The sequence below is a fragment of the Bacillus sp. HMSC036E02 genome (assembly GCF_001836235.1).
In the GTDB taxonomy this organism is placed as follows: Bacteria; Bacillota; Bacilli; order Bacillales; family Bacillaceae_G; genus Bacillus_A; species Bacillus_A cereus.
In genome coordinates this window covers 2,078-53,228 of record NZ_KV827844.1, presented here as the reverse complement: position 1 = coordinate 53,228, position 51,151 = coordinate 2,078, and the positions used below count along the sequence as shown (strand labels likewise).

The window sequence follows — 51,151 nt, the reverse complement described above, 5'->3', positions numbered from 1 at the left end:
ATTCGCTTCCGTTCGTGATGTTGTCGGTGGTCGTGCTGGTTCTTACGAAAGCAAGCTAAAAGAAGCTCGTGATATCGCAATGGATGAAATGAAAGAACTTGCAAAACAAAAAGGTGCGAACGCTATCGTTGGTATTGACGTAGATTACGAAGTTGTTCGTGATGGAATGTTAATGGTTGCTGTCAGTGGTACAGCTGTACGTATATAAGTAAATAAAAAACAGGCTCCCCCTTAAAGTTCATGCTTTGAGGGGATTTTTTTGTTTCATGATTAAAGTTAAAATGAAGAAGAGTTGATGGCGTATTATAAGTACAAAAAATAAGCAAAACGTTATTGTAAAAGATGCTAGGATTGGGGGTATTGCACGGGAATTTAGATACTAAGCAGACGCACCCGCTTATTTCAAATATAGTATATATCGTTTTCAAGGAGAAAAGTAAGAAATACAGCAATCTTTATATTTGTTTAACGAGAGTGTTAACTTTATGATAAATAAAAAAATTGTTATTTGAGGTAAGGGGAGAAATAATGGTATGAATAACGAGAGTGTATAGTTTATAGAAATAAACGATTGAGCATGTAAAGGGTTGTATTACATAAAATTTATAATGAATAGAGGCGGTTACATTATGTTTTGGTTAGGGTGTTTTTTAGGATATATTGTAGGTTCAGTTATTACATGTGCTCTACTTTACTATGGGTATAGATCCAATGAAAATAAAAAAGTGGATATACAAAAGAGGGAGGAGAGGAAAGTCAATAAAAAAGGTGTATAGGATGTGGAAGGTAAGGTGATAATGTTGATGCAACAATAAAGGACAGTACATATTTTATATGACGATTATGTACTGTTCCGCTTATTCTTTTTGGATTATGAAAAATTGTTGCCTGTCTTGCTATAAATTTCATAGGCGAAATAACCAAATAAATAGCCTATTCCAGACCCTAAACTAATGGAAAACAGTGAGAAATCTGGGGAAAACATACCGGAAATCAAACCAATCATACAGCCGACAAGCATTCCCATAGGTATGAAACTATCTAATAACAGTTGAGCTTTTTGAGATTTTTTCTTACCTAATTTTCCGTTCTTATATTTATGTTCCAATCTTTTAATTACAAATACTACAATTCTACCAACTATTACAACAGGCGCGATTGCCGTGATTAGCCACATGTGAAAATCTCCTTTCACCTTTTAATAGGATTATACCAGATACTTACAATTAGGTGTTCCTAAACGTACTATCTAGTCTATTTAAATGGCCAATCAAAAAGACTCCTTCAATTGTAGTCAGTAACCCGTCAAAAAAACTTTCCCTTTCGTTTTCTCCGCAGATTGCACAACATCAACCGCCGTTTTCACATCCGCTAAGTCATATGTAGAATGGACTTTCATAAAACGTAATTGCTCATTTTCTACTAGACGAATTAAGTGACGAAACGTCTCCTGCCATTTATATGCTGACACATTTTTATTCCAATGTCGTAAATGAAATATGTTTGCGTGTACTTTTGCTTTTGTGACAATCTCGGCCCAGTTCACTTGTATTCCTGATAGAAGACCGATCGTTAAAAAATGCCCGTTTGGACGTAAGGAAAAAGCTAATTCATTTCCATCCGGTCCTCCGATAGAATCAATCGCAGCATCCGCACCAATCCCGTTTGTTAATTCCATAACAGTTTCATAAAGCGGGGCAGTGGAAGTATCAATTACATATGCAGCACCAAGGCGCAGTAATTCTTCTGTATGCTTATTATTTCTTGTAACGGCAATTAATCGGAAATTTAAAATTTGGGATAACTGCGCAAATAGATGTCCAATAGCGGACCCACAAGCATTCACTAATAAAACGTCATTACGCTGTAAGTTTAACGTTTCTGTACAAGTAACCCACGCCGTAAGGGGATTAATATACATTTGTGCCGCTGTGAAATCATCAATGGAATCAGGAATAGGGACTACAAAATCAGCTGATGTCTTCACATATTCTTGCCAAGTACCTTCCCCGCGTAAAGGTAACACTCGTTTACCGATAAGCTCTCGAGAAACAAAAGCGCCAACATTTTCTACAATACCAACACCTTCATAGCCAGGTATGTTAGGTAAAGGAATTCTATGAGCGTATGCTCCTGTGATGGGAATTAAGTCAGATGGATTAATCGGTCTAACTAGCATACGGACGAAAACTTCATTATCTTTCAGTGGTTCTATATTTTTATATTCAACTTGTAATACGTCTTTTGGATTGCCAAACTTATGAAATTGAATGCATGTTCCAAGCAAAGTAATTTGCCCCCTTAGTTTGATTGGGTTTATTATAGCATTTTTAGTTTGGGTGGTTACTTTGTTAGTGATAAATAGGGTTTTTAATTTACGTATTTATCAGAATTTTATAAAATGTGTATATAACTATAAAATGGGGGGATTTCTTCATGTGTACTAGTTTGACGTTACAAACTAAAAATTTCCAACATCTTTTTGCGAGAACAATGGATTTCACATTAGATATGAATCAGGAAGTAATAATCATTCCTCGGCGTTATCAGTGGAACAATATAACTGGTGAAACTATCCGAGCGAAAAAGGCTGTTGTCGGAATGGGAATTAATCATGAAGGAAGGGTCATTATGGCGGACGGAGTAAATGAAGCTGGTATGACGTGTGCCACTCTCTATTTCCCGGGATTCGCTACTTATAGTAACAGTATAGATAACCATAAAACGAATTTAGCGCCATTTGATTTTGTGGCTTGGAGCCTCACGCAATTTAATTCTGTTGAAGAGTTAAAAAAATCTGTTGATAACATTTCCCTTATAGATATACCATTACCAGTTTTAGGAATTACCCCACCGCTACATTGGATTTTAGCAGATAAATGGGGAGATTGTATTGTACTTGAGCCGACAACTGATGGACTAAAAATGTATGACAATCCATTAGGAGTGATGACTAATAGTCCGGAGTTTAATTGGCATTTACAAAATTTAAGACAATATATTGGACTTAAATCGCAGCCATTTGCGCCAACGGAGTGGGGAGATGTACCATTAAGTGCTTTTGGCCAAGGTTCAGGAACGATGGGACTTCCTGGAGATTTTACCCCGCCATCAAGATTTGTACGGGCAGCATATGGCAAACAAAACATTCAAGGTATAGAGAACGAAGAAGAGGGGATATCGGCTATTTTTCATATCTTATCAAATTGTGAGGTTCCTAAAGGGGCAGTAATAACAGAAGACGGAACATTAGATAATACCATCTATACGAGTGCAATGTGTATGGAATCTGGAACATATTATTACCATACTTACGATTGTAGACAAATTATAGCTATTCATTTATTCAATGAAAATTTAGATACAGCTGAGATTAAAACTTATCCGTTTCAACGGAAACAAAAAATATTTTATGAAAACTGAAGCGCCCCTGAAAAAGTGAGACTGATAAAAACACCTCCATTTAATTTGCATACTTAGTATGCGAATTTAGGAGGTGTTTTTTATCATTTACCAATATTCAGGTTTACTTCTTGCTATTCTATTAAGCCGAAGCTCTCTTCATTCTCTCAAGTAAACTAGACAACACATGCGTACGATACGATTCTAGTTTTTTACCTTCATAAGTACGGATACCTAATTTTTTAAGTTCTTTTACATACCAACCTTTGCTTCCGAAATACATGTGATCGCTCCCCTTCAACTTTGTTTTATTTATTCTGATTGCATATGGAGGTACAGGTAATATAATGAAGGAAATGAATTTCGCGCGAAAATGGTTAACTTTGTTGCAAAAGACATATATACTAAAGATAGTATACAACGAGGTGGAGAAGACGTGATTATAGAGAAGCACGAAATTCAAATTGACCAAATTACTAGCGGTAAAGTGAATATCTTTACTTTCTATCGAAATAGAAAGCAAATTGATGATCATTTTTTACGATTGCAAGAACCATCGCTTACAGCAAACTACTTCTTCCATTTTCATTTTGATGCAGAGAGCTTGCATCTACTGCAGAAAGAGTTTCCGAGCGTATATCCGTACGACGGTAGTGAAACGATTCACGACTGGACGGAAAAGATGAAAGCAGAATTGCAACATCAGATCCAAACAGGTAAATGGAATAAACGCGTACGTATCGGTAATCGTATTCTAGATGTGGTGTTTACGTGGTGTGACGAAGATATAGTAGAGTGAAAAAGAAGCGGATGACGCTTCTTTTTTTAGCGCTGGAATAAAACGAGCTTACCTGCAGTAGATGTACAGCGATGTGTTTTTTCATACAATCCTTTTTCTTGTAAGATAGATTCACCTTTTACTTTTGCTTCTTTTTCAGTTGCCGCCTCGAATGATTCGTCTAATGCTTTTGAACCATCTTTTTCAAAGACTGTTAGAACGTATACTCCCATGAAAATTCCCTCCAATATTTAAAATCAGAATCTTATAATTATTTTGACATAAAATGCTACAATATGCAAAGAAATATATGACATTGCGTGGTAAAATAGAATGAAACTTTAATTATCGAGAATATTTTTATTCTCGATAATTATTAGTTTTCAGCGATTTAAATTTTGATAAAATGAAACTTTTGAAAGATAGAAAGGATCGTTATTTGTGAAACAAGTAAGGTTTATACATGCGGCTGATTTGCATTTGGATAGTCCGTTTAAAGGGATGGAGATGAATGTTACGCAGTCTGTGTGGGAGAGAATGAAGCAAAGTACGTTTGAATCATTTGAGCGTATTGTTGATAAAGCGATTCAAGAGCGCGTTGATTTCGTATTATTAGCTGGGGATTTGTATGATGCGGAGACGAGAAGTTTGAGGGCGCAAGTGTTTGTGCGTGAGCAAATGAAGAGACTTTCGCAATACGATATCCCTGTTTTTATTATTCACGGTAACCATGATCATTTAGGGGGAAGCTGGGCAGCAATTGAGTTTTCGGAAAATGTTCATGTATTTACTGAGCCTTATGTAGAAGAGAAATCATTTTATAAAAATGGTGAGCTATTAGCTTCTATTTATGGTTTTAGTTATTTGCAGCAAGCGGTAACGGATAATATGACAGCGCAGTATACGAAAATGAGTGATGCGCCTTTTCATATTGGTATGCTTCACGGAAGTGTGGAAGGAGATGCAGAGCATAATCGCTATGCACCGTTTCAAATTCGTGAGTTGAAAGAAAAACAGTTTGATTATTGGGCTCTTGGCCATATACATAAACGTGAAATTTTATCAGAAGAACCATACATTATTTATCCAGGGAACATACAAGGTCGTCATCGTAAGGAAACAGGCGAGAAGGGTGCATACCTTATTGAACTTACGAAAAAAGGATCGCAGTGTTCATTTTTCCATACGGCAGATGTTGTATGGGACGAAATCGAGGTTGGTATTGATGGACTTGACACTGTTGATGAACTTATGAGAAGCATATCTACTGCGATGAATGAATGCCGAAGAGAAGAGGAAGGTACGCTATTAACTGTCGTATTTACAGGACAAGGCCCACTTTCACCTTATTTGCGCGACGAAAAGCGTGTGGAAGAGATTTTTCACATTTTAGCATCTGGAGAAGAGCGAAAAGATTTCGTATATGCAATGAAGTGGAAAAATGAGACGGTTTCTTTTGCGGAAATCGAACGTTTGAAAGCGGAAAATCATTTCGTGGGTAGTGTGCTAAAGGAGTTAGAAGCTTTCACTAATATGGACGGAGTATTGCGCACTATTTGGACATCTCCTGTAGCGCGTAATAGTATTGAATCTTTTACAGAAGAAGAGAAGAAAGAGATTCAAAAGGAAGCAGAAAATATTATTTTAGAACAATTATTCCAGCAAGAGAGGGATAAAAAATGAGAATTGAAAAACTCCATATTTATGGGTACGGAAAATTAGAAAATGTGGAAATGGATCTTTCCTTGCTGACAGTGTTATACGGTGAAAATGAAGCGGGGAAATCGACAATTCGCTCATTTATGAAAAGTATTTTATTCGGTTTTCCGACGAGAGGACAGCGCCGTTATGAGCCGAAAGAAGGCGGGAAGTATGGCGGTGCGATCACTGTGCAAACAGAGCAGTACGGTCGTTTGAAAATTGAGCGATTGCCAAAGACGGCAGCTGGCGAGGTGACCGTTTATTTTGAAGACGGGAAAACGGGCGGAGAAGAAATTTTAAACGATATATTAAGCGGGATGAATGAAAGTTTATTTGAATCTGTCTTTTCATTTGATATGCATGGCCTTCAAAACATTCATCAGCTCGGCGAAGCGGATATTGGCAATTATTTATTTTCGGCAAGTGCAGTCGGAAGTGATGCGCTATTGCAGTTAGATAAAAAGCTAGAAAAAGAAATGGACCAGCGCTTCAAGCCAAGCGGGCGTAAACCTGAAATTAACGTGTCACTGCAAGAGATGAAGAAGCTGGAAGAGAAGATGAAAGAGTGGCAAGGGAAAATTGGCACGTATGAAAAGCAAGTGGAGCAGCTAAAAGCAAGTGAAGAGAAGCTAGCTACTGTTCGCGTGGAAAAAGAGAATGCAGAAAAGCGGAAGCAAGATTATGAAATATTAGCAGCGCTTGAGCCTCTCGTTATTGAAAAGCGTGCGCACGAGAAAGTGTTAGAGAACGAGAGCGGGCAGTTTCCTGTAAACGGAATGGCGCGTTATGAAGCAATTAAGGCGAAGATGGAGCCGCTTCAATTACAAGTTGATTCGCTCCACAAGAAAATTGAGACAGTGCAATCGGAAATTGCCTCGATTCAAATAGATGAAGAGTTTTTACAAAAAGAAAGTTATGTAGAAGAACTTCGTATGCAGCAGATGTCTTACGAAAATGCACGCCAAGAAATGCGTGATTTGACAGGAAGTATTACGAATATAAAAGAAGAACTGGCAGAACTAGAGCAACAAATTGGTGCTACTTTTGAAAAGGAAACAGTTCTGTCGTTTGATATGAGTTTGGCAACGAAAGAGTTAATTACGCAAACAGTGCAAAAGGCGCGTGAATTAGAAACGCAAAAAGCACAGCTTGATGATCGTTTTAAAGTAGCGCAGGAGCAATTAGAAGAACAAGAAGAGAATATAAGACAGATTAAGCAACAAATGTTAGCGGATGAAGAGCGAAATGCGTTAGCTGAGAAAGAGAAGTCGTTCCAAGATGCGGCGTTTATCGGTATGGGCGCAGAGAGAATGAAGCGCAAGTACGAGGAAAAAGCAGGAGCGGCTATGCAAAAGAAAAAGCAGTGGCAAAGAGTTTGTCTTCTGTTACTCCTTATTAATACAGGCATTTTATTCACGAGCTTATTTATAGACAATCGCCCGCTTTTATTTATTAGTGTCATCGTATTTGTAGGGATTGTTCTCGCCCTTGTTTTATATAAAGATCCATCAAGCGGATTACAAGAAGAGCTTCTTACTCTTCAGCAAAGTGCCGGCGGGAGACAAAGTGAAGAAGCGATGTCTGTACGCTATGAGTTAGAAAAAGATGAAGAGATTCGGAAGTTATTTGAGCGCGAGTCTTATAAGTTACAGCAGTTGGAACGAGCGTATGATAAAGTCGTTTCATCGTATGAGGAATGGGAGAGAGAAACGTTCCAGGCGGGAGAACAAGTCGATGCATATAAAACGCGCTATATGTTTCCTGAATTTTATACGTATGCACACATATTGCCGGCGTTTGAGCGTATTGAAAAAATGCAGCAATTATATCGGGAGTTAGAGAAGCAAGGTACGCGAAAATCTTCATTATATGAAATGATTTCGCAATTTGAACATAAACTAGAAACTGTTATCGGTAGTGCGGAGTATAGTAAGCTACACGAGGCACAAAGCCGTATGCAAAATGAGAAAGAGAAGCGCCAAACTTGTAAGCAGTTAAAAGAAAAACTGGCGGAATGGCAAGAAGAATATGAGTTTATGCAAGAACAATTAAAGCAATTACTAATAGAACGAGATGGTTTATGGCATATTGCAGAGTCTACAGATGAAGAGATGTTTTTAGAAGCAGGTAAACTGGCGGAAAAACGTGAGGATGCAGAGAAACAAGTGGGGCGTTTATTACCGCAAATTGATCTGTTGGAACAGCGTTTAACGAGTTTATCATTAGCTGAACATTATGAAGCTGACGGTTATGAAGGAAAATTAAAGCAAGAAATTACAACTGTCCAAAACTGTCTGGCGCAAGAGAAAGAATTGACAGAGCGTATTGCGAAACATCGTATGGAAATTGCGAATTTAGAAGAAGGTAGTACGTACGGCGATTTAATGCATGAATGGGAAATGAAAAAAGCGCAAGTGCGTGAACAAGTGAAGAAGTGGGCTGCTTATGCGGCCGCAAAGACAGTGTTAACGAAAACGAAGCACTATTATCATGAAGTTCATCTTCCTCGTATTTTACAAAAATCAGAAGAGTATTTCGTCTATTTAACAGGCGGACGCTATAGTAAAATCTTTTCACCGTCAGAGGCAGAACCGTTTATCGTTGAACGTAACGACGGTATGCGTTTTTACAGTCATGAACTAAGCCAAGCGACAGCGGAGCAGTTATATTTATCGCTGAGATTTGCACTCGCGAAAACATTCGAACATGATTATCCATTTATTATTGATGATAGTTTCGTGCATTTTGATGCGGTAAGGACGAATCGAACGATTGAACTTATAAAGGAAATTGCAAAGGATAGACAAGTCATATTCTTTACATGTCATGCGCATTTACTTGCGTATTTTCCAGAAAAACAGATTATAAAATTAACACATATGCGTAAAGAAAATGAGTTGTAGTGTGCTATACTAAAAGTAACTGATTTGGTGGAGGAATTCGAATGAAAAAGAAAATTGCAGAGTATGAAGTTGGTGAACAAGTCGATATTTTCTTGTTAATTAAAACAGCGACAAAAGGTATCGCAAGCAATGGAAAGCCATTTTTAACAGTAATCTTACAAGATCCAAGTGGAGACATTGAAGCGAAGCTATGGGACGTATCACCAGAAGTTGAGAAACAATATGTAGCGGAAACAATCGTGAAAGTAGCTGGTGATATTTTAAACTACAAAGGACGTATTCAATTACGTGTGAAACAAATTCGTGTTGCGAATGAAAATGAAGTAACAGATATCTCAGACTTCGTAGAAAAAGCACCAGTGAAAAAAGAAGATATGGTTGAGAAAATTACGCAATACATATTTGAAATGAGAAACCCGAACATTCAGCGTCTAACAAGACATTTATTAAATAAGCATCAAAACGAATTTTTAGACTATCCAGCAGCGACAAAGAACCATCACGAGTTCGTATCTGGACTAGCTTATCACGTCGTATCAATGCTTGATTTAGCGAAAGCTATCTCAAATCTATACCCATCGTTAGATAAAGACTTACTATATGCAGGCGTTATTTTACATGACCTTGGTAAAGTAATCGAACTATCTGGCCCAATTTCTACAACGTATACGTTAGAAGGAAATTTACTAGGCCACATTTCTATTATGGTGAACGAAATTGGTAAAGCAGCAGACGAATTGCAAATCGATGCAGAAGAAGTATTAATTCTTCAACACATCGTCCTTTCTCACCACGGAAAAGCGGAATGGGGTAGCCCAAAACCACCATTAGTAAAAGAAGCAGAAATTCTGCATTACATCGATAACTTAGATGCAAAAATGAACATGATGGACCGCGCATTAGGACGCACAAAACCAGGCGAATACACAGAGCGTGTCTTTGCACTTGATAATCGTTCGTTCTATAAACCGACGTTCCATAATTAATAGTGTGAATAAAGTGGCCTCATTAAGTGTTAATACGCTTAGTGGGGCTGTTGTATAATGATAATAAAGTTATTGAATTTTGATTATTAAAAAGCTAAGAGCCTTACTACATTCTACGTAGCAAGGCTCTTTAAAGTTGTTTCAAATTACATCCATCTGTTCGTTCAAGTGTAACTATTCGCAATTATTTGATATTATATAGGTGAATAGAAAGATACATTAAAAATTAGTTTCGTAGTTGTAAAAGGAGGTTATTTATATTATTCTCTTATAATTTTTCCAAAAGGGAGAGTTTATGAAAAAGATTAATGTTTTTGTATTAACGATATTTATATTATTCTCAGGATTCGCAACACAAAGTTATGCGTTGTCAGATTCGCAATCTGCGGCAATACAAGCGTTGCTAGATGATGCCTGTCGTATATCAGGTGTGCCGGGAATGTCAATCTCAATACTTGCTGATGATGAAGTGTTCTACTTTTCTTCAGGGTATGCAGACCGTGAAAAGGGGTTGTCTGCAAGTGAAAATACACTCTATGAGTTAGCCTCGGTCAGTAAAGCTTTTACCGGTATGGGTATTATGCTATTGGAAGAGCAAGGGCTGCTCTCAATGACTGACCCTGTCCAAAAATATTTACCTTGGTTTACATTAAAGTATCAAGGGAAACCTGTTGATATGCAAAGTCTTACACTAAATAACTTTCTTCACCATACCAGTGGTCTAACAAATATTAGGCATCTTCAAAATATTCCACAAGGCAATACACCGGATATGTTGCAAAAGACTGTGGAAATGCTCGTTGATGCTGAATTGGCGTTCCCTCCCGGTGAACAGTATAACTATGGAACCGTTAATTATGACGTATTGGGTTTGGTTATTGAGATTGTGTCGCGACAAAGCTATGAAGACTTTATGAAGGAACAGGTATTTCAGCCGCTAGGTCTTCACCAGACGTATGTTTATAAAGAAGATGCTCAAGCTACTGGACAGTTGGCACAGGGCTACCGTTCTTCCTTTTTTATGACAACTCCATTTAAAGCTCCGGATTATGCTGGGAATAAACCCGCAGGCTACATCATTTCTAATACAAAAGATATGGCTCGTTGGCTGGGCATACAGATGGGTATCGTGCAGGACATACCCGAAATATTTCACACGGTTATCGAAAAATCACATAGGGGTGATATGTCTGTTTCGGCTATCAACGGTATGTATTATGCGGCAGGTTGGTCCGTAAATGCCGAACAAACGATTATAGAACACACTGGGGGCAATCCAAATTTCAGAACCGAAGTAGTCATACTGCCAAATGAACGAACAGCCGTCTCCTTGCTGAGCAACGGCACAAATACCAATACAAACATGGTACTAAAAGTTAAAGATATATTAGAAGGCAATCTAACTCAGTCATATGAAATAAGCGGCACACAGCTTTTGGATATCATTTTGTCGTCTATCACAATTATTTTTTGCCTATTGGCCGTTTTGCTATTTCTCTTAGGATTACGCAGAAGGAGAACGAATGAGCGACAGCCAATGACAAAAAAGAGAATAACCGTAACAGTTATTTTCCTGATCGCTACGATTGCTCTGGGTATACTGTGCTGCGCTTTCGATTGGTCAACAATACTTATGTGGCAAACATATAGTGTTCTTACAGCTTTGATTTCGTCAGCATTATTAACAGCAAGCATTACATGGTTTGTATACACTCACCGATAAAATACCTCGCTCCTAAGATAAGCATAATGTTAAGTCATTAAAGTCCGATTGGTGAGGGCTGATAATCAGTGGGGGGGGGGAAGAAAACCCCCACTGATTAAAGTTTCACTTTATTAAAAATGAAATAAAATAGTTAAGAAGTACGCATGGGTGTAACGAAGAACTAATAAAACATATCTTGCCACTAGAATGGGGGCATATCAACTTTTAAATTGAGTACCGCCAGCATTTCAGAAAAAATATGTTAAGCAAACAATACAGTAAGCTGTCCATATGGGCAGCTTATTTACATAATTCTCGATATTGGAAGTTGATTAATATCAGTTCATTTGTTTTTCGAAAGGAGTTATTTTGTTCGTTCAAAGATAATATCAAAGTAATTCGCGTACCCCATAGTTGGTGGCGCAAATAGTTGATTTTATAGGGGGAAAACCTGTAACTAAAGCCTAAGATAGGTGTTTTTGTTTAAATTTTGCTTAATTCTCACTAGTAATTAACTAAAAATTTAGAAATCGTTATATAATGAATTTAATTTAAAATTAGGAGTGATTAAATTGCCAGATATGATAAACCTCGTTCTTTTCATCATTATAGCGAGGTGTTAAAACTTCTAATAGAAAGCATATTCGATTAAGAAAGAAGGGGTAGTTATGAAAACTAGTGAAGAAACGCATTGGCAAAGGTTTAAACGTAAGAGTAAATCCCCGAAAGAGTGGTTAAAGAAAGTATACGAATTTTTTATTAATGAACACGTATGGGATGCTATCTTTAAAGTGTTCCTTAAACTAGTATGGGCAGTAAAAGGTATGGGGAAAAGCTTGAAACGGGTAATAGAAAACATATTCAATTAAATTCTATTCTTTCATAATTTCCTCATACGATCGATAATTTCCAATAAATTTGTTTTATATAATGGAGTGTGAATACAACAGTTGATACAGCAATGGCTATAATACCTATATGTGCGTAAAAATTGAAGTAATCATATTTCTGGAAGAAAAATTCAAGGACAGGAAATAAAAGAGTAAGACTAGCAATTAATATTAATTGTTCTTTTTTCATTATCATGCCTCCTTCTTTGTATAATTCAGCATTGATAGAAACAATTTCTATATGAATATCCTATACATGATCAGTTAACATAACGTCCTATTATCGGTAGCAAGGAAAAAGGAGGAACCCTACTCTCACAAGGGAACCTCCTTTTTTTGTTCTATCAATCTATGCAATTTTTTATACATTCCTATTCTGGTGCGGTTTTAGGGTTCTTGTCTGTTATTGGATTAACGAAAAAACTGTATAAAATCTCGCATACTCTTAGCGTGTTTTTTTCAAAAATGCTGGCGATATCTCACATCCATCAACTTATGAATTTTATAATGTCCTCAAACCAAGAATTTCTCGTGTTTTTAGTCCAAAATGTTATTTAATAAAAAAATATCTCGAATTCGAGATAAAACACTTGCTTTTTAATCACTTGAGTTGTAAAGTGATAGTAACGAAAGCAATTGAGCCATATGAAAAACATATACTCAGTTGTTTTCGATTAAAAAACAAAGTAACTTATACAGTAAAAACTAAGATGAATTTACGAAAACATTAATGAGGATAAATTGAAAAGCTAAAAAACATATTATTTTTTTATCATCACTTGACTAGTAAAACGAAGTGGAGGAATTAAAAATGTATAAAATTAAAGGGCATCATCACATTTCAATGGTTACGAAAAATGCAAATGAAAATAATCACTTTTATAAAAATGTGCTTGGATTACGTCGTGTGAAAATGACAGTAAACCAAGATGATCCGTCAATGTATCATTTATTTTACGGAGATAAAACAGGAAGTCCGGGTACAGAGTTATCATTTTTTGAAATTCCTTTAGTAGGAAGAACATATCGCGGTACAAATGCGATTACTCGAATTGGATTACTCGTTCCTTCAGAGGAAAGCTTACATTACTGGAAAGAACGATTTGAGAAATTTGATGTGAAACATAGTGAGATGACAACATATGCAAATCGTCCTGCTTTACAATTTGAGGATGCTGAAGGTCTTCGCTTAGTACTACTCGTTTCAAACGGAGAAAAAGTAGAGCACTGGGAAACTTGGGAGAAATCAGAAGTTCCTGCAAAGCATCAAATTCAAGGAATGGGTTCTGTGGAAATGACAGTTCGTAGACTTGATAAAATGGCGAGTACACTTACAGAGATGTTTGGTTATACAGAGGTTAGCCGAAGCGAAGAGGAAGCAATTTTTCAGTCCATTAAAGGAGAGGCTTTTGGAGAAATCGTTGTGAAATATTTAGATGGTCCTACTGAAAAGCCCGGCCGCGGTAGCATCCACCACTTAGCAATTCGTGTGAAAAACGATGCAGAGCTTGCCTATTGGGAAGAACAAGTGAAACAAAGAGGCTTCCATTCTTCAGGAATCATTGACCGTTTCTACTTTAAAAGCTTATATTTCCGTGAATCAAACGGAATCCTATTTGAAATTGCGACAGATGGACCAGGGTTTACAGTTGATGGAGATGTAGAACATTTAGGAGAAAAACTTGATTTACCACCGTTCTTAGAAAATCAGCGTGCAGAGATTGAAGCGAATTTAGCACCTATTGAAGAGAAGTAATAGAAGAAAATATACAACTTTAACATATAAATGAAACCCATTGGAGGAATATAAAATGAACCAATTAAAAGGAATTCACCACGTTACAGCGATTACAAGTAGTGCAGAAAAAAACTATGAGTTTTTCACTCACGTTTTAGGAATGCGTTTAGTTAAAAAAACAGTAAACCAAGATGACATTCAAACGTATCATTTATTCTTTGCAGATGATAAAGGTAGTGCAGGAACAGATATGACATTCTTTGACTTCCCAGGTATTCCAAAAGGAGTACACGGTACAAATGAAATTTCAAAAACTTCATTCCGAGTGCCAACTGATGCAGCGTTAGCATATTGGGTGAAACGTTTTGACCGTCTTGAAGTAGAACATACAGGAATTAAAGAGCAATTTGGTAAGAAAACTCTTTCTTTCGTTGACTTTGATGAACAACACTATCAATTAATCTCAGATGAACTTGATAAAGGGATCGAATCAGGTACACCATGGCAAAATGGACCAGTTCCATTAGAATATGCAATTACTGGTTTAGGCCCTGTATTCATTCGTATCGCGAACTTTAGTTTCTTCAAAGAAGTGTTAGAAAAAGTTTTATTATTTAAAGAGGTTGCGCAAGAAGGGGAATTCTATTTATTTGAAGTGAACGAAGGTGGAAACGGTGCTTCTGTCATTGTAGAACATAATACGGTTCTTCCAGAAGCACGACAAGGTTTTGGTACGGTTCACCATGCTGCATTCCGCGTAGAAGATCGCGCTGTATTAGAAGAATGGATTGAGAGAATCAGTAGCGTTGGACTTCCTTCATCTGGCTATGTAGACCGTCACTTCTTCGAATCATTATACGCAAGAGTTGCACCACAAATCTTATTTGAATTTGCAACAGACGGCCCAGGATTTATGGGAGATGAGCCATACGAAACACTTGGCGAAAAATTATCTTTACCTCCATTCCTAGAGCCAAAACGTGAAGAAATTGAAAAATTAGTTCGTCCAATTGATACAGTGAGAAGTACGAAGGAATTTATTAAAGAGTAAAAATAGAGATAGTAAGTAGGAGAGCAAGTAGTTTTAGCGGAGTGCTGGAACTGCTTGCTTTTTTATTTATTCTAGTAAGTTTTCTGACAATTATTTCTCAAGTTATTAAAAAGGAAAACTTTGGTATAATTAATTAAAATATTGAATTTTCTAATAATTATTTTTCAATACATAGAAAAGGAGTGGTAATATACAATTTTAATAATTGTATAAAAATCCTAATTTTGTAATTTTGGAGAAAAGGGGATGCGAGTGTATGGGAGCAGATGTAGTAACGCGGGAGCAAATGAAACATTCTTTAGATGATTGGTATCGTGTAATGTTGCAGCAAAATATAGAGAAGGCCACAGAAATGAAAGAGGAGATTGAAAGTAAGATTAGTGGGTTGGATGTGGATCAGGATGTATTACTTTATCATGCGTTGTTGAATTTTAGATATGATGCATTAGTTGATTGGATTTCAGTTAGAGAAGATAGTTTTGATAAAGTGGAATCTTTCGAAATTCCAACAGAGGGCTTTTTAGCTTATTATTATCACTTTTTTAAAGGGTTTCATTGCACATTAATTTCAAATTATAACGAAGCGAAAGAACAGTATGAGCAAGCTGAGAAGTTATTGAAATATATTGCAGATCCGATAGAACATGCGGAGTTTAATTATCGGATGGGATATTTTTACTATCAAGTATATCAGCAAATGTTAGCTTTAGATTATATCAAAAAGGCGAAAGAAATATTTTGTGAACATAAAGGTTACGAAGGAAACGTGGCGTTGTGTCATAACTTCATAGGATTATGTTGTATTGATTTTAAACAGTTTGAGTTAGCGGAGGAAAGTTTTAATACCGCAATCCATTTACTTCAACAACATGATAAAGAAGAAAAACATATTTTAATGGTTAGAAGTAACTTAGGGTGGTTATATAGTAGTCAGAATTTATCAGATTTGGCAATTAGACATTTAAGTGAAGTGACTAAGAAAATGCCTAAGCATTTTAAAGCGATTTTTACTGAAGCAGAGGAAAATTATAAACTGGGCAAAATAGAAATTGCTAATAACTTAATAGAACTAGGGCTGAAAATTTGTAATGAGTTGCAAAATAAAGAATTTCAACATCGCTTTATGATATTGAAGGAATTAAATATTAATTCGAGTGCTAATGAGTTAGAAAAAGTAACTGTGGAAAGTATTTCGTATTTTGAAGAACACTCCCTTTTAGATTGTGTTAAGGAATACGCAGAAATATTAGCTTATAAATTTTATCAAGAAGAAAAACATGAAAAGGCTAGTAAATACTTTTATATTAGTAGCCAAGCTCGAAAAAAACTTTTAAAAGAAGGAGCGCTAAAATAAATGAAAAAAATTAATGTATTGATAGCAGGTTTAGTAATACTACTTTCATTAGGGCTTACTGCTTTTACAGAGTCTGAACAACATGCTTTAAATAGAGGTGATGGTGGCGGAGCACCAGCAAGACCAGACTACGTTAACATTGGTGACACAGGCGGAGCACCAGCAGATAATAAAGGCGACGGCGGAGTAAGCCAACTATAATAACAAAGAAAGGGACTTCAACATGAAGTCCCTTTTTCTATTTTTAGGCCATGTAGAGAAAAGAATTGACTTACTTTAAATGTGTAACTATAATAGTTACAGAATAACCATTAGTAATAGAAATGAGTTATATTTTTTTAGTATAATTGTAACTGTTTTAGTTACAATTAAAAAGAGAACATAAAACAACCAAAAAATGTAAAAACTTTAAATAGCAACTCAAGAAAGGAGACGGGAACTTTGAAACGGTTTAAGTTTTATTTGATTAGCGGTATTGTGCTTGTTTTGCTTATCGTATGTAACTTCGTTGATAAGCCGATTGCGAAGGTTGAAGAAGTGAAAGATACTGTTATGATGAAGCTGAATACGAAAGAGAGTATGGCGCAAATTGATGGGCAGACGATTTATTTTAAGCAAATTGGTGAGGGGAAACCTCCGTTACTCATGTTGCATGGGTTTGGTGGTTCTTCTGATGGGTTTAGTGATATTTATCCGGAACTAGTGCGAGATCATACGATTATTGCGGTTGATATTTTAGGGTTTGGGCGTTCTTCTAAGCCGGTTGATTTTCAGTATTCGTTTCCTGCGCAAGTGAATTTATATTATAAGTTAATGAAGAAGCTTGGATACGATCAGTTTGCGGTGCTCGGCCATTCAATGGGCGGAGAGATGTCCCTTAATTTAGCGTATTTATATCCGGATGCAGTGACGCATCTCATCTTGGCGGATGCTACAGGGATAGAGTCTTTCCAGCAAAAAGAAAGTTATGAAGTACCACCGCTATCGACGGACTTACAAACTGTAACTGAGATTACGAAGTATAATAAAAATGAAGTGAAAAATAGTCGTGATGATAAAGAGCATTATGATCAGCTTACGAAAATGAGAGAGCGCCGCATTGCGATGGAAGCTGATAAAATTAAGGTACCGACTTTAATTATATGGGGACGACATGATAAAAGTGTTTCTTGGAAAAATGGTGAACTGTATCATGAGCTATTTGCGAATAGTACGTTTCATATTATTGAAAAAGGATACCACGCACCGTTTCGTCAGGAACCAATTGAGTTTATGGAATATGTACAAGCATTTTTCGCGAAGCATCCACAATAAAAATTTTAAGCATAAATCCAATTCTTTCCTCATAAAGTGAAACTAATAAGGCTTGTCTAAGGAAAGGAATGAAGTGATTTGGAAACTTTACCATGGTGGGTGTATCTTGTAATTGTTGGGATTGTACTAAGTGGCTACATGGTTTTATATACTTCGAAAAAAGAGCAAGATATGGATAATGAGTTTATCGAAAAAGAAGGCGAAGTATATATGAAGCGCTTAGAAGAAGAGCGTGAGAAACGTAATCAGGATAGTGATAAGGATTCTGTATTGCTTTAATAGAAATTTTGAAAGGTTACCACCTAGTAGGATTTTACATCTCGGTGGTAGCTTTTTTTCTTCTGCGGGAGCAGTATATGTTCATCAAGCTAAGGTTATATTAGTTTAATTTTACATGTATAAGAGAGTCATCATAAACTTTTATTGATGGTATTTATATATTTTTTTACTCATAAGAATGGAACTAGTGGGGATTTTACTGGGGGGGGATTAACAATGCATAGGGATGAAACTTCATTACATCCGGATACAGGTGTTACATCTGTAATGTTTGTTGAGCGTTCATTAAATGAAATTCGTTTTTGGTCTAGAATCATGAAGGAGCATTCTTTTTTTCTTCGTTTAGGATTTAGATGCGAGGATACTCAACTAATCGAAGAGGCGAATCAATTTTATCGATTGTTTGAACATATTGAACAAATAGCGCATTCCTATACAAATGAAACAGATCCTGAGCAAATAAAAAGATTTAATGCAGAAGTACAACAAGCCGCAACTAATATTTGGGGATTTAAACGAAAAATTTTAGGGTTAATTCTCACATGTAAATTGCCAGGACAAAATAACTTTCCACTTTTAGTTGACCATACAAGTAGGGAAGCTGATTATTTTAGAAAACGTTTAATACAATTAAATGAAGGTAAATTAGATGCTCTTCCTGATGCTATTATTAAAGAAAATGTTTTCTTTTTACGGATTATGGCAGACCATGCTAAATTTATTGGTCATCTTCTTGATCCATCGGAAAGAAAGCTTGTAGATACAGCACGGAATTTTAGCAATGATTTTGATGAATTGATGTATCAAGCAATTGACTTAGAATCTATGAAACCACAATCCCAAACAGCCCCTCTTTTAGATCAATTTTTAGATCAAAATCGTGTGTCGGTTGCATCTCTTCGGGATTTTAAGAAAACAGCACGTGATTTAATTGAGCAATGTAAAATAAAGAGTATCATTCATCCGTTATTAGCAGACCATGTTTTCCGTGAAGCTGATAGATTTCTTGAAATCATTGATATGTATGATGTTCATCTTACAAATATTCAATCACAACCTAGATATTAGAAGATAAGGAAAGATACTATTTTTTCCTTAAGCTGAGAAGTTAACAATTTATTGTTAGCTTCTTTTCTTTTTGATTAAAATTTTCTTTTAAGGACTACATAAATCCCTTTGACCAAATATGTAATTCTTTGTAAAATCTTATATATGGAAAGATTATGAATATACAGGAAATCTATGGATAGTAGATTTTAATAAATTATTCGGGGGGAATTTATTAGTTAAGTATATTAACTTGTTTGCACTACATTTTACAAATAAAGGGGTATTAGTAATCATGAAAGCAAAGAAATTAGTAAGTTTAGCGTTACCAGTTATGTTATTGAGTGGTTGTATTACAATTGAAACTGATGGTAAGAAAGCTGAACCAAAGAAAGAAGAAACGCAAAAGGTAGAGAAAGAGAATAAGACTTCTGAAAAAGAGAGTAAGTCAACTGATGGCAAGAAAGAGGATAGCTTATCTGTAGCGAAAGGTGAAGGTACAAACAGTAGTTCATCAAGTAGTCAACCAAGTTCTTCTTCAAATAATTCAACTTCTTCTAGTTCTTCAACTGGTAAGGTAACTGGTTCAGATGTTGAAAGGTACAAGGCAGATATCATAAATAGTGCTACTCAAATTGAAGATACAATGAAATTAATTGAAGGAATAGCAGATTCAGACGTAAAATCATACAAACAAAAGAAAAGTGAAGTACAACTGAGTTTAGGTGGAGCAAAGGCAACTGCAACGAAACTGAAGAATCTACAAGCGCCTCCTGAGTTACAGGGAGAACAGGCGAAGATAAAGCAGTCGATGGAACTATATGCGGATTGTTTTCAACTTCTATTTGATGCATTGGACCAAGAAGACGAAAGTAAAATGCATCAATCATTAAGTAAAGCACAAGAAGGTTCGAAACTGTTTGAAGAGGCAGCGAAGAGTATTGGTAGTAAAACCAACTAAGAATAAATTATTTTAAGGGGTACTTGTGGGTGCAGTTGGTGCAAGTGAAGAGTTAGGAATTAGTTATGGAAACACATTACAAATTTATCAAATGGACGATAATGTTCGTATTCGATATGTAAAACAATAAATAATTGGTGAAAAACTCTGTAATAAATTTTACAGGGTTTTTTGTTAGTTCTAGTTTATTTTTTTGTCTTCCTAAGCGCTAAGCATACTAGTATAAGTTGAGAAATGAACAAGAAGATTTGATGGGGAATATTGAATTTCCGATAAAAAATAACAATAGTAGACGCGTTTTTTTCACGGTTTAAATCATAGTAACTGTAACCATCTAAAGCCCAATTCATACACTATGGTGGAGGATTTTCACCTAATAACCGGATGAAAAAGGAGTGTAATCATGAAGAAACGTACTGTTAATGAAGCGGGAGGGAATGTGCCACAACCAATCCGCAGCGACGGAGCTGGTGCGATTGATTCTGGACCTCGTAATGTTATGCGGGATATTCAAAATCCGAATATGCTTGTTCCGCCTATAACGGATGCAGGGTTAGTTCCTAACTTGAAGTTTTCATTCTCGGACACTTCTATGATTTTGAAACAAGGCGGGTGGTCTCGGGAGATTACTGCTCGGGAACTACCGGTTTCGACGACGATTGCGGGAGTAAATATGAGTTTAACGGCCGGTGGAGTACGAGAACTACATTGGCATAAAGAAGCGGAATGGGCGTATATGCTTTTAGGACGGGCGCGCATAACGGCTGTTGATCAAAATGGGCGTAATTTTATTGCTGATGTTGGACCAGGTGATCTTTGGTATTTTCCGCCTGGTATTCCGCATTCCATTCAAGGATTGGAACATTGTGAATTTCTACTCGTTTTCGATGATGGGCATTTTTCTGATTTATCTACTTTAGCTATTTCTGATTGGTTTGCGCATACGCCAAAAGAAGTGTTGTCGGCTAATTTCGGAGTACCTGAGAGTGCTTTTCGTTCTATTCCTTCAGATCAAGTTTATATTTATCAAGGAGAGGTGCCAGGTTCGCTTGAAAGTCAGGAAATTCAATCGCCGAAAGGAGAAGGTCCTTTAACATTTAAACATGAATTGTTAAAACAAAAGCCGATTAAGACGCCTGGTGGTAGCGTTCGAATTGTAGATTCTACAAATTTCCCTATTTCCAAAACAATCGCAGCAGCGCTCGTTGAGGTTGAGCCTGGTGGAATGAGAGAACTTCATTGGCACCCGAATAATGATGAATGGCAATATTATTTGACAGGGGAAGCGAGAATGACTGTGTTTCTTGGAAATGGTACCGCTCGTACATTTGATTATAGAGCTGGCGATGTCGGATATGTACCGTTTGCGACGGGGCATTATATTCAAAATACAGGTACCGAAACATTATGGTTTTTAGAGATGTTCAGAAGTAATCGTTTTGAAGATGTATCGTTAAATCAATGGATGGCACTGACTCCTAAAGAAATAGTGGAGAGTAATATACATGTTGGCCCGCAAGTAATGGATTCCCTGCGTAAGGAGAAGAGGCCTGTTGTGAAATATCCGGGGTTTTCATATAGTCCGAAAAATGATGAGTAAAAATGAAAATTTGCGTTATTCTTTCTGGAGACTGATAAGAAGGGATGGCGTATTTTTTATGCCTAATCTAGTCTTTATCCCGCTATTTGCCGGGCAGTAAGACCCCACCTCAAAATTCAGCGGAATCAAAGAAGTTAGGTGGGGGGCGGGCTGTCCGTAAAAGCCCGATTAGTGAGGGCTGATTAAAGTTTCACTTTATTAATATCCGTCCCTTGTATTATTGTTCGGGAAATTATTATTGGAGCATAGTATAGGGAAGATACATATAAAAGAGCGCCATTATAAGCTGTAACGCATAAGTTGCGCAGGAAATGCAACGATAACTAGCTTTACTCTTCATCATTTATTTGAACATAATGGGCATAGAGAGGCGATAAACACAGTATGATTTTGAGTGAGCGTTTAAAAGAGATTGGTCGCAAAATGATTTGGCTGAAAAACTTCATGTGAGTAGGCAATCTGTTTTGAAATGGGAGGCGGGAAAGAACTATCTGAGCATTGAAATTATTATTCATTTAAGTGACCTGTTCGGTATTACAATTGATGAATTGCTAAGGGGTGATGAAGAATTGACGCAGAAAGTAATTGAAGATAGTAAGCAATTGGCGTATCCAAAATGGAAGGTGTTTTTTGATAGTCTATTTATGATAGGAGTATTTTTGTTTATTGCAAAAATCGTTGTATGGATGCTAAATAAGTTTGCTGGAGCAAGTATTACAATTGTAGCAGATGCGCCATATGTAATGAATCTTTTGCCCCTTGCATTCATGATTATAGGTGGTATGGGATCGGATAAGTTGAAGAAAATATATAGATAGAGGAAAGATTTGAAAGAAATCCCCTACACTAGCTGTTCTTTTCACTTAAATTGTGTACTATAAAGGATAGGATGACATAAAGAAGGGGATATAGAGAATGGAATTTCATGAACAGAAGATTTTGCCGGCAGTGAGGCAAATTAAAGATTTGGAAAAGCTATTACATAGTTCGTATGAATATATTGTTATTTTAGATATTCATGTCGGCCAATTGAAGAGTGTTATATCGCTTGCGAAGCAATATTGTAAAAAGGTGTTTTTACATGTGGATTTAATTCATGGTTTGCAGAGTGATGGGCATGCGACGGAATATTTATGTCAGGAGTTTAGACCGTACGGGTTACTTTCAACAAAGGCGAGCGTTATTATGAAGGCGAAGCAAAAAGGTGTTGTGGCAATACAACGCATCTTTTTAATCGATTCGAGTGCGATGGAGAAGAGCTGCAATCTTTTAGATAAGACGAAACCGGATTATATTGAGGTACTTCCTGGAGCATTAACGGACGTTATCGCTGAAGTGAAAGAGCGTACTGGTGTACCGATTTTAGCAGGTGGTTTTATTCGTACTGTAGAAGATGTGGAAAGAGCTTTAAACGCTGGTGCGACAGCAATTACGACATCAAAACGCGAACTATGGAAACATTACCAAAAAAAGTGACGAAAATGTGAATTTTTTCGTTGACACCGCTTTCATTTACGGTTAACATTATAGACAAGTTAATAAACGTGACGGAGAAAAGTAGAGATCCACATTTCATTGTTTCTATATAAATTTATATAGAAGCGTGCAAGCTGTGGGTCTTTTTCTTTTGACAAAAACGAATGGCCATTCATTTTACCTCTATCACATTTGGAAGCGTTTAAATTGATTGTGGAGGGATACTATGTCAGCATTTTTAGGAGAGTTAATAGGGACTGCGTTGTTAATCGTACTTGGTGGCGGCGTTTGTGCTGGTGTAAGTTTAAAGAAATCGTTTGCGAAAGATTCAGGTTGGATTGTTATTACAATGGGCTGGGGCTTAGCAGTAGCGGTTGCAGCGTATGCGGTTGGATCAATTAGTGGGGCACATTTGAATCCGGCTTTAACAATAGGATTAGCATTTAAGGGAGCGTTCCCATGGAGTGATGTACCAGGTTATATCGCAGCACAAATGATTGGGGCAATTATCGGGGCAGTTATCGTATATTTACATTACTTACCACACTGGAAAGAAACAGAAGATCCAGGAACAAAGTTAGGTGTATTTGCAACAGGTCCAGCAATTCCGAACACATTTGCAAACCTTTTAAGTGAAATGATTGGAACATTCGTTTTAGTATTTGGTATATTAGCAATTGGTGCAAATAAATTTGCAGATGGATTAAATCCATTTATCGTAGGTTTCTTAATTGTAAGTATTGGTTTATCATTAGGTGGGACAACAGGATACGCAATTAACCCAGCACGTGATTTAGGTCCGCGTATCGCACACTTCTTCCTTCCGATTGCAGGAAAAGGCGGTTCAAACTGGAAGTATGCATGGATTCCAGTAGTTGGTCCAATTTTAGGTGGATCACTTGCAGGTTTATTCCATCAAGTTGTATTTGAAGGAAAGCAAAATTCAGCACTTATTTATGTGATTATCGCAACTGTGATTGTACTAGCAATCTCTTATATGACAAGTAAAAAAAGCGGAAGCAATACAAATAGTAGAAAAGTAGCATAAGGGGGAAACCGATATGAAAAAATATATTCTTTCATTAGACCAAGGAACAACAAGCTCACGCGCAATTCTTTTCAATAAAAAAGGTGAAATTGTTCATTCAGCTCAAAAAGAGTTTACACAACATTTTCCAAAGCCGGGCTGGGTAGAGCATAATGCACAAGAAATTTGGGGATCTATTTTAGCAGTTATCGCAACTTGCTTAAGTGAAGCAGATGTAAAACCAGAACAAATCGCTGGTATCGGTATTACGAACCAACGTGAAACAACGGTTGTCTGGGATAAAACAACTAGTAAACCAATTTACAACGCAATCGTATGGCAATCTCGCCAAACAGCTGAAATTTGTGATGAGTTAAAAGAAAAAGGTTATAGCGAAATGGTTCGCGAAAAAACAGGTCTTTTAATTGATGCATACTTCTCTGGTACGAAAGTAAAATGGATTTTAGATAATGTTGAAGGTGCAAGAGAAAAAGCAGAAAACGGCGATCTATTATTCGGAACAATTGATTCGTGGCTTGTATGGAAACTATCTGGTGGTAAAGCACACGTAACAGATTACTCAAACGCATCACGTACGTTAATGTTTAACATTCACGACTTACAGTGGGATGATGAGCTTCTAGAAATGTTAACAGTACCAAAGAGCATGCTTCCAGAAGTACGTCCATCATCTGAAATTTACGGAGAAACAATTGATTACCACTTCTTCGGCCAAAATGTACCGATTGCAGGTGTAGCTGGTGACCAACAAGCAGCATTATTTGGACAAGCTTGTTTCGGTGAAGGTATGGCGAAAAATACTTACGGAACTGGTTGCTTCATGTTAATGAACACAGGTGAAAAAGCAGTAGCTTCTGAGCATGGTCTATTAACAACAATTGCATGGGGAATAGATGGTAAAGTAAACTACGCATTAGAAGGAAGTATTTTCGTAGCAGGTTCTGCAATTCAGTGGTTACGTGACGGAATGCGCATGTTTAAAGATGCAAGTGAGAGTGAAGTGTATGCGAGTCGCGTTGAATCAACTGATGGTGTATACGTTGTACCAGCATTCGTTGGACTAGGAACACCTTATTGGGATAGTGAAGTACGCGGCGCTATGTTTGGTGTAACACGCGGTACGACGAAAGAGCACTTCATTCGTGCAACGCTAGAATCTTTAGCTTACCAAACGAAAGATGTATTATGCGCAATGGAAGCAGATTCAGGTATTGAACTGAAAACATTACGCGTTGATGGCGGAGCAGTTAAAAATAACTTCTTAATGAAGTTCCAAAGTGATATTTTAGATGTTCCTGTAGAGCGTCCAGTGATCAACGAAACAACGGCTCTAGGTGCAGCATACTTAGCTGGTCTTGCGGTTGGATATTGGAAAAACCAAGATGAAATTAAAGAACAGTGGCATATGGACAAACGCTTTGAACCAACGATGGAAGCGAAAACAAGCGAAGAGCTATATGCTGGATGGAAAAAAGCAATTGAAGCAACAAAAGCTTTCAAATAATCATAAACAGTGTTATAATGGTGACAAGTTAATAATTCGGTAGGAGATTTGGAGAGACCACAACGCGCTATAGAGGCGAAATCTATAGCGGAGTTTGTGGTCTCTTTTTTCGTTATCAAAGGGAGGAATTACCATGAAATTTTCAAGTAAACAACGTAAAGACGTATTAAACGGAGTAAATAAACAAGAGTTAGATGTGATCGTAATTGGTGGAGGTATTACTGGTTCTGGTATTGCATTAGATGGAGCAACACGCGGGTTATCAACAATTGTGTTTGAAATGCAGGACTTTGCAGCAGGTACATCAAGTCGTTCAACGAAGCTTGTACACGGTGGTCTACGTTATTTAAAACAACTTGAAGTGAAAATGGTAGCAGAGGTGGGTAAAGAGCGTGCGATCGTATATGAGAACGGTCCCCATGTAACAACACCAGAGTGGATGTTACTTCCGTTCCATACAGGTGGTACGTTCGGATCATTTAGTACATCAATTGGTCTTCGTGTATACGACTTCTTAGCAGGTGTAAAACGAAGCGAGCGCAGAAAGATGTTTAACCGTGAAGAAACATTAAACAAAGAGCCTCTTGTAAAAAAAGAAGGATTAAAAGGCGGCGGTTACTACGTAGAATATCGTACAGATGATGCGCGTCTTACAATTGAAGTAATGAAAGAAGCAATTGAGCACGGCGCAAAAGCTGTTAACTATGCAAAAGTAGACAGTTTCTTATATAAAGATGGAAAAGTATGCGGTGTACGTGTAATCGATTTACTAGACGGAGAAGTATACGAAGTTTACGGTAAGAAAATTGTAAACGCAGCTGGCCCTTGGGTAGATACACTTCGTGAAAAAGATAACTCGAAAAAAGGAAAAGTACTTCAGTTATCAAAAGGTGTTCACTTAGTAATTGACCAAAAACGTTTCCCATTAGGTCAAGCGATTTACTTCGATACACCAGATAAACGTATGGTGTTCGCGATTCCTCGCGGCGGAAAAACTTATGTAGGTACAACAGATACGTTCTACGATAAAGACGCAGCTGTACCACAAATGACAACAGAAGATCGCACATACATCATTAATGCGATTAACTACATGTTCCCAAGCGTGAAAATTACAGAGAAAGACATTGAATCAAGCTGGGCTGGTGTACGTCCGTTAATTTATGAAGAGGGTAAGAGTGCATCTGAAATTTCTCGTAAAGATGAAATTTGGACTTCTGAATCTGGTTTAATTACAATCGCAGGTGGTAAATTAACAGGATACCGCAAAATGGCTGAAATGGTAGTAGACTACGTAACGAACTTACTACAAAAAGAAGGTCATAGCGCATATCCGAAGAGCGACACGAAACATATGCCAATCTCGGGTGGACATGTAGATGGTTCACACGGATTCCCAGCATTCGTTGCGAAAAAAGCTGGCGAAGGTACGAAATATGGTTTAACAACAGCACAAGCAGAAGAATTCGCGAAATTCTATGGTTCTAACGTTGACGTACTATTTGACTTAGCGAAAAAACATAAAGACGAAGCGAAAGAATACAACATGCCGCTTGACGTTCTAATCCCGCTTGTATACGCAATGGATTACGAAATGACAGCAAAACCAGTTGACTTCTTCGTACGCCGCAGAGGCGCTGTATTCTTCAACATCCACTGGGTATATGAGTGGAAAGAAGCAGTAATCAACTACATGGCTGCGAAACTAGGCTGGAGCAAAGAAGAACAAATGAAATATACAGCAGAACTAGAAAAAGCACTAACAGACGCTGTTATTCCTGTAGATCAACAAGAACAGGCAGCTGCGTTAGCATAAAATAGAGAACCACCTGAAGGGGAGCCTTTAGGTGGTTCTTTTTTTATGGAATATTCTTCTAACTATATTGCATAACGACATATGTTGTTATACGATGTATATAAGGTGGTGGTATTGTTGGACAAAGAAATCTTGAAGGGAAGTATAGATATTTTATTACTTTCTATCATTGCAAAACGTGATACATATGGATATGAAATAGCTCAAAGTTTAAAGGATGCAAGTGAAGATTTGTATAGTATGGGGCAGGGAACTTTGTATCCTGCTTTAAAGAGATTAGAGAAAAAGGAGTTTCTTGAATCTTATTGGAATGAATCTGAGAATGGGATGAAAAGGAAATTCTATACTATTACAGATAAAGGGAAAAAAGAATTGCAGAAGAAAGTGAATTCTTGGGAGAGTGTAACAGCATTAATTCAAGCTTGTCAGAAAGGAGTTATTTATGAGTGAATTTGATGAGTATATTAAGTCTATTTTAGCCTATTCAGAACTTAGTGATATTGAACAGGATGAGTTATTTCTAGAAATGTATGATCACTTGAACAGCTTGAAAGAAGAATATATGGAACAAGGTATGAATGAAAAAGAAGCGATTTATAAAGCGCTTCAAAGTTTTGGAGAATCAAAAGTTATTGGCGTAGAGATTAATAAATCGGTATACGAAGTTCCTAGACCATTAAAGGTATTATCAAAAATTTTATGTATTCCTTATATAATCATTTGTTTTATTGTCTTTTTAGGAACGTTTATTTCAACTTCTACATTTGACTCTGTTCGCAGTTTGACAGGTGGGACTGTCTATCATCCCATTGAATTTTGGCAGCAATTTTTACATATATCTGATTTAGAAACGTTATTACAACTTTTTGGAATAACACTTTGGCAAGTTAAAGATTTTATTGCACATCCAGGTCCTTGGGGAAACTCAACTTATTGGTTAAGTGTTTTACAACATATAATATTAGTAGTTCCATTTGGATTTTTCGTTCCAGTGCTGATTAATAAAGTGACTAACTATAAGAAAGCTCGTAAGTGGTATGTTATGACCTTTCTTGTTTGGGAGATATTACATTTACTAACTTTGTCTGATGTTTTTGATGTGTGGCGGATTGCTATAAATATGCTCGGTGCGTCGGTAGGATATCTTTTATTTATAAGCATGATACAAATAGATAATAAATTTAGGATAATGCGCAAGAAGATATTTGAAAATTAGCTTGCTATTCTGTAGTTTAAATTATACAAATTTAGTTTGATGGTAATAGAGTATTGCTGAAAACATAGGTGCTATATAGTGAGAGGATTTTTTATATTCGTAATAGGTGTTGTTCCTTGTTTACTCATTGTTATGAAGCGGGTACATAATCCGTCTTTATTGGTGCTATAAATGATGAGAGCGGCACAGCTGAACTTGAAAAAGTCTAGCTGCGTTAGCGTAAAATAGAGAACTACCTGAAGGGGAGCCCTTTAGGTAGTTTTTCTCTTGACTAAAAATAAATAAAATGTGTTACAATAATGATAGAGTATGTAGTGTGAATTTTGCATAAAATAAAAAAGACAGAAGCCTGAGAAACTTCTGCCTTGTGTAACCTAACTTGCTATTGTGGTGGTAGTAGGTGCGGTTATAAGACAATTACATTAACGTTTTAGCCGAGAACCGCCCTTACCTTTTCCACGAAGCAGGGTGGTTCTCGCTTTTTTGTATACAGAAATTAGCCACGGACCAACGTATCTTCTACCGATGACAACGCCAGCTCCGGTTAGGATACCATACACTAATTTAATTATAAACATCGCGATTATATTATCACCTCCCCCCTTTTTTCAAAATGGAAGAGATGATTGCCACACCTACTAGTTATAGCTTATTAAGTTACGTATTCATTGTATTATGTTTTAAAATAGGGAACAAGATATATGGATGAAAATTCCTGTTTTTAAGCAGAACATTAGTGTCAGGGGACAAGAAGTAAATAAATATTTATAAAAAAACGGTATGGACATTACCATCCGTATTTTTTTATGTATTTATAAAACTTTTCCATACAGTGCGTCGTCTAATATATGGGAAGGAGGAAATGATGTGGATGAATTAACGATAGAAGCGTTTGAAATAGAAGATAAGGAGGACCTTATTGACGAAATAATGAACAAGTATGGACAAGAAGTCCTGCAGCTTGTGTATTCGTATGTGAATAATAAAGAGGTTGCGGAGGATGTAACGCAAGATATATTCGTGAAATGCTATAAATCTCTTCATACATATAAAGGGAATTCGAATGTGAAAACATGGTTATGGAGAATTGCAATCAATCAATGTAAGGACTATATAAAAAGTTGGTATAACAAAAAAGTTATCGTTACAGAGGATGACTTTACGTATATGGAGAGTCAAAAAGAAAGTGTCGAACAAACAGTTATTCAAAATGCTGAGGATAGTAGGTTGGCTTCTGCGGTAATGAATTTACCGATAAAATATCGAGAAGTCATTTATCTATTTTATTATGAGGAATTATCAATTAAAGAGATTGCTACAGTAATAGAAGTAAAGGAAAACACGATAAAAACGAGACTGAAAAAAGCGAAGGAGCTTTTGAAGGAAGGATTGGAGGAATAATCGAATGGAAGGTCGATTAAAAGGCTTGCGAAAATCAATGGAGAACACAACGTTTAAACATTTGAGTTTTTCTGATCGGCACCAAAAGCGGGTGCACGAAAAAATCAATCAATCGTCCGAAAAGGAAGAAGACATCCTTTTAGCAGTGTTGCAACTTCTTATGAATGAAAAAACAGGTTATGAATTGATGCAGTTACTGCGGGGGAGAGGAATTCAAAAATTCGAAGGTGATGAAGGATCTCTATACACTTTATTGCATCGTCTAGAACAGAATCGCTTTATCCAATCTAGCTGGGATCATGCGGGAGCTAAATATTATCAATTAAATGATAAAGGAAACAAGATGCTGCGAAAGGCAGAGAAGAATGCTACGAAGGCACGATTTATATTAAAAGGATTAGTACAGGAGTGAGGCGGAATTGAACAAAAAAGGGGAGCGTTTTGTAAGCGAAGTTACGAATCATATTAAATCAAAAGAAGCGAAGAGCTTTGTAGCAACGGAACTAGATTTTCACCTAAAACAGGCGAAGAACACATGGATAGAAAAAGGTTTGAGTGAGGAAGTCGCTGAAAATAAAGCGGTGGAACAAATGGGAAGTCCGATTAAACTAGGGCAAGAACTTAATAAACTTCATAAGCCAAAGGTGGATTGGTTTTTACTTATTTTATTAGTGGCTGCTATGGGGTTAGGTTTTTTACCGGTTTTTGTTTTTGAATATACGAATGAAGTAATGATAAATAAGGTGATATTTATTATTCTCGGTGTTGTAACAGCGATTGGGATGATGTTACTTGATTATCGGAAATTAGAGAGAATGGGATGGTTGTTTTATATAATCGGAGTAGTTGTCCTGTTAATACTATACTGTTTTTCAAACGCTTCAATGATTGGAGAACCGTTAATACAAATCGGTCCAATTGCAATTGACTGTCTAATGGCAGTGCCTTTCTTTTTTCTAGCTTGGGCTTCTTTTTTTAATAATAGTAGGTTAAAGATTATACATCTTGTGGTTTTATATTTATTTTCTTTGTACTTATTTTTGATTGTATCCACCCTTTCGTCAATTTTTATCTATATTACGATGGTATTCGTTATGCTTTGGTGGAGTAAGCTAGGAAAGAAAACGTCGTTGATTATTACGGTTGTACCTATTTGTTTATTTATTATTAAGGTATCCGTATCATGGTCTTCAGGATACCACTTAGATAGACTTTTAGGGTATTTAAATCCTGAGAGTGATGCAGGTGGCGCAGGATTTATGTATATACGATTAAAAGAGGTAATGTCATCAGCAGGTTGGTTTGGTACATATGGAGATATGAAATTCATTCCTGCTCCGGATACTGATTTTGTATTTGCAAGTTTGACTTACTATTATGGGTATTGGCTTGCATTAATTCTTGTCTTCGTTCTTTCTCTTTTTGTAGCAAGATTAATAGTCATCTCTTATAAAATAAATGATCGGTACGGTAAATTGCTACTCGTTGGTGGATTGACTCTTTTTGTATTCCAGTTCATTTATAATGTTGGAATGATACTAGGATTATTGCCGCTTGCTGCTATATCCTTACCTTTTATTAGTTACGGATTAACGCCGACTGTATTTCATGCGCTTATAATGGGGATTGTGCTGAGTGTATATAGGCGTAAGGGTATTTCATTCAGGATTAGAAAGACACCTTGATACTTATATAAGTTGCATATAAAAGAATTCATTATTATGATCAAGTAAAAACGTAAATAGATAGTAGAAGAGGGGTATGATAAATACTCCTCTTTTCGTGTTTAAATAAGTGTACTCTCTTTAACAGAAATACATAATTCAGAACGAGATATCGATTCAGTTAGTTGTTGTAAATAGGAGTATTCTTCCGCATCTTTTTTGGAAGTGTCAGGATCTAATGAAGGTGAGGATAGAAGTACGTCAATCGTAAGAATGTCTGCATCGTGAGAAGTGATGTGATAACCTGCAAATACAGAGCGTTTTATGAAATTTAAGTAAGTGCGTGTTTGCATGCGTATCACTATTTTATGTACAATAAAAGAAAAGCCTCTTATGAGATGGGGAGAGAAAATTTCATGTCCAGCCAACAATTAGTGAATTTACGCATTGATTTTGCTTTTAAACAATTATTTGGCACAAGTGGAAATGAAGATATTTTAATTGCTTTTTTAAATGCGATGTTACAGGATTCTTTAGAATCACCCATTGTTTCGTTACAATTTGCAGATCCACATTTACACAGGGAACATGAAGAAGATAAGTTATCTATCTTAGATATTTCAGCTACATTAGACACAGGAACAAAAGTCAATGTAGAAATACAACTCAATAATAATCATGATATGATTAAACGCAGTTTATATTATTGGGGAAGGCTATACACAGCTCAACTTCAAAAGGGAATGCCATACAGCTCTCTTCATAAAACAATTACAATCAATTTGTTAAATTTCGTTATGTTTCCTGAATACGAGGCATTCCATACAACAGGAGTTTTATGGAATCGACAACAACATAAAATATTGAGTAGTGATATCGAAGTTCACATCGTAGAGATTTCGAAACTTATGCAACAGTGGCGGAATGAACAAGTAAATCCTTGGGAAGATTTGTTTGTTCGTTGGTTATTATTACTTCCGGCAAACGAGGATGAACAACTAACCCAAACATTGGAGGACATTGCGATGAACCAAGATCCGATTTTACAAAAAGCGATGAATAAATGGGAGCGTATGAGTCAAGATTCTTCTTTCCGACAAGCATATGAGGCAAGAGAGAAAGCTTTGATGGATGAAGCCGCAAAGTTCGCTCATGCTCGTAATGAAGGAAAGAAAGAGGGAATTGAAGAAGGTAAGATTCAATTAATTCGTGGAATGCATAAAAATGGAATGCCAATCGAAGATATTGCAAAGTTTACAAATTTACGTTTAGAAGAAATACGAAGCATTTTACAAGTCTAAATGATAAAAAGAACACCTCCATTGAATTTGCATACTTAGTATGCGAATTCGGGAGGTGTTTTAATATGTGTCCCGTTTTCGGGGGGCACTTCCATCATTAAGGTGTTTTCATTATAAGCTCAAAACTCTCCGAATCAGCCCCAAGTATAAAAGGACTAACTTCGCCAACGCTATAAAGTTGCAGTTCATGCATTGCGCGCGTACAAGCAGTGTAGAACAATCTACGAACGCTCTCGTCGCTGTACACATCTTTAGAAGCATCGTAAATAATAACAGCATCAAATTCGATACCTTTTGCTAAGTAAGCAGGGATCACGACAATGCCTTGCTCATACTCGGCTGAGTTACTCTTCACGAGTTTAATATTATCGATATGATTAAGTGCTTCGTATGCAGCTGCGCTTTCAGCTGCAGATTTACATATAATTGCGATCGTATTGTGCTGCTCTTTTTGTAGTTCAGCAACTTTGGCAATAATACGTTCGTGCAGTTCGTTGACATTCGATACTTTCGTCACTGTAGGTTTCTCGCCGTCACGTTCAAAGGCGTGAATGTTCTTGCCTTCCGGTACGAGAGCACGTGTAAATTCAATAATCGGTTTTGTTGAGCGGTAGCTACGAGTTAAGTTAATGCCGTTTGTTTCGTCTGGACCGTATAAATTTGTAAGTGTATCGAAATTAACCGTTTCACTCGCATGAGCAAATATCGCTTGGTTAAAGTCTCCGAGTACCGTCATTCTTGCGGCAGGGAAGAGACGTTTTAAAAACTCGAACTGAAACGGAGAATAATCTTGCGCTTCGTCTACGAGTACGTGTTTAATCGATCTGTTCGTTTGGAAGCCTTCAATTAATTCTTTTAAAAGTAAGAATGGAGTCGCATCCTCGTAATATAGTTTTCCTTCATCAAGCATGTTTACTGTTAAGGAGCAAATGTCATCCCACTCTTTCGGTTTTTTCTCAGTAACCCATGATGCATCTGTGAAAAGTTGTTTATATATGCCTGTGAAATTGATAAAGCGTAATGTTTGAACACCTTTACGAAGGGGCTTCAATTTTTTACGGACAATCATACGTCCAAGTACTCTCGTTTCTTTTTCAAAATCATTAAAGGAGTTGTCGTCAAACTCTCCTTTTTTTTGCAAATATTTATAAGCTTTTTGGTATTCATCTTTACTAAGTAATTCAATTTCTTCTTCTACCCAAGGCTTTTTCAGTTCTGCTTTTTCAAGTGCATCTATTTGCTTATTTAGCCAATCCGTTAACTTCTCAATTCGACTATGGAAGCGGAGGGAGGAGTCGGTATTGTAAAATTGTTCTGTAATTTCTTTCGCAGAAACAATCAGTTTTCCTCTAAATTTCATTCCTCTAAATAGCATGCCTGAAGATTCAAGAGATTGTCTGTACGCTCTAATCATCTCGAAAAATTGAGTGGATGCTTTAAATCGGATGCTCGCATTTCTCGTTTTATAGGTAGGATTATTCGTTTCAGTTAACATATATTCTAATTGTTCATAAGGATCTTCAACTTCAAATGACTTACTTAGTCTATGGTTTAAATATTCTTGGAATGTAACTTGCTGCATATTTTCTTCACCGAGTTCAGGTAGTACGTTAGAAACGTAGCTATTGAACATAGAGTTAGGAGAGAAGAGAATAATTTGATCTGCTTTTAGCCATTCGCGATATTTATATAGTAAGTAGGCGATTCGTTGCAATGCAGCTGATGTTTTACCACTACCAGCGGCTCCTTGCACGATAAGGAGTCGGCCTTCATCGTGACGAATAATTTCATTTTGCTCGCGCTGAATCGTAGCAACGATGCTTTGCATATGTTTGTTCGTGCCTTTTCCAAGCGCTTGTTGCAAGATTTCATCACCAATTGTAAGGCTCGTATCGAACATAGAATCAATCTCGCCATTTTGAATAATGTATTGTAATTTTTTCTCCACATTACCGTGGATTACGCCGCCTGGTGTACTGTATTCAGCAGGTCCTGGTGGATAATCATAGTACACACTCGAAATAGGTGCGCGCCAGTCATATATAAGGAAGTTTTCTCCGCTTGCATCAGTAAGTGTAGCGACGCCGATATAAATTTGATCCGCGGCAGATTCTCCTTCTTCTTTGAAATCAATTCGTCCGAAATAAGGTGCTTTATGCATACGTCTTAATGCGGCAAGTCGATTAAAGGTGTGCTTATGGGTAATTTGTGTGACAGCTAGTGACTGAGCTTGTTGTCTTAAGTTGATAACTGTTTCAAGATAATCATCGAAAGTATCAGTATTCACTTTCACATCATCCCAAAAGTGTTTACGAATATTGATTACTTCTGCTCGGCGTCTGCCAGTTTCGTTTTCCAGTTTATCAATTTGCTCCGTAATTGTTTCAATTACGGTATCCAATCTTTTTTGCTCTAGATCAAGTTTTTTGTTCATACGGTAAGCACTCCTTTAAAAGTGAAAAATAGAGGTTGACTGAAGATGTATTTTGGTGTAAAATTAAGATACGGATAAATACGTCCTTTTTGTTTCGGGAAACGTGTTTCTGTTCTAATTTAACATAGTTTTTTCATTTAATCAATGATAATAAGATAAACCTTGGTTCTACGTGGCGTGGATCAAGGTTTTTTTGTGTTTGAAGAGGGAGTCACGCTTGTTGTCGTTTTTTGTCGGTAAGTCGATATATTTCGAAAATCGCTGATATAATTGGAGTTGCGCTGATATAGTTTGAAAATCGCCGATATAATTTCATTTACCGAATCTAGATATAACTACAGGGAGAAGAGGGGATAAAAAAGCTTGGGCCGAAGCCCAAGCTTTTTTTACTTCATTATTTCTTTTCGTCTTTTTTAGCGTCAGCTTTTGGCTCTTCGAAAAGATCTTTTAAATCTTTATCGTCAACTTTTACGTCAGCTTTTTTGATTTCTTTCATCATAAGATCGTTCATAAATTGAGCATCTTGTGTTTTTTCTTGAACTAGTGATTTTTTAATATCAGCTTTTGCTTTATCGAAATTTGCATCTGCGTGATTATCAGTTACTTTGATGATATGGTAACCGAATTGTGTTTTTACAGGTTCGCTTACTTCACCTTTTTTCAACTTTTGAGCTGCTTCTTCAAATTCTTTTACCATTTTCCCTGGTCCGAAGAATCCTAAGTCGCCACCTTTTTCTTTTGAGCCTGTATCTTCAGAGTATTGTTTTGCTAATTCTTCGAAAGATTTACCTTGAGCAAGTTCATCTTTCACCTTTTTAGCAGTTTCTTCATCTTTTACAAGGATATGACTTGCTTTAATTTCTTTTTTATAATCTTCGAATTTTGCTTTTACATCTTTATCAGTAATCGATTGTTCAACCGCTTTTTCTTGAGCTAATTGAGCACGCACACCAGTTTTTATCGTTTCTTCTTTAATACCTTGTTGTTTTAATAGTGTATCGAATTGATCACCGTATTGTTTTTTCATTTCATCGAACTTTTTGTCTACATCTTTGTCTTCAACTTTGTAGTTTTTAATAAGTACTTTTTCCATAACCATGTTGTTTAGTACTTGTTTACCAGCTTGTGTCTTCATTTGATCGTAGAATTCTTCTTTTGTAATGTCACCAGCTTTAGATGTAACAATTTTGTCTGATGATGATGTTCCACATGCTGATAATGCGATTACACTTGTTGCGGCTAAGGCAAGCATAGCTTTCTTCATTCAATAAACACTCCTACTATTATGTATTTTTAATTTATCCTACACCAATGAATTTTGATTCATAAGAGCCCGATTAAGTCTCACTGATACTTTTGCTTTTTTATATTGGTAAAGCGCGCTTAACAGGGCTTACCGTGGCTGAGGATAAAGTTTTGATGAATGTTTTGTTCTATAGTATAAGCAATATGTACAAAATTTAATATATCATATTTCGAACCGTTTTCATATTGATAAAGAAAAATTAACCAGCACGTGTCAGATTTTGAAAGTGTGCCATATTGGGCGCATGCCGCATATACAGAATAGAGGAGGGGATGGGGATGAATTCTCAACTTATTTTATTACTTGTACTGTTTATTTTATTGGTTATTGTAGGTATAATTTGCTTATAGAGGAAAAAAGTGAGGAAGGGGCTTTCCTTCCTCACTTTCCATGAAATATAATTTCTATATAACTAGAAATTAATAAAATTGTTATACATACATTAATAACCCGAAAGACACCGGGCTGGCGGCTCGCAGCTATTTGTTTTCGTTCACACAGTGTATGTGTCATGAAATTCGTGTAAAATATAACAAGAAGTGCGAATGCGACAAAAACAACTGTTATAAGTGTCATGAGGCGAGACCTCCTTTTGGCTAAAATACATATACATATATTGTATCACACGATATTTTATTCGTGTTACAAAATTCAGAAATAGAAGACTTTGTGTTAGAAAGTGAGGGAGAAAATGGACGTTGTTAGAAGATTAGAACAAGCTGAATACTATGTAGACTTATTATTTAAAATGATTGATGAAGAGAAGTGTCCATTTTATTCTTTGATCATAAAGAAAAAAGCTCGTAAAAAAGATATTGAACGTATACTAAATCTTTGTGAAAAACTGAACGAGCAATATGTAGTGGAGAAAGCAGAAGGGCTTCTTTTGTTCGATGCGCTGTTAGATCAATTTGAAAAAGCGCTTCCACATCAGCTCGAAGTACACGAAACTGCGGAAGCGCTAGCAAAACAAGGTTTATTTAAGCCGCTTATGAATGAATTCTTAAGCATGATTGCGAAAAAATAAAGAGATTATTTCTTAACTAACTTTTGATCGGATTCTGTAAAGTTCTCTTCAATATCTTCTAATGATTTCTCAAAAATATCGATAAAGTCTTGTCCGTAAATGTTACGCAGGATTGCAATCAGTTCGATATTTTCTGGGAACTTCCCATAAAAATTACGAAGTGCAAGAGCCCCATTAAACACTGAATTATTTTCAGGGTCATACTCTTCCATTAAGCGAAGTAGTAATTCTTCCCCTTTGTCTGTAATTTCAATGTACGTATTTCGTTTATCATCTTCCTTTTTCGAGAATACAAGATAGCCGCGTTCTTCCAGCTTTTTCGAGAAGTTAAACGCTGTTGATACGTGCATAACTCCAAACTTAGCAATCTCAGAAATAGAAGCCCCTTTTAAATGATAAGCGATTGTTAAAATATGATGTTCATTAATATTTAAATCGTAAGGTTTAATCCACTGCTGCCAATCTTTCTCTACACATTTCCATAACGCTTTCGATAATTGAGCAATGCGTTGGCTGAAAATCATCGCTTCTTTTACCGAGTAATCTTTTTCTCCACTTTTCATTTACTCACCCACTTTAACATTCTTTTTTCATTACTATCTATTATGCCAGTAAAATAAAAATTAATAAAGTCTTTTTGTGAGAATTGTGAAAATTTTTCGGAAAAATGACATTCTATACAAATCATGCATAACTATGGAAGCGTTTTATGAGTCGTGAATACATACGTTGTCCTTACATGTTAAGTGATAACATATATTGTAAATGCATAAAAACACGGCATATCTATACGATATGCCGTGTCAAGGTCAATTTATATAAAAAATATTTGTTATATGCAAAAAACTAAGCAGGAATTTGTTTACGCTTTTTCTGGAACAGCTTCTTGTAGTTTCTCAATTGACTTTTGGATGTCCAAAATTTCTTTCTCAATATGGCGCTTGTTTTGAGAAATATCTTGCTTCCAGTTAGAAAGCGTGTCTTGCATGTCATCTTTTAATTCTTGAAACACTTCTTTACCTTCTGAAGCAGTTTCAACAATTTGACGCTTTAATAATTTCGTATCAGCTGTAATATCAGCTAAAGTCTTTTTAATATCATTTCCTTTTTCTTTTAACTTGCCGCGCATGTCTTTACCAGAAGAAGGAGTTGAGAAAAGAACAGCTAGTCCAGCAACTGCTCCGCCGCAAATAACACCTGTAATAAAGGATTTAGCTTTTGACATAAAAGGAGACCTCCTTATTTTTTGTTCGTATTCATGATGGGAAAAATATGCATATCTTTCTTATATGTGCTATGCACAAACAATTATCCCTGAGCATTTTAAGTAAAGAAACAAGCCATGCGGAATTTGATGACTTCAGGGAAGTGGCTTGTTATGTATTACGCCTTCTTATAGTGTCATTATTTCACACTATTTGCAATTGTACTTGCGATGTTTTGTAAATTTTCCATAGTGTATTCATTTTGATGTGATTTCCAAACAGCACCGAAACCATCTTTTTCACCGTAGCGTGGAATTAAATGAAGGTGGAAGTGGAACACAGTTTGTCCAGCTTTTTCACCGTTATTGTTAAGTAGGTTAAAGCCAACTGGATTAAACTCTGCTTTAATCGCATTTGCGATTTTTGGAACGACAGAAAAAATGTGTGATGCGATTTCTGGCGTTAACGCAAAAATGTCTTGTTTGTGAACTTTTGGAATAACAAGAGTATGTCCTTTTGTTACTTGACTAATATCTAAAAATGCAAGCACATGTTCATCTTCGTATACTTTTGAGCAAGGGATTTGCCCGTCAATGATTTTACAAAAAATACAATTGTCTGCTGTATGATTCATTGATCTCATCCTTTCAAATATCCTTAGCCGTATTTTACCATAATTACATAAGAGAACAAACACGAAAAACAGGAAGCTGACTCAGCTTCCTGTTTTCTGAAGAGGGATTGAAAAAGCATTATCGTAATTTACGTTTCGCAGACACCTCATTTATTTAAGAAATGCACGGTAAATCGGCTAAAGTTTCTGCCGTAGACACCCCATTTTCAAGTGAAATGAATTGCAATCTTTTTTAAAATGAAATTGTTTATTTTTTAAAACAGTATATGCTCTTTCAGAGACACCCCGTTTCGAAAATGAAACAAATGATCTGGTTATGTGTAAATTTCATTGTCCAACTTGGACACCCCATTTCATGATGACTTCACTATGTTGTTGTACTCATCAATTGGTGGTTGCTTTTTCAATGTGTTCCTTCTTCAATAATTATGATGTCCGCTTTCGGAAAAATATATGCTAATAAATTTAAAAATTTTTTTTGAGTACATGGATACTATGTAGTACAGCATAATTTTTGGTAAGATGAATATAGAATGAATACTAATGAAGAAAGTGGTGTCGTATGAGCGAGTTATTGCGTGTAGAAAATGTTACAGGAGGATATACGAAACGACCTGTATTAAAAGACGTTTCGTTCTCTGTTAATAAAGGCGAACTTGTCGGCTTAATCGGTTTAAATGGAGCTGGTAAAAGTACGACGATTAAACATATTATCGGTTTAATGGAACCGAAAAAAGGAACTGTCACAATTAATGGGAAAACAATTCGTGATGATATGACAGCGTACCGTTCTAGCTTTTCATTCATTCCGGAAACGCCAGTATTATATGATGAATTAACGTTAGAAGAGCATTTGAAATTAACAGCTATGGCGTATGGCGTTGATGAAAAGCAATATGAAGAACGTGTAGGACAACTACTACAAGAGTTTCGTATGAAAAATCGTTTAAAATGGTTTCCATCTCATTTCTCAAAAGGAATGAAACAAAAAGTAATGATTATGAGTGCATTTTTAGTGGAGCCATCTCTTTACATAGTAGATGAACCTTTCGTTGGATTAGATCCGTTAGCGATTCAATCCCTTCTTCAAATGATGGACCAAATGAAAAAGAGTGGTGCCGGTATTTTAATGAGTACACATATTTTAGCGACGGCAGAGCGTTATTGTGATTCGTTCATTATTTTGCATCAAGGTGAAGTAAGAGCGAAGGGAACGCTATCTGAACTGCAATCACAGTTTAATATGCCAGGTGCAACGTTAGATGATATTTACATCGCGCTAACAAAGGAAGAAGATTATGAATAGCACAGCGTTATGGAAAGAACGATTTCGTCACTTTCTAAAAGAAGTTCGTACATATAGTAAATACGTATTTAATGATCATTTGAAATTTATTTTCGTGTTCATCATTGGTGCGGGAGCGTACTATTACCAGCAATGGTTACAAACGTTAACACCTTCGTTTCCGGCGGCGCTCGTAATGGCAGTATTAATTGGACTCGTGTTAACGGCTGGATCCATTCAAACATTATTAAAAGAAGCGGATCTCGTTTACTTACTGCCAGTTGAAGAAAAGTTAAAACCTTACTTCACAAAGGCATTTCTTTTTACATTTATGATCCAGTTATACATAATCGCAATCGTAGCGGCAGCGCTTGCCCCGTTATACTTCCAGCAAATGAAGCAAACAGGAGCGGCTTACATATGGATTGTACTTGCGTTTGTTATCGTAAAAGCGTGGAACTTATTCGTCGCGTGGGAAAAGTCATTTTTAACAGATCAAAATATACAAAGAGCGGATTGGTTCATTCGTTTTATCCTAAACGGTTTATTTGTATATTTCCTTGTAGAACGTACTTCAGTTCTTTTCATTGGTGGAATCGTCCTTCTCATGGTGTTATACCTTGCTATCATGCATCAAATGGTAAAGGGAAAGCCACTAAACTGGGAGTATTTAATTTCTGAAGAAGGTAAGAAGATGATGCTGCTGTACCGCATTGCGAATATGTTCGTTGATGTACCAGCATTAAAAGAAAGAGTAGCGCGGAGAAAATGGCTCGATTTCATTCTTTCGATAATCGGTGAAAAGCGTACATATTTATACTTATATACGAGAACGTTTTTAAGATCAGGTAACTATTTTGGATTATATGTGCGTTTGCTCGCTCTTGGAGGAGTTATTCTTTACTTCATTCCATTTTTATACGGGCGATTTATCGTAAGTTTTATCTTCCTATATTTAATCGGCTATCAGCTCTTAACTTTATGGAAACATCACCGCATGAAAATTTGGCTTGATTTGTATCCAGTACGGGGAGAAGAGAAGAAGAAAGACTTTCTTACTTTATTAAACGCGGTTCTAATCATAGGGAGCGTAATCTTTACAGTTATATTTGCACTAGCAACGAAAGATTTCATGATGACAGGAATTTTACTTATCGTAAGCATATTATTTAGTATCGGTTTTGTTTACCAATACGGGGCGAAGCGCATTGAGCGTTTAAATTGAAAGGAATGAACCTATGATTACATACGAAGAGAAGGTTATAAAAGAATTGGAGCAGTGGAAAGCTACATTCATGAAAGATTCTTCTATGATGACACGGTTCTCCAAAAAAGTGCAGACGAAAGTGCAACAGCTCATTCCGGCGAAAGTACAAAAAGTGCTAACAGAGACGATCCGGATGATGGTGCAAACGATCAGCGCCGGGTCAAACTTTATAAAGCCGAAGCTAAAAGAGACGACATGGTCACTGCAAAGACGTGACGATGAAGTACGTAAAAAAATGGATGAGTACAAAAAAATAGCAGCGGCAGAAGGAGCAGGGACGGGAGCAGGCGGTATTCTCCTTGGCCTTGCTGACTTTCCGCTTTTACTCGGCATTAAAATTAAATTTTTATTCGATGCAGCAACGTTGTACGGATTTGATACGAGTAAACAAGAAGAGCGTCTTTTTATCCTTCACGTTTTCCAACTCGCCTTTTCAAGTGACAATCACAGAAAAGAAATATGGAAAGCAATTGAAACGTGGGATACAGAAAAAGAAAATCATATGGACTGGGAAAAGTTCCAAACAGAATACCGAGACTATATCGATTTAGCAAAAATGCTTCAGCTCGTCCCGGTAATCGGTGCCCCAGTCGGCGCATATGCGAACTATCAATTGCTGCAAAGACTTGGAGAAGTGACGATGAATTGTTATCGTATGCGATTGCTGAATAGGGATTAAAAACAAGGCGTCCTACATGTGTAATGTAGGACGCCTTTTCTTAGAAGCCAAGTCCGATATAGCTAACTCCAACTATAATCAATACGATAAAAAGTACAATGATTAATGAAAATCCGCTCTTACCAGCTTGTCCTGCTTCACCGCTGCCATTACCACCACTACCCCCATTACCACCAAGTCCCATATGGTATCCTCCTTATTGTTATAAGTTGCTTTTACTTTATAACTTTCTGTAATTTCCAATAAACACCTTCTAGAACGCTAACTAAATTGAAAATCATTTCGTTTTATTTTATAATTTACTTACCGACCGGTAAGTAAAAACAAGTGAGGTACAGTATGACGAAGAATTTACAAACATCGCAAAACATTGTAGAGGCATCATTTAAACTTATGGCAGAACACGGCATTGAGAAGATGAGTCTTTCCATGATTGCGAAAGAGGTAGGTATTTCAAAACCGGCTATTTATTATCATTTTTCTTCTAAAGAAGCGTTAATCGATTTTTTATTTGAAGAAATTTTCTCTGGATATCATTTCGTGAGTTATTTCGATAAAGAGCAATATACGAAAGAAAACTTTGCAGAAAAGTTAATTGCTGATGGTTTACATATGCTCTCTGAATATGAAGGGCAAGAAGGGATATTACGCGTTATCAATGAATTTATCGTAACTGCATCGCGAAATGAAAAGTATCAGAAACGCTTATTTGAAATACAAGAAGATTTCTTAAATGGTTTCCACGATTTATTGAAGAAAGGCGCAAGACTTGACGTTGTGTCACAACATGAAACGGAAGAAAATGCTCATACGCTAGCACTCGTGATTGATAATATGAGCAACTATATGCTCATGGGATTCCAGTTAAAGTATAAAGAAATTTGGATTCGAAATGTGAAAAACGTCATGAAGGAGGAGTAAAAATGAAAATGCAAAAAAACTGGTGGCTCGGTTTTCTTGGATTTATTGGGGTTTATAAAATACCAGGTATGATTGAAGCTTTTCAAGCGGATGGAAATTGGATGAAGTTAATCGGTTTCATTTGGCTACTTTGGTTCGGATATTTTATTCCTGAGAAGAAAGAAGATTAAATTTCAATTTTCTGTAAAGTTACGTAAAATATAGATTGAGAGAATTCATATATTAGATTACTAGATTTGGAGTGGTTACATGGATCCATTGAAAAATGAAATTCACCCTGACATGGTCAAGGTGTGGAAAGTTCGTGCTGTAATTGAAGAAGGGATCGGTATACTCGTTATTTTAGCTTACCTTTTCCTCATGATAAAGTTTGATTGGTGGGCGTGGATTTTGTATGTGATGATTGGGCTAACAGTTGTGTTCGCACCATTTGCGTACTTCTTATTCCCGAAACTACGTCAACGTTATTACAGCTACCAACTAAATGAAGAAGAACTTGAAATTCAGCATGGTCTTTTTGTCGTAAAGCGCGTATTAGTACCGATGATTCGTGTGCAGCACGTAACGATTGAACAAGGACCAATTATGAGAAAATATGGCTTAGCAGAATTACACATTTCAACGGCAGCAACTTCTCACAGCATCCCAGGCTTAACGATGTATGAAGCAGAAATGTTGAAAACGAAAATCGCAGAATTAGCGAAAGTGAGTGATGAGGATGTATAAGAGGCAGCATCCAATCACGATGTTATTAGAATTAAAAATAACAGATTTTATACCACTCATTATTTTCATGTTTAGCTTAAACGGAAAATTCCCGTTTTGGTATTTAATTCCTGCAGCATTTGGTTTACTCACCGTTTTTTCAGCATTTGAAAAATGGTATTACACAACATATTGGGTTGAAAATAACGTATTACATGTGAAAAAAGGTCTCTTCGTGAAAAAGGAAAGCTACTTAAATAAAGAACGTGTTCAAACGATTAATACAAGTTCTAACGTACTATATCAAATGCTCGGTTTGAAAAAAATTCAGATTGAAACAGCTGGTGGGGGCGATGAAGCAGAAGTTAGCTTAGCTGGTATTACGGCAGAAGAAGCGGCGGAGCTTATTGCTTTGCTAAATGAGCCAACTCCAGAAGTGAAAGCAGAAGGAACGTTAGACGAAGCAACAGAAAATGTAGTAGAAAAAGCAATTGTTACAGAGGAAAAACAAAAGACAGAATATAAATTAACTTGGAAAGAGATTTTATTAGCATCTGTTACATCTGGTCAATTTGGACTATTATTCTCTTTAATCTTTTTCGTTTATCACCAAGTAGATGAGTACATTCCGAAATGGATAGAGAATGGCGTAAAGTCGTATGTAATGGAACATGATATATATGGCTGGATTTTCATGGTAGCCATTTTACTCGTTCTTTCTTGGATTATATCTACAATCGGTTACGCGTTAAAACATGGCGATTTCACAGTGAATCGAAGAAATGACGAAGTTCGCATTTCACAAGGATTACTTGAGAAAAAAGAGCTCGTACTAAAATTGCATCGTATTCAAGGTATTACGATAAAAGAAAGTATTTTACGCCAACCATTCGGTTATTGTGCTGTGCAAGTAGAAGTCATTCAAAGTAAAGGAATGGGTGACGAAAAAGAAAAGGTTACACTGCACCCAATCATTCGAAAAGATCGAGTACAACAGTTACTCGCCCATTTACAATTACCATACGAACTGAATGCAAACATTATTGCATTACCAAAAGCAGCATTGCGCCGCTATCTCATTGATAGTTTTATCTTCTTCGCAATGCTAGCAATCCCGCTTCTTGGAATAAGTATATACTCTGAAAAGCACTTCATCATGTGGGCATTAATTCCGCTCGCAATCCTTATCTTTACACTTGGATACGCAACATTTAAAACAAATGGCTACAATGTTAACGGAGAACAAATTACACTTGTCTATCGTAGCGTCGGAAAATATACAGGACTTATTAGAAGAAGACATGTCCAATCAATGGAGAAGACACAATCATATTTTCAGCGCCGTGCGGATTTATGTACGTATAAGTTTTCGAGTGCATCATCTAGTTACAAAATAGAGCATACGAGAGTAGAAGATGCGGAGAGAATGCAGGATTGGTATAAGAAGAAGTTAAGTGAGAATTAACCAGAGAAAGCTTGCCTATTATGAAGGGCAAGCTTTTTTGTTATAGGGAAAAGAGTGGTTTAATCCATATATTAGTACAACTACAGTATATGAAAAAAGGTAATTAGCTTCTATTTAAGGAAAATCTATGGGGTTTTTGATATAAATGGTATACTAAAATATAAATAGTATTAGGAGGTTATATATGATAAGTCAGTTGAAAAGAGAAGCACTTGATGCATTAAAAGGAAGATGGGGATTAGCGGTAGGGGCAACCTTATTAATCGGGATCCTTATTGGAGCTGTTGAAATGCTAACAACAGGTATTTTCTCGATATTTTGGGGTTGGGAAGAAGCAAGTGATTCACTTACAGTAAGTATTATAGTAATGCTTGTTATTGGTCCATTAACAATAGGTGCCTATTATCTTGTTTTAAATACAATTCGTGGGACTGATGCTCGCATTGGTCATATATTTAGATGGTTTAGCGATGGAAGTAAGTTGATGAAGTCGTTTTTAACATATTTACTAATGTATGTATACTTGACTCTATGGACATTACTTCTTATTATTCCAGGTATTATTAAATCATTTTCTTATTCTATGACATATTTTATTTTGAATGATCATCCAGAATATACAGCGAATCAAGCGATTACTGAGAGTCGTCATATGATGAATGGACATAAAATGGATTACTTTTTACTATGCTTAAGTTTCTTAGGTTGGTTCATTTTAAGTATTCTTACTGTAGGAATTGGTTTCTTATGGTTAGCACCTTATTTCTACGCGACATCAGCCGCATTTTATGAAGAGATTTCAAAAGAATATTATAAAAAAGAAGGCACTACTTTCTAATAAAACATATAAACTATCTACCCTAAAGAATGTAGGGAGCAGATAGCAGATGGTTTAGGTGTTTTGATATTTGTCCTATTTTCGGGATTCACTTCAGGATAAGGTATAGATTTTTATATAGAAATGCTACCCTCTATGTTTTATCATAGAGGGTTATTTTTTTATGTAAAAATGATAGGAAATAATGAATAATATATGTAAAGAAAAAAGCGAGGTGAATGAGAGTGAGCAAATTTTTAATACCGTATTCATTTTCTATATTAAGTTTCTTTATTTCAGCAACAGCACTTGATTTATATGATAGGATGGGAAACGATAGTGAGCTGGTTTCGCCGAACATAATTGGAAAGATAATTCAATCTACTGCGCAAATGGGAGTCCTTACATTGTATTTCGGAGTACCTATTATTTTAGGTGGCTGTCTACTTGGTGAGCTATTGTTTAGAGGTATCATTTTACGATTTAAACTAAGCTATATTATATCTTTATTATTATATCTATTTTTAGCTTTTAGTATTGTTTTCGTAACGGTAGGCATTCCAACTACATATGAAGATTCTAATACATTTTTCATGGGGATAACTATGATTTGTGCTGTTACATTCTTTGTGAGTAGGAATATATGGGAAAACAAGTTAATAATGGAGTGACAAAATGAAATACACCTGTCCATGTTGCGGATATAAAGTTTCACTTTATTGGATCAGTTAGAAAACCGACTAGTGAAGATGTGAAGGATGCTAGTTGGCAGAGAATTTGTTAAGTAAAATGTTATTACTCAATTCAATGGGAGTAATAACATTTTTTATTTAGTGCTGAAAGAATTACTGCCGTCTTATAAAGTAATAAGAAGGACTAAATCGGTAAATTTTATTAATGGATATATTAGGAATGAATATGAAAGTATAGATGTATAGTCAATGTTGTGTATTTGATGTTATCATATTGAATGATATGGAAATTTTTAATAGAATAAGTAACTAAAAATTCAAAGGTAATGAAACTTTTGTTGTATAAAGAAAATACTTAGTAGTAATCAACAATATTAAAAATAAGATTCGTATTTATATAAATTTAGTAGAAATGGGGTTTTAAAAAGGAATGAGTATAAGCATAACGCGGCAAAAGATTTTGGCGGCCGCTTCTCAAATTGTACAATGTAAAGGGGTTGCTAAATTAACTTTAGAAGCAGTGGCAAAAGAGGCGGGTTTAAGCAAAGGTGGATTATTGTATCACTTTTCAAATAAAGAAGCTTTAATAGAAGGTATGATAGTCCGAGGGGTAGAGGATTATGAAGGGGCCATTTACAATAAAGTAGCGGAAGACTCAGAGAGGAAAGGGAGATGGATTCGCTCTTTTGTAGAGGAAAGATTAAGTAATGAGAGAAGAACAGAAGAGTTGTCTAGCAGTATGATGGCAGCACTCATGTTAAAACCTGAATTACTTGAGCCATTACAACAATCATTTCAGCAACTGCAAAAAAATATAGAAAATGATGAGATAGATTCAGTTTGTGCAACAATTATTAGATTAGCAGCAGATGGATTATGGTACTCGGAATATTTAGGGGTTGGAAGACTAAGCCCCGAGTTAAGAGAAAAAGTGATTCAAGCTCTTATTAGTAATTCATATAAATAGAATATACGAACTATATAATTTTAAAATGATTCACCATTGCTTCTTTAATGTAGTGGTGAATTATTTTTTTTATTAGAAAAATAGAACAATTTTATAGAGTATTGAATTATAACCGTCCAGACGGTATAGTAATATTTGGTTTAAGAGGAAAATGAAACAAAAAAAGAATAAAAGATATTTTTAGCACACTATTCGAAAGGATAGGCCGCAAAGCTTAGAGTCTACGGTAATACATATTGGTTACTAAGATCGTCTGGTTGCACATTTTTGATGCAACCGGACGGTCTTTTTTTGTTATATAAATATAAAAAAATAGGAGGGAACTATGCAAATGAAAAGTACTAAAACACATATTTCAATGGTTTCATTAGTTTTTCTAGTATTATTTTCAGTGCTGAATGTGTGGGCTCCAGTTATTCAAGCTGCTGTGATGAAAAGTCCAGTGGACGAAATTAATATTTCCCGTACTGATGGCACGACATCTGAACCATATCAAGCCTCAGATGGTATGAAAGTAGAAGTGAAGTGGTCAGCTAAAGAAAAAATAAAAAGTGGAGATCAATTCACAATTGATATGCCAAAAGAGTTTCGGAAAGACCTTATGAATATGAGTTTTCCTTTAAAAGATGCTGAAGGAAAAACAGTTGGTACATGTGAGATGAAAAAGGGTCTATTAACGTGTACTATGGGTGATTACGTAGAAGGAAAGAATAACATTAAAGGTTCTTTATTCGTAGAATTCTACTTTGGTCTAGAAGCATATGATGGTGTTAAAGAAATTCCATTAGAATTTAACGTTGATGGTCAAATCGTAAATAAAGAAGTAAATGTAAGTAATACTACAGAGAGACCGAAGCCACAGCCCAATACAGATAATCTATTGAAATGGGGTTCTTATAATCAAGAAGATCCGTCCATTGCTGATTGGCTTGTATATGTAAATGCGACTGGAACAGAAATGCAAGATCTTAAATTAACAGATACATTAGGACCTGGGCATGAGTTAATTACAGACAGCGTAGTATTAGAAGAGGCTGTATTTGAAGATGGTTATGCACCAACAAATATTAAGCCAGCAGATTTATCTAACATTAAAATAAATGCAACAAAGGCTGGATTTACAATTGAATTTCCAGACAGTTCAAAAGGTTATATTTTAAGATATAAAACAAAGATTACTAATCCTGCTGCAAAGCCTCATAAAAATACTGTGAAATTAGAAGGTAAAAATATTAAAACTGAAGAAAAAGTAGGACAAGTATTTGTAAGTGGTGGAGGGGGAACCGGTTCAGGTGACGATAATCCACCTAGCATTGAAAAAAATATAGTTGATGAGAATGGCAAGCTTGTAGAGAATGAGCAGCTAACACAAATGAATCAAGTTATTCAATATCAAGTTGGTACACATATACCAAACGATCCTCCTAAATACACATCAATGGTAATTAGTGATGATTTAGAAGATGTTTTAGAAGTATTAGAGGCAAAAGTGTATGATCAAAATGGCCAAGATATTACTTCTAAAGGAACGCTAAAGATAGATAAACAAAGAAGTGAAGTAACATTTACGTTTGATGAGAATTTTGACTATAAGTCATATGAAGACCAGATAATTAATCTTAGTATCAAGGCGAAAATTAAAAATAATGCAGACTTATCTTCTTACGTAGATAAGAAGATTCCTAATAAAGCGGAATTACATTTTGATGATAAAACATTAACATCAAAAGAAGTAACTATTACACCGCCTGAAGCTCCAAAAGATGGTACAGTATCGCTTCATAAAATAGATTCTGAGAATCCGAACAAAGGGTTAAAAGGTGCCGAATTTGAAGTTCGAAATAGTGCAAATGAAGTTGTTGCAAAACTGACAACGGACGAAAAAGGTTTTTCAGTACCTCAAACTTTAGCTCCGGGGACGTATAAAGTTTATGAAACAGTAGCACCAGAAGGATATCAAAAATTAACAAGCCCAGTAGAGGTTACACTTCAAGCTGGAGAAACAAAAACAATTGAAATTAAAAATACTGTGCAAAAGGGTCAAATTGAAATAAAGAAAATTGATTCGGAAAATGGTGAAAAACCATTAGCAAATGCAGAGTTTGATATAGTAAAAGACGGTGTAGTAGTCGAACATATTGTTACAGATAAAGATGGTAAGGCAACCTCTAAACCGTTAGCACTAGGAAAATATATTTTAAAAGAAACGAAAGCACCTGAAGGATACCAATTAAAAGAAACAGAGTTCGAAGTAAATGTAACAGGGGACGGCATATTCCCAATACAAGTGGAAAATGCAATGGTTGACAAAGGTAATATAGAAATCACAAAAGTGGACAAAGAAAACGGGGCAGTATTAGCGGGTGTCGAATTTGAAGTCCAAGATGAGAAAGATGGAGTAGTAAGAAAAGTAGTAACAGATAAAGATGGAAAAGCAAACGTTTCAGATCTATCAGTAGGAAAGTACAAATTAGTAGAGACGAAAAGTTTACCTGGCTACAAAAAGCTAACAGAACCAGTATCATTCGAAATTACAAAAGGTATGACAACAGTCCTATCATTGAAAGTAGAAAATGAACAGTTAGATAAAGGTTCAGTAGAAATTACAAAAG

52 protein-coding genes, 2 pseudogenes and 1 riboswitch are annotated in these 51,151 nt (G+C 36.1%); of the genes and pseudogenes, 40 read left to right on the top strand and 14 right to left on the bottom strand.

Annotated elements, in window-relative coordinates; genetic code table 11:
• Positions 1–208: heavy metal-binding domain-containing protein (locus HMPREF2590_RS28875; RefSeq protein WP_128438115.1), on the top strand; the 208-nt coding region annotated here is incomplete at its 5' end.
• Positions 209–871: 663 nt separating this feature from the next.
• Here HMPREF2590_RS28875 and HMPREF2590_RS13200 read toward each other — a convergent pair.
• Both HMPREF2590_RS13200 and HMPREF2590_RS13195 read right to left on the bottom strand, forming a co-directional pair.
• On the bottom strand, positions 872–1,177 hold the full coding sequence (locus HMPREF2590_RS13200; protein ID WP_003311800.1) for a hypothetical protein: 306 nt from the start codon (positions 1,175–1,177) through the stop codon (positions 872–874).
• Positions 1,178–1,294: 117 nt separating this feature from the next.
• On the bottom strand, positions 1,295–2,287 hold the full coding sequence (locus tag HMPREF2590_RS13195) for a zinc-dependent alcohol dehydrogenase family protein (protein WP_000901746.1): 993 nt from the start codon (positions 2,285–2,287) through the stop codon (positions 1,295–1,297).
• 149 nt (positions 2,288–2,436) lie between these two features.
• Here HMPREF2590_RS13195 and HMPREF2590_RS13190 point away from each other — a divergent pair, with 149 nt between their 5' ends.
• Positions 2,437–3,423, top strand: a complete 987-nt coding sequence (locus HMPREF2590_RS13190; RefSeq protein ID WP_000337593.1) for a choloylglycine hydrolase family protein — start codon at positions 2,437–2,439, stop codon at positions 3,421–3,423.
• Positions 3,424–3,544: 121 nt separating this feature from the next.
• On the opposite strand, the gene HMPREF2590_RS13185 is transcribed toward HMPREF2590_RS13190, so the two are convergent.
• Positions 3,545–3,685, bottom strand: a complete 141-nt coding sequence (locus HMPREF2590_RS13185; protein WP_000273537.1) for a YflJ family protein — start codon at positions 3,683–3,685, stop codon at positions 3,545–3,547.
• A 153-nt stretch (positions 3,686–3,838) separates the two neighbouring features.
• Here HMPREF2590_RS13185 and HMPREF2590_RS13180 point away from each other — a divergent pair, with 153 nt between their 5' ends.
• A complete protein-coding gene (locus tag HMPREF2590_RS13180; RefSeq protein WP_000582785.1) occupies positions 3,839–4,201 on the top strand; it encodes a hypothetical protein in 363 nt (120 codons plus the stop codon).
• 26 nt (positions 4,202–4,227) lie between these two features.
• Here HMPREF2590_RS13180 and HMPREF2590_RS13175 read toward each other — a convergent pair whose 3' ends face one another.
• Positions 4,228–4,413 (bottom strand): YhzD family protein, encoded by a 186-nt coding sequence (locus HMPREF2590_RS13175; RefSeq protein ID WP_000539557.1) that lies wholly within the window; start codon positions 4,411–4,413, stop codon positions 4,228–4,230.
• 208 nt (positions 4,414–4,621) lie between these two features.
• Here HMPREF2590_RS13175 and HMPREF2590_RS13170 point away from each other — a divergent pair, with 208 nt between their 5' ends.
• The 5 genes from HMPREF2590_RS13170 to HMPREF2590_RS13150 all read left to right on the top strand — a co-directional run bounded on the left by HMPREF2590_RS13170 (position 4,622) and on the right by HMPREF2590_RS13150 (position 12,344).
• On the top strand, positions 4,622–5,863 hold the full coding sequence (locus HMPREF2590_RS13170) for a metallophosphoesterase family protein (protein WP_003311805.1): 1,242 nt from the start codon (positions 4,622–4,624) through the stop codon (positions 5,861–5,863).
• Positions 5,860–8,784 (top strand): ATP-binding protein, encoded by a 2,925-nt coding sequence (locus tag HMPREF2590_RS13165; RefSeq protein ID WP_050821705.1) that lies wholly within the window; start codon positions 5,860–5,862, stop codon positions 8,782–8,784. The genes HMPREF2590_RS13170 and HMPREF2590_RS13165 overlap by 4 nt, the downstream gene beginning before the upstream one ends.
• A gap of 41 nt (positions 8,785–8,825) precedes the next feature.
• Positions 8,826–9,770, top strand: a complete 945-nt coding sequence (gene yhaM, locus HMPREF2590_RS13160) for a 3'-5' exoribonuclease YhaM (RefSeq protein ID WP_000726639.1) — start codon at positions 8,826–8,828, stop codon at positions 9,768–9,770.
• A 295-nt stretch (positions 9,771–10,065) separates the two neighbouring features.
• A complete protein-coding gene (locus tag HMPREF2590_RS13155; RefSeq protein WP_000723591.1) occupies positions 10,066–11,493 on the top strand; it encodes a serine hydrolase domain-containing protein in 1,428 nt (475 codons plus the stop codon).
• A gap of 650 nt (positions 11,494–12,143) precedes the next feature.
• Positions 12,144–12,344, top strand: a complete 201-nt coding sequence (locus HMPREF2590_RS13150) for a hypothetical protein (RefSeq protein ID WP_000858032.1) — start codon at positions 12,144–12,146, stop codon at positions 12,342–12,344.
• Between the two features lie 22 nt (positions 12,345–12,366).
• On the opposite strand, the gene HMPREF2590_RS13145 is transcribed toward HMPREF2590_RS13150, so the two are convergent.
• Positions 12,367–12,555 carry a hypothetical protein gene (locus HMPREF2590_RS13145; RefSeq protein ID WP_000712159.1) on the bottom strand — a complete coding sequence of 63 codons (189 nt, stop codon included), beginning with the start codon at positions 12,553–12,555 and terminating at the stop codon, positions 12,367–12,369.
• A 621-nt stretch (positions 12,556–13,176) separates the two neighbouring features.
• Between HMPREF2590_RS13145 and HMPREF2590_RS13140 the strand changes: the two genes are divergently transcribed.
• The 16 genes and pseudogenes from HMPREF2590_RS13140 (at position 13,177) to HMPREF2590_RS13065 (ending at position 28,769) form a co-directional block, all read left to right on the top strand.
• Positions 13,177–14,121, top strand: coding sequence for a ring-cleaving dioxygenase (locus HMPREF2590_RS13140; RefSeq protein ID WP_000276678.1), 945 nt, complete (start codon positions 13,177–13,179; stop codon positions 14,119–14,121).
• Positions 14,122–14,176: 55 nt separating this feature from the next.
• On the top strand, positions 14,177–15,154 hold the full coding sequence (locus tag HMPREF2590_RS13135) for a ring-cleaving dioxygenase (protein ID WP_001072544.1): 978 nt from the start codon (positions 14,177–14,179) through the stop codon (positions 15,152–15,154).
• Positions 15,155–15,410: 256 nt separating this feature from the next.
• On the top strand, positions 15,411–16,508 hold the full coding sequence (locus tag HMPREF2590_RS13130; RefSeq protein ID WP_000500590.1) for a response regulator aspartate phosphatase: 1,098 nt from the start codon (positions 15,411–15,413) through the stop codon (positions 16,506–16,508).
• Entirely contained in the window at positions 16,509–16,709 is a 201-nt protein-coding gene (locus HMPREF2590_RS13125; protein ID WP_000723610.1) for a hypothetical protein, read from the top strand.
• Positions 16,710–16,949: 240 nt separating this feature from the next.
• Positions 16,950–17,822: an alpha/beta fold hydrolase gene (locus HMPREF2590_RS13120; RefSeq protein WP_000819467.1), complete on the top strand. Its 873-nt coding sequence runs from the start codon at positions 16,950–16,952 to the stop codon at positions 17,820–17,822.
• Between the two features lie 78 nt (positions 17,823–17,900).
• The gene (locus HMPREF2590_RS13115; RefSeq protein WP_000449223.1) at positions 17,901–18,101 is read left to right on the top strand and encodes a sporulation YhaL family protein; all 201 of its coding nucleotides are present in this window, start codon (positions 17,901–17,903) and stop codon (positions 18,099–18,101) included.
• A gap of 216 nt (positions 18,102–18,317) precedes the next feature.
• Complete coding sequence (locus HMPREF2590_RS13110; protein ID WP_000554479.1) at positions 18,318–19,169, top strand: DUF2935 domain-containing protein; 852 nt, start codon at positions 18,318–18,320, stop codon at positions 19,167–19,169.
• A gap of 274 nt (positions 19,170–19,443) precedes the next feature.
• Positions 19,444–20,109, top strand: a complete 666-nt coding sequence (locus tag HMPREF2590_RS13105) for a DUF7018 domain-containing (lipo)protein (RefSeq protein WP_000644830.1) — start codon at positions 19,444–19,446, stop codon at positions 20,107–20,109.
• A gap of 403 nt (positions 20,110–20,512) precedes the next feature.
• Positions 20,513–21,709 (top strand): oxalate decarboxylase family bicupin, encoded by a 1,197-nt coding sequence (locus HMPREF2590_RS13100; protein ID WP_003312615.1) that lies wholly within the window; start codon positions 20,513–20,515, stop codon positions 21,707–21,709.
• A 404-nt stretch (positions 21,710–22,113) separates the two neighbouring features.
• A pseudogene (locus HMPREF2590_RS13095) lies at positions 22,114–22,527 on the top strand (helix-turn-helix domain-containing protein); the annotation flags it as partial.
• A 97-nt stretch (positions 22,528–22,624) separates the two neighbouring features.
• A complete protein-coding gene (glpP, locus tag HMPREF2590_RS13090; protein ID WP_000394285.1) occupies positions 22,625–23,185 on the top strand; it encodes a glycerol uptake operon antiterminator GlpP in 561 nt (186 codons plus the stop codon).
• Between the two features lie 226 nt (positions 23,186–23,411).
• Positions 23,412–24,233, top strand: coding sequence for a glycerol uptake facilitator protein GlpF (gene glpF / locus HMPREF2590_RS13085; protein ID WP_001272195.1), 822 nt, complete (start codon positions 23,412–23,414; stop codon positions 24,231–24,233).
• A gap of 13 nt (positions 24,234–24,246) precedes the next feature.
• A complete protein-coding gene (glpK, locus tag HMPREF2590_RS13080; RefSeq protein WP_000760011.1) occupies positions 24,247–25,737 on the top strand; it encodes a glycerol kinase GlpK in 1,491 nt (496 codons plus the stop codon).
• Positions 25,738–25,870: 133 nt separating this feature from the next.
• Positions 25,871–27,553, top strand: coding sequence for an aerobic glycerol-3-phosphate dehydrogenase (gene glpD, locus HMPREF2590_RS13075; RefSeq protein WP_000672831.1), 1,683 nt, complete (start codon positions 25,871–25,873; stop codon positions 27,551–27,553).
• Between the two features lie 117 nt (positions 27,554–27,670).
• Complete coding sequence (locus tag HMPREF2590_RS13070) at positions 27,671–28,003, top strand: PadR family transcriptional regulator (protein WP_000356630.1); 333 nt, start codon at positions 27,671–27,673, stop codon at positions 28,001–28,003.
• Positions 27,996–28,769, top strand: coding sequence for a VanZ family protein (locus HMPREF2590_RS13065; protein WP_001288385.1), 774 nt, complete (start codon positions 27,996–27,998; stop codon positions 28,767–28,769). The genes HMPREF2590_RS13070 and HMPREF2590_RS13065 overlap by 8 nt, the downstream gene beginning before the upstream one ends.
• Positions 28,770–29,191: 422 nt before the next feature.
• On the opposite strand, the gene HMPREF2590_RS30360 is transcribed toward HMPREF2590_RS13065, so the two are convergent.
• Positions 29,192–29,347, bottom strand: coding sequence for a hypothetical protein (locus HMPREF2590_RS30360; RefSeq protein ID WP_000469930.1), 156 nt, complete (start codon positions 29,345–29,347; stop codon positions 29,192–29,194).
• 289 nt (positions 29,348–29,636) lie between these two features.
• On the opposite strand from HMPREF2590_RS30360, the gene HMPREF2590_RS13055 reads away from it, so the two are divergent.
• Genes HMPREF2590_RS13055 through HMPREF2590_RS13045 form a run of 3 tightly spaced genes read left to right on the top strand, consistent with a single transcriptional unit; the run spans position 29,637 to position 31,855 of the window.
• Positions 29,637–30,170 carry a sigma-70 family RNA polymerase sigma factor gene (locus HMPREF2590_RS13055; RefSeq protein ID WP_000344007.1) on the top strand — a complete coding sequence of 178 codons (534 nt, stop codon included), beginning with the start codon at positions 29,637–29,639 and terminating at the stop codon, positions 30,168–30,170.
• A 4-nt stretch (positions 30,171–30,174) separates the two neighbouring features.
• Positions 30,175–30,582, top strand: a complete 408-nt coding sequence (locus tag HMPREF2590_RS13050) for a PadR family transcriptional regulator (protein WP_000399088.1) — start codon at positions 30,175–30,177, stop codon at positions 30,580–30,582.
• A 7-nt stretch (positions 30,583–30,589) separates the two neighbouring features.
• Positions 30,590–31,855, top strand: coding sequence for an FtsW/RodA/SpoVE family cell cycle protein (locus HMPREF2590_RS13045; protein WP_001034645.1), 1,266 nt, complete (start codon positions 30,590–30,592; stop codon positions 31,853–31,855).
• A 101-nt stretch (positions 31,856–31,956) separates the two neighbouring features.
• On the opposite strand, the pseudogene HMPREF2590_RS13040 reads toward HMPREF2590_RS13045, so the two are convergent.
• Positions 31,957–32,160 (bottom strand): annotated as a pseudogene (locus HMPREF2590_RS13040) (hypothetical protein); the annotation flags it as partial.
• A gap of 90 nt (positions 32,161–32,250) precedes the next feature.
• Between HMPREF2590_RS13040 and HMPREF2590_RS13035 the strand changes: the two are divergent.
• Positions 32,251–33,135, top strand: a complete 885-nt coding sequence (locus HMPREF2590_RS13035) for an Rpn family recombination-promoting nuclease/putative transposase (protein ID WP_000098344.1) — start codon at positions 32,251–32,253, stop codon at positions 33,133–33,135.
• Positions 33,136–33,232: 97 nt separating this feature from the next.
• On the opposite strand, the gene helD is transcribed toward HMPREF2590_RS13035, so the two are convergent.
• The 3 genes from helD to HMPREF2590_RS13015 form a co-directional block, all read right to left on the bottom strand.
• Complete coding sequence (gene helD, locus HMPREF2590_RS13030) at positions 33,233–35,569, bottom strand: RNA polymerase recycling motor HelD (RefSeq protein WP_001035437.1); 2,337 nt, start codon at positions 35,567–35,569, stop codon at positions 33,233–33,235.
• Between the two features lie 394 nt (positions 35,570–35,963).
• Positions 35,964–36,833: a peptidylprolyl isomerase PrsA gene (gene prsA, locus HMPREF2590_RS13025; RefSeq protein WP_000710059.1), complete on the bottom strand. Its 870-nt coding sequence runs from the start codon at positions 36,831–36,833 to the stop codon at positions 35,964–35,966.
• Between the two features lie 423 nt (positions 36,834–37,256).
• Positions 37,257–37,451 carry a hypothetical protein gene (locus tag HMPREF2590_RS13015; RefSeq protein WP_000172690.1) on the bottom strand — a complete coding sequence of 65 codons (195 nt, stop codon included), beginning with the start codon at positions 37,449–37,451 and terminating at the stop codon, positions 37,257–37,259.
• A 115-nt stretch (positions 37,452–37,566) separates the two neighbouring features.
• Between HMPREF2590_RS13015 and HMPREF2590_RS13010 the strand changes: the two genes are divergently transcribed.
• Complete coding sequence (locus HMPREF2590_RS13010) at positions 37,567–37,902, top strand: DUF1878 family protein (protein WP_000383655.1); 336 nt, start codon at positions 37,567–37,569, stop codon at positions 37,900–37,902.
• 5 nt (positions 37,903–37,907) lie between these two features.
• Here the strand turns inward: HMPREF2590_RS13010 and HMPREF2590_RS13005 are convergent, their stop codons facing one another.
• The 3 genes from HMPREF2590_RS13005 to HMPREF2590_RS12995 form a co-directional block, all read right to left on the bottom strand.
• Complete coding sequence (locus tag HMPREF2590_RS13005) at positions 37,908–38,465, bottom strand: HTH-type transcriptional regulator Hpr (RefSeq protein WP_000834924.1); 558 nt, start codon at positions 38,463–38,465, stop codon at positions 37,908–37,910.
• A 299-nt stretch (positions 38,466–38,764) separates the two neighbouring features.
• Positions 38,765–39,127, bottom strand: a complete 363-nt coding sequence (locus tag HMPREF2590_RS13000; RefSeq protein ID WP_000030302.1) for a YtxH domain-containing protein — start codon at positions 39,125–39,127, stop codon at positions 38,765–38,767.
• 179 nt (positions 39,128–39,306) lie between these two features.
• Positions 39,307–39,741 (bottom strand): HIT family protein, encoded by a 435-nt coding sequence (locus HMPREF2590_RS12995; protein WP_001016835.1) that lies wholly within the window; start codon positions 39,739–39,741, stop codon positions 39,307–39,309.
• Positions 39,742–40,303: 562 nt separating this feature from the next.
• On the opposite strand from HMPREF2590_RS12995, the gene ecsA reads away from it, so the two are divergent.
• Genes ecsA through ecsC form a run of 3 tightly spaced genes read left to right on the top strand, consistent with a single transcriptional unit; the run spans position 40,304 to position 42,972 of the window.
• Positions 40,304–41,047: an ABC transporter ATP-binding protein EcsA gene (gene ecsA / locus HMPREF2590_RS12990; RefSeq protein ID WP_001292603.1), complete on the top strand. Its 744-nt coding sequence runs from the start codon at positions 40,304–40,306 to the stop codon at positions 41,045–41,047.
• Positions 41,040–42,251, top strand: a complete 1,212-nt coding sequence (ecsB, locus tag HMPREF2590_RS12985; RefSeq protein WP_001089100.1) for an ABC transporter permease EcsB — start codon at positions 41,040–41,042, stop codon at positions 42,249–42,251. The genes ecsA and ecsB overlap by 8 nt, the downstream gene beginning before the upstream one ends.
• 13 nt (positions 42,252–42,264) lie before the next feature.
• Positions 42,265–42,972 (top strand): ecs operon protein EcsC, encoded by a 708-nt coding sequence (gene ecsC, locus HMPREF2590_RS12980; protein WP_000634138.1) that lies wholly within the window; start codon positions 42,265–42,267, stop codon positions 42,970–42,972.
• Positions 42,973–43,012: 40 nt separating this feature from the next.
• Here ecsC and HMPREF2590_RS28855 read toward each other — a convergent pair whose 3' ends face one another.
• Positions 43,013–43,156: a YjcZ family sporulation protein gene (locus HMPREF2590_RS28855; protein WP_000522762.1), complete on the bottom strand. Its 144-nt coding sequence runs from the start codon at positions 43,154–43,156 to the stop codon at positions 43,013–43,015.
• Between the two features lie 155 nt (positions 43,157–43,311).
• On the opposite strand from HMPREF2590_RS28855, the gene HMPREF2590_RS12975 reads away from it, so the two are divergent.
• From HMPREF2590_RS12975 to HMPREF2590_RS12940, 8 genes are all read left to right on the top strand, one after another.
• Positions 43,312–43,893 (top strand): TetR/AcrR family transcriptional regulator, encoded by a 582-nt coding sequence (locus HMPREF2590_RS12975; RefSeq protein ID WP_000164830.1) that lies wholly within the window; start codon positions 43,312–43,314, stop codon positions 43,891–43,893.
• Positions 43,894–43,895: 2 nt separating this feature from the next.
• Positions 43,896–44,063 (top strand): hypothetical protein, encoded by a 168-nt coding sequence (locus HMPREF2590_RS30355; RefSeq protein ID WP_000783813.1) that lies wholly within the window; start codon positions 43,896–43,898, stop codon positions 44,061–44,063.
• A gap of 79 nt (positions 44,064–44,142) precedes the next feature.
• The gene (locus HMPREF2590_RS12965) at positions 44,143–44,619 is read left to right on the top strand and encodes a PH domain-containing protein (protein ID WP_000371357.1); all 477 of its coding nucleotides are present in this window, start codon (positions 44,143–44,145) and stop codon (positions 44,617–44,619) included.
• Positions 44,612–46,063, top strand: a complete 1,452-nt coding sequence (locus HMPREF2590_RS12960) for a PH domain-containing protein (protein ID WP_000278211.1) — start codon at positions 44,612–44,614, stop codon at positions 46,061–46,063. Before HMPREF2590_RS12965 ends, HMPREF2590_RS12960 begins: the two co-directional genes overlap by 8 nt.
• Positions 46,064–46,247: 184 nt before the next feature.
• On the top strand, positions 46,248–46,901 hold the full coding sequence (locus HMPREF2590_RS12955; protein ID WP_000625405.1) for a DUF975 family protein: 654 nt from the start codon (positions 46,248–46,250) through the stop codon (positions 46,899–46,901).
• Positions 46,902–47,125: 224 nt separating this feature from the next.
• Positions 47,126–47,551: a hypothetical protein gene (locus tag HMPREF2590_RS12950; protein WP_002098741.1), complete on the top strand. Its 426-nt coding sequence runs from the start codon at positions 47,126–47,128 to the stop codon at positions 47,549–47,551.
• 451 nt (positions 47,552–48,002) lie between these two features.
• Positions 48,003–48,539 carry a TetR/AcrR family transcriptional regulator gene (locus HMPREF2590_RS12945; protein ID WP_000028008.1) on the top strand — a complete coding sequence of 179 codons (537 nt, stop codon included), beginning with the start codon at positions 48,003–48,005 and terminating at the stop codon, positions 48,537–48,539.
• A 172-nt stretch (positions 48,540–48,711) separates the two neighbouring features.
• Positions 48,712–48,804, top strand: a riboswitch (cyclic di-GMP riboswitch).
• A 60-nt stretch (positions 48,805–48,864) separates the two neighbouring features.
• On the top strand, positions 48,865–51,151 hold a 2,287-nt coding region (locus HMPREF2590_RS12940), incomplete at its 3' end, for a SpaA isopeptide-forming pilin-related protein (RefSeq protein ID WP_256325152.1).

Coding starts and splice junctions, on each gene's coding strand:
- glpK (WP_000760011.1), top strand. CDS start 24,247: ATGAAAAAATATATTCTTTCATTAGACCAAGGAACAACAAGCTCACGC.
- yhaM (WP_000726639.1), top strand. CDS start 8,826: ATGAAAAAGAAAATTGCAGAGTATGAAGTTGGTGAACAAGTCGATATT.
- HMPREF2590_RS13065 (WP_001288385.1), top strand. CDS start 27,996: ATGAGTGAATTTGATGAGTATATTAAGTCTATTTTAGCCTATTCAGAA.
- HMPREF2590_RS13100 (WP_003312615.1), top strand. CDS start 20,513: ATGAAGAAACGTACTGTTAATGAAGCGGGAGGGAATGTGCCACAACCA.
- HMPREF2590_RS13145 (WP_000712159.1), bottom strand. CDS start 12,555: ATGAAAAAAGAACAATTAATATTAATTGCTAGTCTTACTCTTTTATTT.
- glpP (WP_000394285.1), top strand. CDS start 22,625: ATGGAATTTCATGAACAGAAGATTTTGCCGGCAGTGAGGCAAATTAAA.
- HMPREF2590_RS13000 (WP_000030302.1), bottom strand. CDS start 39,127: ATGTCAAAAGCTAAATCCTTTATTACAGGTGTTATTTGCGGCGGAGCA.
- HMPREF2590_RS12955 (WP_000625405.1), top strand. CDS start 46,248: ATGATAAGTCAGTTGAAAAGAGAAGCACTTGATGCATTAAAAGGAAGA.
- HMPREF2590_RS13200 (WP_003311800.1), bottom strand. CDS start 1,177: ATGTGGCTAATCACGGCAATCGCGCCTGTTGTAATAGTTGGTAGAATT.
- HMPREF2590_RS13110 (WP_000554479.1), top strand. CDS start 18,318: ATGCATAGGGATGAAACTTCATTACATCCGGATACAGGTGTTACATCT.
- HMPREF2590_RS12975 (WP_000164830.1), top strand. CDS start 43,312: ATGACGAAGAATTTACAAACATCGCAAAACATTGTAGAGGCATCATTT.
- HMPREF2590_RS13015 (WP_000172690.1), bottom strand. CDS start 37,451: ATGACACTTATAACAGTTGTTTTTGTCGCATTCGCACTTCTTGTTATA.
- HMPREF2590_RS12995 (WP_001016835.1), bottom strand. CDS start 39,741: ATGAATCATACAGCAGACAATTGTATTTTTTGTAAAATCATTGACGGG.
- HMPREF2590_RS13135 (WP_001072544.1), top strand. CDS start 14,177: ATGAACCAATTAAAAGGAATTCACCACGTTACAGCGATTACAAGTAGT.
- HMPREF2590_RS28855 (WP_000522762.1), bottom strand. CDS start 43,156: ATGGGACTTGGTGGTAATGGGGGTAGTGGTGGTAATGGCAGCGGTGAA.
- ecsB (WP_001089100.1), top strand. CDS start 41,040: ATGAATAGCACAGCGTTATGGAAAGAACGATTTCGTCACTTTCTAAAA.
- helD (WP_001035437.1), bottom strand. CDS start 35,569: ATGAACAAAAAACTTGATCTAGAGCAAAAAAGATTGGATACCGTAATT.
- HMPREF2590_RS13130 (WP_000500590.1), top strand. CDS start 15,411: ATGGGAGCAGATGTAGTAACGCGGGAGCAAATGAAACATTCTTTAGAT.
- HMPREF2590_RS30355 (WP_000783813.1), top strand. CDS start 43,896: ATGAAAATGCAAAAAAACTGGTGGCTCGGTTTTCTTGGATTTATTGGG.
- HMPREF2590_RS13125 (WP_000723610.1), top strand. CDS start 16,509: ATGAAAAAAATTAATGTATTGATAGCAGGTTTAGTAATACTACTTTCA.
- HMPREF2590_RS12960 (WP_000278211.1), top strand. CDS start 44,612: ATGTATAAGAGGCAGCATCCAATCACGATGTTATTAGAATTAAAAATA.
- glpD (WP_000672831.1), top strand. CDS start 25,871: ATGAAATTTTCAAGTAAACAACGTAAAGACGTATTAAACGGAGTAAAT.
- HMPREF2590_RS13150 (WP_000858032.1), top strand. CDS start 12,144: ATGAAAACTAGTGAAGAAACGCATTGGCAAAGGTTTAAACGTAAGAGT.
- HMPREF2590_RS12965 (WP_000371357.1), top strand. CDS start 44,143: ATGGATCCATTGAAAAATGAAATTCACCCTGACATGGTCAAGGTGTGG.
- HMPREF2590_RS13165 (WP_050821705.1), top strand. CDS start 5,860: ATGAGAATTGAAAAACTCCATATTTATGGGTACGGAAAATTAGAAAAT.
- HMPREF2590_RS13155 (WP_000723591.1), top strand. CDS start 10,066: ATGAAAAAGATTAATGTTTTTGTATTAACGATATTTATATTATTCTCA.
- prsA (WP_000710059.1), bottom strand. CDS start 36,833: ATGAAGAAAGCTATGCTTGCCTTAGCCGCAACAAGTGTAATCGCATTA.
- ecsC (WP_000634138.1), top strand. CDS start 42,265: ATGATTACATACGAAGAGAAGGTTATAAAAGAATTGGAGCAGTGGAAA.
- HMPREF2590_RS13010 (WP_000383655.1), top strand. CDS start 37,567: ATGGACGTTGTTAGAAGATTAGAACAAGCTGAATACTATGTAGACTTA.
- HMPREF2590_RS13105 (WP_000644830.1), top strand. CDS start 19,444: ATGAAAGCAAAGAAATTAGTAAGTTTAGCGTTACCAGTTATGTTATTG.
- HMPREF2590_RS13185 (WP_000273537.1), bottom strand. CDS start 3,685: ATGTATTTCGGAAGCAAAGGTTGGTATGTAAAAGAACTTAAAAAATTA.
- HMPREF2590_RS13175 (WP_000539557.1), bottom strand. CDS start 4,413: ATGGGAGTATACGTTCTAACAGTCTTTGAAAAAGATGGTTCAAAAGCA.
- HMPREF2590_RS12945 (WP_000028008.1), top strand. CDS start 48,003: ATGAGTATAAGCATAACGCGGCAAAAGATTTTGGCGGCCGCTTCTCAA.
- HMPREF2590_RS13035 (WP_000098344.1), top strand. CDS start 32,251: ATGTCCAGCCAACAATTAGTGAATTTACGCATTGATTTTGCTTTTAAA.
- HMPREF2590_RS30360 (WP_000469930.1), bottom strand. CDS start 29,347: ATGTTTATAATTAAATTAGTGTATGGTATCCTAACCGGAGCTGGCGTT.
- HMPREF2590_RS13005 (WP_000834924.1), bottom strand. CDS start 38,465: ATGAAAAGTGGAGAAAAAGATTACTCGGTAAAAGAAGCGATGATTTTC.
- HMPREF2590_RS13140 (WP_000276678.1), top strand. CDS start 13,177: ATGTATAAAATTAAAGGGCATCATCACATTTCAATGGTTACGAAAAAT.
- HMPREF2590_RS13050 (WP_000399088.1), top strand. CDS start 30,175: ATGGAAGGTCGATTAAAAGGCTTGCGAAAATCAATGGAGAACACAACG.
- HMPREF2590_RS13190 (WP_000337593.1), top strand. CDS start 2,437: ATGTGTACTAGTTTGACGTTACAAACTAAAAATTTCCAACATCTTTTT.
- glpF (WP_001272195.1), top strand. CDS start 23,412: ATGTCAGCATTTTTAGGAGAGTTAATAGGGACTGCGTTGTTAATCGTA.
- ecsA (WP_001292603.1), top strand. CDS start 40,304: ATGAGCGAGTTATTGCGTGTAGAAAATGTTACAGGAGGATATACGAAA.